The sequence below is a fragment of the Arthrobacter sp. TmtSoilC79 genome, assembly GCF_059739405.1.
Window position 1 is genome coordinate 1,929,207 of sequence record NZ_AP046051.1, and the last position, 56,221, is coordinate 1,985,427.

58 protein-coding genes, 2 tRNA genes, 1 other RNA gene and 1 riboswitch (2 of these 62 only partly in view) are annotated in these 56,221 nt (G+C 62.4%); of the genes, 41 read left to right on the forward strand and 20 right to left on the reverse strand.

The features are described 5' to 3' along the window. Positions 1-679: the 3' portion of a signal recognition particle-docking protein FtsY gene (gene ftsY / locus AC6JA3_RS08920; protein ID WP_026540254.1), read on the forward strand. 527 nt of this gene lie to the left of the window's left edge; 679 of the gene's 1,206 nt are visible here — the last part of the coding sequence; its start codon lies off the left edge, out of view; the stop codon is at positions 677-679. Between the two features lie 77 nt (positions 680-756). Here ftsY and AC6JA3_RS08925 read toward each other — a convergent pair whose 3' ends face one another. Continuing rightward, positions 757-1,977 (reverse strand): MFS transporter, encoded by a 1,221-nt coding sequence (locus tag AC6JA3_RS08925; RefSeq protein ID WP_347783258.1) that lies wholly within the window; start codon positions 1,975-1,977, stop codon positions 757-759. Positions 1,978-2,238: 261 nt separating this feature from the next. Here AC6JA3_RS08925 and AC6JA3_RS08930 point away from each other — a divergent pair, with 261 nt between their 5' ends. Both AC6JA3_RS08930 and AC6JA3_RS08935 read left to right on the forward strand, forming a co-directional pair. Beyond that, the gene (locus tag AC6JA3_RS08930; protein WP_026540256.1) at positions 2,239-3,570 is read left to right on the forward strand and encodes an ammonium transporter; all 1,332 of its coding nucleotides are present in this window, start codon (positions 2,239-2,241) and stop codon (positions 3,568-3,570) included. Then, a complete protein-coding gene (locus AC6JA3_RS08935; protein WP_011775128.1) occupies positions 3,567-3,905 on the forward strand; it encodes a P-II family nitrogen regulator in 339 nt (112 codons plus the stop codon). Before AC6JA3_RS08930 ends, AC6JA3_RS08935 begins: the two co-directional genes overlap by 4 nt. Before the next feature lie 91 nt (positions 3,906-3,996). Here the strand turns inward: AC6JA3_RS08935 and AC6JA3_RS08940 are convergent, their stop codons facing one another. Next, a complete protein-coding gene (locus AC6JA3_RS08940; protein WP_347783259.1) occupies positions 3,997-5,397 on the reverse strand; it encodes a glucose-6-phosphate dehydrogenase in 1,401 nt (466 codons plus the stop codon). Positions 5,398-5,564: 167 nt separating this feature from the next. Between AC6JA3_RS08940 and ffh the strand changes: the two genes are divergently transcribed. Then, positions 5,565-7,145: a signal recognition particle protein gene (gene ffh / locus AC6JA3_RS08945; protein WP_347783260.1), complete on the forward strand. Its 1,581-nt coding sequence runs from the start codon at positions 5,565-5,567 to the stop codon at positions 7,143-7,145. A 65-nt stretch (positions 7,146-7,210) separates the two neighbouring features. Continuing rightward, a complete protein-coding gene (locus tag AC6JA3_RS08950) occupies positions 7,211-7,933 on the forward strand; it encodes an alpha/beta fold hydrolase (RefSeq protein ID WP_026546039.1) in 723 nt (240 codons plus the stop codon). Here the strand turns inward: AC6JA3_RS08950 and thiC are convergent. Continuing rightward, entirely contained in the window at positions 7,916-9,790 is a 1,875-nt protein-coding gene (gene thiC, locus AC6JA3_RS08955; protein ID WP_347783653.1) for a phosphomethylpyrimidine synthase ThiC, read from the reverse strand. The genes AC6JA3_RS08950 and thiC overlap by 18 nt on opposite strands. Next, a riboswitch (TPP riboswitch) is annotated at positions 9,786-9,893 on the reverse strand. It overlaps the preceding gene by 5 nt. A gap of 84 nt (positions 9,894-9,977) precedes the next feature. On the opposite strand from thiC, the gene AC6JA3_RS08960 reads away from it, so the two are divergent. The 17 genes from AC6JA3_RS08960 (at position 9,978) to AC6JA3_RS09040 (ending at position 23,457) form a co-directional block, all read left to right on the forward strand. Further along, positions 9,978-11,057 (forward strand): amidohydrolase family protein, encoded by a 1,080-nt coding sequence (locus AC6JA3_RS08960; RefSeq protein WP_347783261.1) that lies wholly within the window; start codon positions 9,978-9,980, stop codon positions 11,055-11,057. A 121-nt stretch (positions 11,058-11,178) separates the two neighbouring features. Further along, entirely contained in the window at positions 11,179-12,006 is an 828-nt protein-coding gene (locus AC6JA3_RS08965; RefSeq protein WP_347783654.1) for a VOC family protein, read from the forward strand. Positions 12,007-12,107: 101 nt separating this feature from the next. After that, positions 12,108-12,545, forward strand: coding sequence for a hypothetical protein (locus tag AC6JA3_RS08970; RefSeq protein ID WP_026540263.1), 438 nt, complete (start codon positions 12,108-12,110; stop codon positions 12,543-12,545). A 236-nt stretch (positions 12,546-12,781) separates the two neighbouring features. Beyond that, complete coding sequence (gene rpsP / locus AC6JA3_RS08975) at positions 12,782-13,201, forward strand: 30S ribosomal protein S16 (RefSeq protein WP_017199647.1); 420 nt, start codon at positions 12,782-12,784, stop codon at positions 13,199-13,201. A gap of 1 nt (position 13,202) precedes the next feature. Next, positions 13,203-13,445, forward strand: coding sequence for an RNA-binding protein (locus AC6JA3_RS08980; RefSeq protein ID WP_011775119.1), 243 nt, complete (start codon positions 13,203-13,205; stop codon positions 13,443-13,445). Between the two features lie 131 nt (positions 13,446-13,576). Beyond that, positions 13,577-14,131, forward strand: coding sequence for a ribosome maturation factor RimM (gene rimM / locus AC6JA3_RS08985; RefSeq protein ID WP_026540264.1), 555 nt, complete (start codon positions 13,577-13,579; stop codon positions 14,129-14,131). Further along, complete coding sequence (gene trmD, locus AC6JA3_RS08990) at positions 14,132-14,932, forward strand: tRNA (guanosine(37)-N1)-methyltransferase TrmD (protein ID WP_026540265.1); 801 nt, start codon at positions 14,132-14,134, stop codon at positions 14,930-14,932. A 265-nt stretch (positions 14,933-15,197) separates the two neighbouring features. Next, complete coding sequence (rplS, locus tag AC6JA3_RS08995; RefSeq protein WP_014922079.1) at positions 15,198-15,551, forward strand: 50S ribosomal protein L19; 354 nt, start codon at positions 15,198-15,200, stop codon at positions 15,549-15,551. 79 nt (positions 15,552-15,630) lie between these two features. Beyond that, positions 15,631-16,305 carry a signal peptidase I gene (gene lepB / locus AC6JA3_RS09000; protein ID WP_026546035.1) on the forward strand — a complete coding sequence of 225 codons (675 nt, stop codon included), beginning with the start codon at positions 15,631-15,633 and terminating at the stop codon, positions 16,303-16,305. Beyond that, positions 16,306-17,190, forward strand: coding sequence for a signal peptidase I (gene lepB / locus AC6JA3_RS09005; RefSeq protein WP_026540267.1), 885 nt, complete (start codon positions 16,306-16,308; stop codon positions 17,188-17,190). 77 nt (positions 17,191-17,267) lie between these two features. Further along, positions 17,268-18,044, forward strand: coding sequence for a ribonuclease HII (gene rnhB, locus AC6JA3_RS09010; protein WP_043431953.1), 777 nt, complete (start codon positions 17,268-17,270; stop codon positions 18,042-18,044). Between the two features lie 91 nt (positions 18,045-18,135). Further along, positions 18,136-18,480 carry a DUF2469 domain-containing protein gene (locus AC6JA3_RS09015; protein WP_026540269.1) on the forward strand — a complete coding sequence of 115 codons (345 nt, stop codon included), beginning with the start codon at positions 18,136-18,138 and terminating at the stop codon, positions 18,478-18,480. Positions 18,481-18,583: 103 nt separating this feature from the next. Next, positions 18,584-18,949: a YraN family protein gene (locus AC6JA3_RS09020; RefSeq protein ID WP_175493332.1), complete on the forward strand. Its 366-nt coding sequence runs from the start codon at positions 18,584-18,586 to the stop codon at positions 18,947-18,949. Then, positions 18,950-20,497 (forward strand): YifB family Mg chelatase-like AAA ATPase, encoded by a 1,548-nt coding sequence (locus tag AC6JA3_RS09025; protein ID WP_026546033.1) that lies wholly within the window; start codon positions 18,950-18,952, stop codon positions 20,495-20,497. After that, on the forward strand, positions 20,494-21,726 hold the full coding sequence (gene dprA / locus AC6JA3_RS09030) for a DNA-processing protein DprA (protein ID WP_026546032.1): 1,233 nt from the start codon (positions 20,494-20,496) through the stop codon (positions 21,724-21,726). The genes AC6JA3_RS09025 and dprA overlap by 4 nt, the downstream gene beginning before the upstream one ends. A gap of 101 nt (positions 21,727-21,827) precedes the next feature. Continuing rightward, the gene (locus AC6JA3_RS09035) at positions 21,828-22,715 is read left to right on the forward strand and encodes a tyrosine recombinase XerC (RefSeq protein WP_497920630.1); all 888 of its coding nucleotides are present in this window, start codon (positions 21,828-21,830) and stop codon (positions 22,713-22,715) included. A gap of 238 nt (positions 22,716-22,953) precedes the next feature. Beyond that, positions 22,954-23,457, forward strand: coding sequence for a DUF3145 domain-containing protein (locus tag AC6JA3_RS09040; RefSeq protein WP_026005636.1), 504 nt, complete (start codon positions 22,954-22,956; stop codon positions 23,455-23,457). Between the two features lie 137 nt (positions 23,458-23,594). On the opposite strand, the gene AC6JA3_RS09045 is transcribed toward AC6JA3_RS09040, so the two are convergent. The 6 genes from AC6JA3_RS09045 to aceE form a co-directional block, all read right to left on the reverse strand. Then, a complete protein-coding gene (locus AC6JA3_RS09045) occupies positions 23,595-24,830 on the reverse strand; it encodes a beta-ketoacyl-[acyl-carrier-protein] synthase family protein (protein WP_026540274.1) in 1,236 nt (411 codons plus the stop codon). A 132-nt stretch (positions 24,831-24,962) separates the two neighbouring features. After that, positions 24,963-25,208 carry an acyl carrier protein gene (locus AC6JA3_RS09050; RefSeq protein ID WP_011692310.1) on the reverse strand — a complete coding sequence of 82 codons (246 nt, stop codon included), beginning with the start codon at positions 25,206-25,208 and terminating at the stop codon, positions 24,963-24,965. A gap of 118 nt (positions 25,209-25,326) precedes the next feature. Next, on the reverse strand, positions 25,327-26,388 hold the full coding sequence (locus AC6JA3_RS09055) for a beta-ketoacyl-ACP synthase III (RefSeq protein ID WP_026540275.1): 1,062 nt from the start codon (positions 26,386-26,388) through the stop codon (positions 25,327-25,329). Next, positions 26,385-27,314, reverse strand: coding sequence for an ACP S-malonyltransferase (locus AC6JA3_RS09060; protein ID WP_175493334.1), 930 nt, complete (start codon positions 27,312-27,314; stop codon positions 26,385-26,387). Before AC6JA3_RS09060 ends, AC6JA3_RS09055 begins: the two co-directional genes overlap by 4 nt. Positions 27,315-27,402: 88 nt before the next feature. Then, the gene (locus tag AC6JA3_RS09065) at positions 27,403-28,647 is read right to left on the reverse strand and encodes a PucR family transcriptional regulator (protein WP_026540277.1); all 1,245 of its coding nucleotides are present in this window, start codon (positions 28,645-28,647) and stop codon (positions 27,403-27,405) included. A gap of 255 nt (positions 28,648-28,902) precedes the next feature. Next, positions 28,903-31,704, reverse strand: coding sequence for a pyruvate dehydrogenase (acetyl-transferring), homodimeric type (aceE, locus tag AC6JA3_RS09070; RefSeq protein ID WP_497920078.1), 2,802 nt, complete (start codon positions 31,702-31,704; stop codon positions 28,903-28,905). Between the two features lie 381 nt (positions 31,705-32,085). Here aceE and AC6JA3_RS09075 point away from each other — a divergent pair, with 381 nt between their 5' ends. The 7 genes from AC6JA3_RS09075 to AC6JA3_RS09105 all read left to right on the forward strand — a co-directional run bounded on the left by AC6JA3_RS09075 (position 32,086) and on the right by AC6JA3_RS09105 (position 37,049). Further along, positions 32,086-32,505 carry a DUF3052 domain-containing protein gene (locus AC6JA3_RS09075; protein ID WP_026542347.1) on the forward strand — a complete coding sequence of 140 codons (420 nt, stop codon included), beginning with the start codon at positions 32,086-32,088 and terminating at the stop codon, positions 32,503-32,505. After that, positions 32,502-33,005, forward strand: a complete 504-nt coding sequence (locus tag AC6JA3_RS09080; RefSeq protein WP_497920079.1) for a peroxiredoxin — start codon at positions 32,502-32,504, stop codon at positions 33,003-33,005. The genes AC6JA3_RS09075 and AC6JA3_RS09080 overlap by 4 nt, the downstream gene beginning before the upstream one ends. Continuing rightward, positions 33,002-33,958, forward strand: a complete 957-nt coding sequence (locus AC6JA3_RS09085; protein ID WP_497920080.1) for an NAD-dependent protein deacetylase — start codon at positions 33,002-33,004, stop codon at positions 33,956-33,958. Before AC6JA3_RS09080 ends, AC6JA3_RS09085 begins: the two co-directional genes overlap by 4 nt. A gap of 55 nt (positions 33,959-34,013) precedes the next feature. After that, positions 34,014-34,089, forward strand: a tRNA-Val gene (locus AC6JA3_RS09090). Positions 34,090-34,205: 116 nt separating this feature from the next. Next, positions 34,206-34,496, forward strand: coding sequence for a hypothetical protein (locus AC6JA3_RS09095; RefSeq protein ID WP_035761159.1), 291 nt, complete (start codon positions 34,206-34,208; stop codon positions 34,494-34,496). Between the two features lie 232 nt (positions 34,497-34,728). Continuing rightward, the gene (locus AC6JA3_RS09100; protein ID WP_497920081.1) at positions 34,729-35,523 is read left to right on the forward strand and encodes an IclR family transcriptional regulator; all 795 of its coding nucleotides are present in this window, start codon (positions 34,729-34,731) and stop codon (positions 35,521-35,523) included. 167 nt (positions 35,524-35,690) lie between these two features. Continuing rightward, the gene (locus AC6JA3_RS09105; RefSeq protein ID WP_035761160.1) at positions 35,691-37,049 is read left to right on the forward strand and encodes an MFS transporter; all 1,359 of its coding nucleotides are present in this window, start codon (positions 35,691-35,693) and stop codon (positions 37,047-37,049) included. 125 nt (positions 37,050-37,174) lie between these two features. Here AC6JA3_RS09105 and AC6JA3_RS09110 read toward each other — a convergent pair whose 3' ends face one another. Together AC6JA3_RS09110 and AC6JA3_RS09115 are read right to left on the reverse strand one after the other, a co-directional pair. Beyond that, a complete protein-coding gene (locus tag AC6JA3_RS09110; protein WP_347783270.1) occupies positions 37,175-37,678 on the reverse strand; it encodes an immunity protein CdiI family protein in 504 nt (167 codons plus the stop codon). 100 nt (positions 37,679-37,778) lie between these two features. Beyond that, positions 37,779-38,846 carry a D-2-hydroxyacid dehydrogenase gene (locus AC6JA3_RS09115; protein WP_347783271.1) on the reverse strand — a complete coding sequence of 356 codons (1,068 nt, stop codon included), beginning with the start codon at positions 38,844-38,846 and terminating at the stop codon, positions 37,779-37,781. Between the two features lie 70 nt (positions 38,847-38,916). Between AC6JA3_RS09115 and AC6JA3_RS09120 the strand changes: the two genes are divergently transcribed. From AC6JA3_RS09120 to AC6JA3_RS09130, 3 genes are read left to right on the forward strand one after another with little or no spacing between them, the layout of a single operon-like run. Next, a complete protein-coding gene (locus AC6JA3_RS09120; protein WP_347783272.1) occupies positions 38,917-39,828 on the forward strand; it encodes an NAD(P)-dependent oxidoreductase in 912 nt (303 codons plus the stop codon). Positions 39,829-39,860: 32 nt separating this feature from the next. Next, entirely contained in the window at positions 39,861-40,631 is a 771-nt protein-coding gene (locus AC6JA3_RS09125; RefSeq protein WP_347783273.1) for an SDR family oxidoreductase, read from the forward strand. Next, positions 40,631-41,677: an L-idonate 5-dehydrogenase gene (locus AC6JA3_RS09130; RefSeq protein ID WP_223943244.1), complete on the forward strand. Its 1,047-nt coding sequence runs from the start codon at positions 40,631-40,633 to the stop codon at positions 41,675-41,677. Before AC6JA3_RS09125 ends, AC6JA3_RS09130 begins: the two co-directional genes overlap by 1 nt. 3 nt (positions 41,678-41,680) lie before the next feature. Here AC6JA3_RS09130 and AC6JA3_RS09135 read toward each other — a convergent pair whose 3' ends face one another. Beyond that, the gene (locus tag AC6JA3_RS09135; protein ID WP_223943243.1) at positions 41,681-42,409 is read right to left on the reverse strand and encodes a FadR/GntR family transcriptional regulator; all 729 of its coding nucleotides are present in this window, start codon (positions 42,407-42,409) and stop codon (positions 41,681-41,683) included. Positions 42,410-42,661: 252 nt separating this feature from the next. Here AC6JA3_RS09135 and gnd point away from each other — a divergent pair, with 252 nt between their 5' ends. Further along, entirely contained in the window at positions 42,662-44,098 is a 1,437-nt protein-coding gene (gene gnd, locus AC6JA3_RS09140; RefSeq protein ID WP_014922062.1) for an NADP-dependent phosphogluconate dehydrogenase, read from the forward strand. A gap of 125 nt (positions 44,099-44,223) precedes the next feature. Beyond that, positions 44,224-45,063, forward strand: a complete 840-nt coding sequence (locus AC6JA3_RS09145) for an oxidoreductase (protein ID WP_026548226.1) — start codon at positions 44,224-44,226, stop codon at positions 45,061-45,063. On the opposite strand, the gene epsC is transcribed toward AC6JA3_RS09145, so the two are convergent. From epsC to msrA, 3 genes are all read right to left on the reverse strand, one after another. After that, positions 45,060-45,644 (reverse strand): serine O-acetyltransferase EpsC, encoded by a 585-nt coding sequence (epsC, locus tag AC6JA3_RS09150; protein ID WP_026542360.1) that lies wholly within the window; start codon positions 45,642-45,644, stop codon positions 45,060-45,062. The two genes, AC6JA3_RS09145 and epsC, sit on opposite strands and share 4 nt — an antisense overlap. 41 nt (positions 45,645-45,685) lie before the next feature. Then, complete coding sequence (cysK, locus tag AC6JA3_RS09155) at positions 45,686-46,621, reverse strand: cysteine synthase A (protein ID WP_024817121.1); 936 nt, start codon at positions 46,619-46,621, stop codon at positions 45,686-45,688. 66 nt (positions 46,622-46,687) lie between these two features. Continuing rightward, on the reverse strand, positions 46,688-47,212 hold the full coding sequence (gene msrA, locus AC6JA3_RS09160; RefSeq protein WP_026542361.1) for a peptide-methionine (S)-S-oxide reductase MsrA: 525 nt from the start codon (positions 47,210-47,212) through the stop codon (positions 46,688-46,690). Positions 47,213-47,347: 135 nt separating this feature from the next. On the opposite strand from msrA, the gene AC6JA3_RS09165 reads away from it, so the two are divergent. Then, positions 47,348-48,277, forward strand: a complete 930-nt coding sequence (locus AC6JA3_RS09165) for a Nif3-like dinuclear metal center hexameric protein (protein ID WP_035761162.1) — start codon at positions 47,348-47,350, stop codon at positions 48,275-48,277. 90 nt (positions 48,278-48,367) lie between these two features. Next, entirely contained in the window at positions 48,368-49,105 is a 738-nt protein-coding gene (locus AC6JA3_RS09170; protein WP_026542364.1) for a zinc ribbon domain-containing protein, read from the forward strand. Between the two features lie 31 nt (positions 49,106-49,136). Here AC6JA3_RS09170 and AC6JA3_RS09175 read toward each other — a convergent pair whose 3' ends face one another. Beyond that, complete coding sequence (locus tag AC6JA3_RS09175) at positions 49,137-49,898, reverse strand: YaaA family protein (protein WP_223943240.1); 762 nt, start codon at positions 49,896-49,898, stop codon at positions 49,137-49,139. A 58-nt stretch (positions 49,899-49,956) separates the two neighbouring features. On the opposite strand from AC6JA3_RS09175, the gene rnpB reads away from it, so the two are divergent. From rnpB to AC6JA3_RS09195, 4 genes are all read left to right on the forward strand, one after another. Further along, positions 49,957-50,348: RNase P RNA component class A (rnpB, locus tag AC6JA3_RS09180), an RNA gene on the forward strand. A gap of 263 nt (positions 50,349-50,611) precedes the next feature. Further along, positions 50,612-52,099 (forward strand): glyceraldehyde-3-phosphate dehydrogenase, encoded by a 1,488-nt coding sequence (locus AC6JA3_RS09185; RefSeq protein WP_081733397.1) that lies wholly within the window; start codon positions 50,612-50,614, stop codon positions 52,097-52,099. A gap of 74 nt (positions 52,100-52,173) precedes the next feature. After that, on the forward strand, positions 52,174-52,383 hold the full coding sequence (locus tag AC6JA3_RS09190; RefSeq protein ID WP_026542367.1) for a hypothetical protein: 210 nt from the start codon (positions 52,174-52,176) through the stop codon (positions 52,381-52,383). A 117-nt stretch (positions 52,384-52,500) separates the two neighbouring features. Then, positions 52,501-53,301 (forward strand): HNH endonuclease family protein, encoded by an 801-nt coding sequence (locus AC6JA3_RS09195; RefSeq protein WP_497920082.1) that lies wholly within the window; start codon positions 52,501-52,503, stop codon positions 53,299-53,301. Here AC6JA3_RS09195 and AC6JA3_RS09200 read toward each other — a convergent pair. The 4 genes from AC6JA3_RS09200 to orn all read right to left on the reverse strand — a co-directional run bounded on the left by AC6JA3_RS09200 (position 53,286) and on the right by orn (position 55,669). After that, entirely contained in the window at positions 53,286-54,125 is an 840-nt protein-coding gene (locus AC6JA3_RS09200; RefSeq protein ID WP_497920083.1) for an acyltransferase domain-containing protein, read from the reverse strand. The genes AC6JA3_RS09195 and AC6JA3_RS09200 overlap by 16 nt on opposite strands. A 3-nt stretch (positions 54,126-54,128) precedes the next feature. Beyond that, entirely contained in the window at positions 54,129-54,701 is a 573-nt protein-coding gene (gene def, locus AC6JA3_RS09205) for a peptide deformylase (RefSeq protein ID WP_223943237.1), read from the reverse strand. 124 nt (positions 54,702-54,825) lie between these two features. Beyond that, a tRNA-His gene (locus AC6JA3_RS09210) sits at positions 54,826-54,901 on the reverse strand. A gap of 132 nt (positions 54,902-55,033) precedes the next feature. Further along, positions 55,034-55,669 (reverse strand): oligoribonuclease, encoded by a 636-nt coding sequence (gene orn, locus AC6JA3_RS09215; RefSeq protein ID WP_081733398.1) that lies wholly within the window; start codon positions 55,667-55,669, stop codon positions 55,034-55,036. A gap of 147 nt (positions 55,670-55,816) precedes the next feature. On the opposite strand from orn, the gene mptB reads away from it, so the two are divergent. After that, on the forward strand, positions 55,817-56,221 hold the beginning of the coding sequence (gene mptB, locus AC6JA3_RS09220) for a polyprenol phosphomannose-dependent alpha 1,6 mannosyltransferase MptB (RefSeq protein ID WP_026542372.1). The gene runs 1,149 nt beyond the window's last position; 405 of the gene's 1,554 nt are visible here — the first part of the coding sequence; its start codon is at positions 55,817-55,819; its stop codon lies off the right edge, out of view.

Genomic DNA, 56,221 nt, shown 5'->3' on the forward strand with positions numbered 1-56,221 from the left:
CCGCGAGGAGCTCATCAAGCTGGTGGATCCTTCCATGGATCGTTCCCTGAACGTCCAGCGCAAGGGCGACCGCCCCGCCGTCGTTCTGGTTGTTGGTGTCAACGGCGTGGGCAAGACCACCACGGTGGGCAAGCTGGCACGGGTGTTGGTGGCCGAAGACAAGGATGTCCTGCTGGGTGCCGCTGATACGTTCAGGGCAGCAGCGGCCGAGCAGTTGGCAACCTGGGGCCAGCGCGTTGGCGTGCCCACGGTGAAGTCCGACATCGACGGCGCCGACCCCGCCTCCGTCGCCTACGAAGCGGTGAAGGCCGGCATCGATCAGGAAGTCGACGTCGTGATGGTCGATACCGCCGGACGCTTGCAGAACAAGACCGGCCTGATGGATGAGCTCGGCAAGGTCAAACGGGTTATTGAGAAGCTGGCCGAGGTTGATGAAGTCCTGCTGGTCCTGGACGCCACCACCGGGCAGAACGGTCTCAACCAGGCCCGTGTCTTTGCCGAAGTAGTGAACATCACCGGCATCGTGCTGACCAAGCTCGACGGAACCGCCAAGGGCGGCATCGTAGTGGCCATCCAGAAATCCCTGGGCGTGCCCGTCAAACTCATCGGCCTGGGTGAAGGGCCGGATGACCTGGCGCCGTTTGACGCCGAAAGCTTCGTGGACGCACTGCTCAACTAGCACACCCCAGTCCTGCGCAGTGCGCTGGCCGGCAGCAGTGGTTCTCCCCGACAACCCGGGAGGGCCGTTGCTGCCGGTCAGTTTTTTGCTTTAAGGGGCTCCCGTGCCGGCAACCACGCCGCAGAGGCGAGCAGGAGGACGCCACCTGTGATGCCAAATGCCCAGCCATAACCCAGTCGGTCGGCGAGCAAGCCGGCTGCGACCGGCCCGATAATGGCCCCGGTGTCCGCCGCCATCTGAAAGACTGCCAGTACCTTGCCGCCCGAGCGCCCCCGGCCAATAACGTCGGCGACGGCGGCCTGCTGGGCCGGGCCCAGGAGTCCGGACCCGAACCCCGCCACCGCCGAGGCAACGAGGAATCCGGTCAGGTCAGTGGTGAGCCCGATGACACCGGTGGCCACGCCGGTGATGACCAGACCCGGGATCAGCAATGGCTTGCGCCCCCAGGCGTCGGCCAAACGCCCGGAGAAGGTCAGCGCCAGGGCGTTGCCGACGGCAAAGATGGCCAGTGCCCACGCTGCCGTTTCGGGTTTGGACTGCAGGACAGCAACCGCGAAAAGCGGAATGGTGGCCATGCGGACGCCGAACGTCACCCAGCCGTTGCTGAAACTCGAGAACACTGCCGCACGGTAAGCGGAGTCGGAGAGGGCTTCCTTAAGGGTCATGGCCGGCGCCGGTTGTGTATCTTCCGCGGCGTTCCCTTCGCCGCTGAGCATTGTCCGGACCACCAAAGCGGCCACGAGGAGGGCCCCTGCGTAGGCCAGGAAAGGGACACGGAGCCCGAAGCCTGCCAGAAGTCCGCCCACGACCGGTCCCAGCACGCTGCCGATCAGAAACGCCGAGGCGTACGCGCCGGAGACCCGCCCCCGCCTTTCGGGGGGTGCTAGGCGGATGAGCAGGCCCATGGCCGCGACAGTGAACATGACCGACCCGGCCCCGCCGAGGCCCCTGAAGACCAACAGTTGCCAGTAATCCTGGGCAAACGCGCACGCCGCCGTGGACACCGCCACGATCAGCAACCCGGACACGTAGACATTACGTTCCCCGAAACGTCCGATCAGGGCGCCGCCCGCCGGAGCGAAGACCAGGCGCATGAACGCGAAAATGCTCACGATCACAGCGGCTGCGGTAGCGCCGACGTCGAAGGTGGTGGCAAATTGCGGCAGTACCGGCGCCACCAGTCCAAAGCCGAGGGCGATCAGGAAGGCTGCGGCCAACATCACCTTGATATCGCGGGGCAAGGGTTCTTTCTCCTGCCGGATCCTTGGAGCTTTGACGGATCTGGGCGACTCGGTCATACGGGGTGGGTCCTTGCGGGTAGTGAAGGTCAATGGAGGGACGGAGGGTCAAGAACGGGTATTTTCCTGAGAAGTCCGACGCCTGAAACATATCCGTAACACCGGAGATATGCACCATTTACGTTGGGGAGGTTGTTGTAACCGGCGCGCAATATAAAACCTGCGCAGGTGAAACACGGCGGCACAAAACTCTTAAGCAGGACGCAAACGGCGTCAGGACAGCGGTTGAACCGCAGATCTAGCAAGAGAGGAACGTGCACCATGGAACTTACCGCAGGTCACGTATGGGTCATGGTGGCGGCGGCGCTTGTGCTGTTCATGACACCTGGTCTGGCATTTTTCTACGGCGGCATGACACGCGCCAAAGCAGCCTTGAACATGATGATGATGAGCTTCATCTCCATCGGCATCGTCGGGGTTGTCTGGGTGCTGTGGGGCGCCTCGATGAGCTCCGGTGAAGGCTTCCTGGAAATCGTGGGCAACCCGTTCGCTTCCTTCGGCCTCATGGGAGTTGAAACCACTCCGGACGCCATGATCAAGATCGGCTACGCAGCCACCTTCGCCATCATCACCGTTGCCCTCATCAGCGGCGCGATCGCTGACCGGGCCAAGTTCGGTGCCTGGAGCATCTTCGTTCCGGTCTGGGTCACCCTGGTTTACTGCCCGCTGGCCTACATGGTCTGGGGCGGTGGGCTCTTCGGCCCGGAAGGCGCGATCGGCAAGGCACTCGGCCCGGCCATTGACTTCGCCGGCGGCACCGTTGTGCACATCAACGCAGGTGTAGCCGCACTGGTCCTGGTCCTCATCATCGGCAACCGCCGCGGCTTCGGCAAGGACCCGAACCACCGCCCGCACAACATCCCGTTCGTGATGCTCGGCGCTGCAGTCCTCTGGTTCGGCTGGTTCGGATTCAACGGCGGTGCAGCAACCACCGCCGAACAGGCAGGCCTTATCTGGATCAACACCCTGGCAGCCCCTGCAGCAGCCATGATCGGCTGGCTCATCACCGAACGCATCCGTGACGGCCACCCGACCTCCCTTGGCGCAGCATCGGGTGTAGTAGCCGGCCTGGTAGCCATCACCCCGGCCTGCGCCAACGTTGACCCCATCGGCGCCCTCGGCCTCGGTGTTGTCGCCGGCGTTGCCTCAGCCCTGGCAGTTGGCCTGAAGTTCCGTTGGGGCTTCGATGACTCCTTGGATGTTGTGGGCGTCCACCTCGTCTCCGGCATCATCGGCACCGTGGCACTGGGCTTCATCGCCAAGTCCACTGATGGAGTCGGCGGCGGCCTCTTCTACGGCGGCGGCTGGACCCAGATGTGGGCGCAGCTCGCAGCAGCCGGCATCGCCATTGCCTACTCGGCCATCATGACGGCCATCATCGCCTTTGCCATCCACAAGACCATGGGCTTCCGGGTCTCAACGGAACAGGAGAACGTTGGCGTAGACCTCAGCCTCCACGCAGAGACGGCCTACGAATTCGGAGTCAACGGCCACGGCGGCAGCTTCCAGCCGCTGCACAACGCAGTTATCGGAAAATCGGAGACCGCTGCGGCCAAGACCCCCGCAGAAGGCAAGGAGAGTGTCCAGGCATGAAGCTCATTACAGCGATCGTCCGTCCCGAAAAGCTTGAAGCAGTCCGGGAAGGCCTCGAATCATACGGGGTCCAGGGCCTGACGGTCAGCGCGGCCAGCGGCTATGGCCGCCAGCGGGGATACACCGAGGTGTATCGCGGAGCCGAATACAACGTGGACCTGCTGCCCAAAATCCGCATTGAAGTCCTCGCCACGGACGAGCAAGCAGATGACATCCTCGATGTCCTGATCGCCAGCTCGAACACCGGACGTGCCGGTGACGGCAAGGTCTGGACCGTGGATGTCTACGAAGCAGTCCGGGTCAGGACCGGGGAGCGCGGCGCGGCCGCAATCTAAGTCCCTCGCGAACAAGATCCTGAGCCGAACACAGCGGGCCGGGTACCAGTCAAGGTACCCGGCCCGCTGTTTTGTTCTCTTTGTCCCGGCTTTACTCCACGACGGCGGTGGGCCAGGCCGCCGGACCCGCGCCGCCGGCGTCGTACTCTTCCAACGGGACGTCACCGGCCTCCCAGGCGCGAAGAACCGGCTCGATGATCCGCCAGCAGTCCTCTGCCGTATCCCCGCGGACCGACAGGAGGGGATCGCCGTTGAGAATGCCTTCCAGCACTTCGCCGTACGGCAGCATTCCGGCTGCATTGAGTTCTGTCACAAGGCTGGCGCGGTCCAGTGTGAAGATGTCGCCGGGACCGTTGACGTCCACGTCCAGCTGGAGCACGTCGGGACCGAATCCAATCCGCAGCTGGTTGGGGGAGTCCACTCCGGAGAATCCACGGGGCAGGTGGGGCACCGGGCGGAAGGTGATGACGGCCTCCTTGCGCCGGCGTCCCATTGCCTTGCCGGAGCGGAGAATGAAAGGGACCCCTTGCCAGCGCCAATTGTCTATTTCCACCCGGACTTCAGCCAGGGTTTCAGTGTTGCGGGAAGGATCCACGCCGTCTTCGGCAGCGTAGTCCGGCACGCTTCGTTCCCCAAGGGTTCCAGCCGTGTACCGCGCCCGCCGCGTGGTGTCCGCGAAGGGTGCCTTGATGCTGCTGGCCCGCAGGACCGTTGCCACGGCGTCGCGCAGGTCCCGCTCCTCAATGGTTGCGGGTGCGTCAATGGCCAGGAAGGCCATGATGTGCAGGAGATGGCTCTGGATCATGTCCCGGAGCGCGCCGGCGGTGTCGTAGTAGCGCGCACGTCCTTCCAGGGCCAGGTCCTCGTCGAAGACGATCTCCACTTTCTCGATGTGTTCGCGGTTCCACACCGGCTCCAGGAACCGGTTGGCGAATCGAAGGCCCAGGATGTTCAGCACCGTGGCTTTGCCCAGGAAGTGGTCAACCCTGTGGATGTGGTCCTCGGGGACCAGGGCCGCCAGCGTCTTGTTCAACTCGTGCGCGGATTCGGTACCCGAACCAAACGGCTTTTCCATCACCAGGCGCGTACCGGCGGGGATTTGTTCCCGGCGGAGTACCTCGCACGCTTTCTGGCTGATGTGCGGAGGCAGGGCGAAGTAGATGGCGATGGGACCCTCCAGGGTCGCCAGGAGCTCCGCCAGGGGCCCGTCCGCCGTGACATCAAGCTGGTGGTACTCCGTGGCGCCGGCCACGGTTTCCAGTGCCGCGCGGCCGGCGTCGTTTGCCGTGCCCGCGGCTGCTGCGAAGGCCCCGCTGACCCGCTCCCGCCACTGTTCAGGAGTCCACGGATCCGAGCCCGCGCCCACCAGGCGCAATCCCGGGGCCCTGCCGGAGGCCAGCAGGCCGGCCAGGCCGGGCAGCAAAAGCCTGCCTGTGAGGTCCCCGGACGCACCGAGGATGAGCAACGTTTTTACAGTTGTTTTACTGGTCACTGTGCCAGCATGCCATCTTGCAGGTCCGACTTGGTACCCTAGATAGTCGAGTCCCCTAGTCGATTCAGATTTGTTGGGTTGAGACATGTTTGCTGGGGGCAATCGTCAAGACTCTGGCGTGCCGCATTGGCCGCCATTAGAAGACCATCGAAAGAAGTGCACGGCGCGTGTTCAATTCACTCTCTGACCGGTTGACAGCAACCTTCAAGAACCTTCGTGGCAAGGGGCGCCTCACCGAGGCTGATGTTGATGCCACAGTCCGGGAGATCCGCCGCGCCCTGCTGGACGCGGACGTTGCAGTGTCCGTGGTCCGTGAGTTCACCGGCCGCGTTCGCGATCGTGCCCTGGGCGCCGAAGTTTCGGGTGCCCTGAACCCGAGCCAGCAGATCGTCAAGATCGTCAACGAGGAACTCGTGGAGATCCTCGGTGGTGAGACCCGCCGCATCCGCCTGGCCAAGACCGGACCCACCATCATCATGCTTGCCGGCCTGCAGGGTGCAGGCAAGACCACCCTCGCCGGCAAGCTGTCCAAATGGCTCAAGGCGCAGGGCCACAGCCCCATGCTGGTCGCTTGCGACCTCCAGCGTCCCAACGCCGTCACGCAGCTCCAAGTGGTTGGCCAGCGCGCGGGCGTCCCCGTGTTCGCTCCCCATCCCGGTGCCACCTCCGAGCTGGAGCACCCTGCCGGTGACCCCGTCGCCGTCGCGAAGGCCGGTGTTGAGGAAGCGCGCCAGAAGCTGCACGACGTCGTGATCGTTGACACCGCCGGCCGCCTTGGCGTCGATGCCGAAATGATGGACCAGGCCCGCCGCATCCGTCAGGCGATCATCCCCAACGAAGTTCTCTTCGTGATCGACTCCATGATCGGCCAGGACGCTGTCAACACGGCGATGGCGTTCGATGAAGGCGTCAACTTCACTGGCATTGTGCTTTCCAAGCTCGACGGCGACGCCCGCGGTGGCGCCGCGCTGTCCGTTGCGTCCGTCACCGGTAAGCCCGTCATGTTCGCCTCCACCGGCGAAGGCCTGGACGACTTTGAGCTCTTCCACCCCGACCGGATGGCTTCGCGCATCCTGGACATGGGTGACGTTCTGACCTTGATCGAACAGGCCGAGAAGGCCTGGGACAAGGATGAAGCCGCACGGATGGCGAAGAAGTTCGCCGACCAGGAAGACTTCACCCTGGATGACTTCCTCGCCCAGATGCAGCAGATCCGCAACATGGGCTCCATGAAGAAGATGCTCATGATGATGCCGGGTGCGCAGAACATCCGCCAGCAGCTGGAGAACTTCGATGAGAAGGAAATCGACCGCGTCGAGGCGATCGTCCGGTCCATGACGCCGCACGAGCGTGTTGCTCCCAAGATCATCAACGGCTCACGCCGTGCCCGTATTGCCAAGGGTTCAGGCGTCCATGTCTCCGAGGTCAACGGCTTGCTGGAGCGCTTTGCCCAGGCCCAGAAGATGATGAAGAAGCTGGCCCAAGGTGGCGGCATGCCTGGTATGCCCGGGATGCCTGGCCTTGGAGGTCCGGGCGGAGGCCGCAAGGGAGGCAAGAACGCGCCCAAGAAGAAGGCCCGCTCCGGCAACCCGGCCAAGGCTGCCCAGGAATTGCGTGATGCCGAAGCCAAGCGCGCCAACGCAGCCTCGGCGGCACCCTCCGGTGCAGCTTTTGGCCAGGGTGCGGCCGACTTCGACCCCTCATCGCTCAACCTCCCCAAGGGCTTCGAGAAGTTCCTCGGCAAATAGGCCGTGGCCGGCATCCCAACCGCGTCCGCAGTTGGGATGTCAGGGCCGTGGAATAGGCTGAACCAATGCATAAGCAGCGCGTAGTCTTCGTTCACGGCCTGGGCAGCTTCGGTGCTGCTGCATGGCCGAAACAGCACGGCATGGCCCTGGCTTATGACGCGCTTTTCCTGCGCCGGCACGGCTTTGACGCCGTAGCCGAGCCCGTGGAATCGAGCGTTGCCGCGGACGTGGCCATTGTCATCAACGCCCTTGCGGATTCGAGGGGCGGCCATGTGGTGGCGCACGAGCAAGGTGCCATCTCTGCCATGTTGGCTGCGATCGAACGTCCGGACCTGGTGCATTCGCTGGCCTTGGTGGAGCCTGCTTGCCTTTCCCTGACGGCCGAGCTTCCAGCCACAGCTTCCCACCGTGCCCTCATGGAACCGCTGTTCGATGTGCGGGACCAGCTCAACGACGCCGATTACCAGCGTGAGTATTACCGCCGGGCGTTCTCTGCCGAAACCGGGGGATTGGATTCTCCCGAAGCACGGCGTTCGGCCCGCAGGCTCAGGCTCCAGGCTCCGCCGTGGGATGCGCCACTGCACATTGTGCCCGGTGTTCCCACCCTGGTTCTCACGGGTGGATGGGAGCCTCTTTATGAGGAAATTGCCGGTTATCTCCAGGAAACCGGCGCCCTCCGCCGCGTCGCAGCGGGAGGACACCGGCCCCAGGACTCAGTGGACGGAGATCACATCATCCGTTCCTTTGTTGCCGACGTCGGACGAGCCCTGTCAATCCAGGCTTCCTGAGCCGGCCTTGACGGTGGCCTTGCTTCCCGGCACCTGAGGTTCCGGCAAATAGACCTTTCCGCCCGAGGCCAGGAATTCCTCGCTCTTGCCGCGCATCCCGCTGTACATTTCGGCGATCGCTTCCTGGGCCTTGGCCGATCCGTATTCGTCGCGAATGTCCTGGCTGATGCGCATGGAGCAGAACTTGGGGCCGCACATGGAGCAGAAATGGGCTGTCTTGGCCGGTTCTGCCGGCAGCGTTTCGTCGTGGAAGGCTTCAGCCGTTACGGGGTCCAGCGAAAGGGCGAACTGGTCGCGCCAACGGAACTCGAACCGTGCCTTTGACAGGGCATCGTCGCGCTCATGGGCGCCGGGGTGTCCCTTCGCGAGGTCCGCGGCATGGGCTGCGATCTTGTAGGTGATGACTCCCGTTTTCACATCGTCCTTGTTTGGAAGGCCCAAATGTTCCTTGGGAGTGACGTAGCAGAGCATGGCGGTGCCGTATCGGGCGATCTCGGTGGCTCCGATGGCCGAGGTGATGTGGTCATAGCCAGGAGCGACATCGGTGACCAGGGGCCCCAGCGTGTAGAACGGGGCACCTTTGCACAGTTCCTGCTGCCGTTCCACGTTCTCCCTGACCAAGTGGAACGGCACGTGTCCCGGTCCTTCCACCATGACCTGGACATCGAACTCCCATGCGCGCTGCGTGAGTTCGGCCAGGGTGTCCAGCTCGGCAAACTGGGCGGCGTCGTTGGCGTCGGCGGTTGCGCCCGGGCGCAGGCCGTCGCCCAGGGAGAAGGCGACGTCGTATCGGGCGAAGATTTCGCAGAGCTCGTCAAAATGCCTGTAGAGGAAGTTTTCCTGATGGTGCGCCAGGCACCAGCCAGCCATGATGGAGCCGCCGCGTGAGACGATCCCCGTAACCCGGTTGGCCGTCAGCGGGACGTAGCGCAACAGCACCCCGGCGTGGATGGTCATGTAGTCCACGCCCTGCTCGCATTGTTCTATGACGGTGTCACGGAAGATCTCCCACGTCAGCTTGTTGGCTTCGCCATTGACCTTCTCCAGTGCCTGGTAAATAGGGACGGTTCCGATCGGAACAGGGGAGTTGCGGATGATCCATTCACGGGTGGTGTGGATGTCATCGCCGGTGGAGAGGTCCATGACGGTATCGGCGCCCCATTGAGTGGCCCACTGCAGCTTGTCCACTTCCTCGGCAATGGAGCTTGTCACGGCAGAGTTGCCGATGTTGGCGTTGATCTTCACAAGGAAGGCTTTGCCGATGATCATCGGCTCGGACTCGGGATGGTTGATGTTGCTGGGAATGATTGCCCGGCCCGCTGCGACCTCGCTGCGGACCAGCTCAACGTCGCAGTTCTCCCGCAACGCGACGAACTGCATCTCCGGCGTCACCATTCCCTGCCTGGCATAGTGCATCTGTGTCACGGTTTTACCCTCGACGGCGCGTCGCGGCTCGGGTTTGGCACCCTTCCATTCCGCTGTTGCTTCCCCGCGACGAACCGCAGACCTGCCGTCGTCGAGCAGGTTGCGTTGCCGTCCGCGATAGGCCTCGGTGTCGCCTCGGCGTTCGATCCAGGCTGCCCGGAATGGTTCCAGCCCCATCACCGGATCGCTGCCCGGTCCCGCCGTGCGGTACACCTGGAACGGCTCGTTGGCATCGCCGTTGGGAGAGGGTTCCAGGGCGATTTCCGTCACGGGAACCCGGATTCCATTCTCCGGGTCCTCACGGTAGGCAAGGGAGTGGGATTTCAATGATTGGGTCACGGATTCCGGCGTGATTGCTCCGGTGCTGGATGGAATATCGTCCGTGCTGGACGGGTTTTGGGCAGGGCTGTGCTGTGTACTGGTGGTGCTCAATGGACTGCTCACTTCCTTCGCCGGCATTACCCGGACAGGTTCAACGGTCGCAGACTGCCTCAGTCCGATCTCAGCCCCTGCAAGGGCTCCCGTGTGGTCGTAGACGAAGCTACCACAGCTCCCAACGGGCCCGCAGTCACATGAGCATCCCAGCTCCGAAGGCGCTGCTGCGGACTAGGCTTTTCCCATGGCCACCATCGAATTTTCCGGACCCGTGCTCGTCTCAAGCAGCGAGGAACGCCACGGAATGTGGTCCGTGGACGGCACTTTGACCTTTGTGCGCCCTGCGAAGGCGCCGGACCGCGTCCTGGATGGCTGGGTCCTGCCCGGCTTTGTTGACGCCCACTGCCATATCGGTTTGGGCGCGGGCGGCGCCGTTGACGAGCAGGCCACTCTTGCCCAGGCCCAAGCTGACCTCGACGCCGGGACGCTGCTGATCAGGGACGCCGGATCACCCAGTGACACCCGCTGGGTCCAGCAGCGTGCGGACTTGCCCCGCCTTATCCGGGCCGGCCGCCACATTGCCCGTAGCCGGCGTTATCTCCGGGGCCTGGGTCATGAAATTGATCCCGGTGACCTCGTGGAGACTGTTCGGAAGGAAGCCCGCGACGGCGATGGCTGGGTGAAACTGGTAGGGGACTGGATCGATCGCGGCGTGGGAGATCTTGCTGCTTCATTCCCTGCCGGAGTAGTCAGGGATGCGATCTCCGCCGCCCACGATGAGGGTGCCAGGGTGACGGCCCACTGCTTTGCCGAGGACACGATCGATGACATGTTGGACGCCAACATCGATTGCATCGAGCACGCAACGGGCCTGCTTCCGCGGCACCTTCCCCGTTTGGTGGAGCAGTCGGTGCCGATCGTTCCCACCCTGGTCAACATCGCCACGTTTCCCGACATCGCCGCACAGGCTGCGCCGAAGTTTCCCCACTATGCAGACCACATGGTCCGTCTGTGGGAGCGGCGGCGCGAGCGGGTGCTTGAAGCCTTTGAGTCCGGAGTGGAAATTTACGCGGGCACAGACGCCGGCAGCGTGATCAAGCACGGCAGGATCGCCGATGAGATGAAAGAGCTGCACGACGCCGGCCTGCCGCCGGAGGCGGTGCTGGACGCTGCAGCGTGGCGTGCCCGGGCGTGGCTGGGAGAGGACGGTATCAGCGAAGGGGCCAGTGCCGACGTCGTGCTGTGTTCGGAGGATCCGAGGCAGGACCTGCAGGCCGTAGCCAACCTCTCGCACATCGTCCTTCGCGGTTCTGTAGTCCGTTAGGAATAAATTGAAGCTTCAAGTAATTTAGTCTATGTAAGGTGTCGACGAGCGGCGCCGCGAACCAGGGAGCTTTACATTGACCACACCACTGAGCCAGGATCTTCTGCCGGCCGAACTCACCATGGGCACCGTGATGCTCAAGGTAGGTGACATGAAGGTCATGAGTGACTACTACCAGCGGGCCCTCGGCCTGGAAATCGTGGCCGAGCAGGACGGCGGGCTCTACCTCGGGCGCGTCGGAAAGCCTGTGGTGCACCTTGCGCCGGCGTCGGGCCTCCGGATTCCAGGCCGCGGGGAAGCCGGTCTTTTCCACACGGCCATTCTGTTCCAGGACCAGCCGTCCCTGGCGGCAACGATTGCAACCGCCGCCGAATATGAGCCCCGCGCCTTTGCCGGCAGCGCCGACCACTTGGTCAGCGAAGCGTTCTACTTCACCGATCCCGAGGGCAACGGCATTGAGCTTTACTACGACAAGCCCCGCGAATCCTGGCAGTGGGATGGCAAGAACGTGGTGATGGACAACGTGGCCCTGCCGCCGCAGAGGTTCCTGCAACAGCACCTCAACGAAGCTGCAGTCACCGGCCAACACCAGGCGGCGGCGGGAATCGGACACGTCCACTTGCAGGTGGGCGACGTCGGCACTGCACGGAAGTTCTACGTGGAGACCCTCGGGTTTGAGCAGACCGCAGGTTGGCATGGGCAGGCGCTGTTCGTCTCCGCCGGTGGCTACCACCACCACATGGCGATGAATGTCTGGAACAGCCGTGGCGCCGGACCCCGGAAGGACACGCTCGGCCTCGGTGAAGTACTCATAGAGGTTCCTGGCGCAGACGACATCGCTTCCCTTGCGGATCGACTCAAAACCGCCGGGGTACAGAACCATCACACCGGCGCCGAGCTTCGCTTCGAAGATCCTTGGCGGAACAAGCTGCGGGTAGCGGTCCGCTAAGCTGCGGCGCGCGTGCTGCACTAGGCTTGACGGTGATGGCGCGGAACCGTTCGGGTTGCGTGCCGCCGCCCCGTCAGCACGAAGGAATGAGAGTACTTTCCATGGGCTTTGCCGAAATCTTTGTAGCCACCCACGATGAAGCACTCAAGAGGGCAGCCGCCCTGGACAAGGGCGCGGATGTCACCGGCCCTGCCGTAAGGATCGAGGGCATTACCGACTTCGAAGTGGAGCAGTTGGGAGACCTCGCCGGCCAGGCAGTCCACGCAGCCGGTGCCGACTACGAACTCGCGCTGGTTGACGTCACCAGCGATGCCCTCCTGGGCGTTCCTGAGGCCATGGTGACGGCGCTGGCCGAACTGCTCACCTATGAGAGCGAAGGCGACGCAAACGTCCTCGACGACGTTGCTGCCGCCTGGGCCGCCCAGGACGATATGCCTTTCGACGCCGCCCAGTCCCGCCAGTACGTCCAGCAGTTGGCTGCCTTGGCAACCGACGTTGAAAAGGTGGAGCGTTCCGGGCTCTACGTCTGGTCCGAATAGCCGCGGGCGCGGGTCCGGGCGTGCCCTTGCTTGCACTGCAGGTGGGCAACAACACACCGGCCCGCGGGGCGTAAGTCGTATTTGCTCCGGGCATCTGGCACAATAGACAGGTACTCGATCGGTGCGGCCCCTCTCTCCGTGCTCGTATCTTGTCCTTCGAACCGTCCAGTATGGCCCGCCCCACGGGTGCAGAACGTCGGGTTCACCTCGTTTCAGAAACAGGAGTGACCACAAAAGTGGCCGTAAAGATTCGCCTTAAGCGCTTCGGTAAGATGCGCGCACCGTACTACCGCATTGTCGTCATGGATGCCCGCGCCAAGCGCGATGGCCGTGCCATTGAAGAAATCGGCAAGTACCACCCCACCGAAGAGCCGTCGTACATCGAGGTCGCTTCCGAGCGCGCCCAGTACTGGCTTTCCGTTGGCGCCCAGCCGACCGAGCAGGTTGCCGCGATCCTCAAGATCACCGGTGACTGGCAGAAGTTCAAGGGCCTCCCGGGCCAGGAAGGCACCCTGAAGACCAAAGCTCCGAAGGAAGCCTTCGTAGCACCGGAGAAGGGTTCCGTCATCATTCCGGAAGCCATCACCAAGAAGGCCAAGAAGGACGAAGCGGAAGCTCCGGCCGAGGCTGAAGCAGAGACCACCGAGGCTGAGTAAGTTGCTGGCAGAAGCGCTCGAGCACTTGGTCCGTGGGATCGTTGACAGCCCTGAGGATGTCAAGGTCAGTGCCAAGAACAACCGCCGCGGGGAATCCCTTGAGGTGCGTGTTCACCAGGAGGACCTCGGACGGGTGATCGGCCGCCAAGGACGGACCGCACGTGCATTGCGCACTGTGGTTGCGGCCTTGGCTGGTGGCGAGCAGGTCAGGGTCGACGTCGTCGACACCGACCGTCGCCGGTAACGCGCTCAGCACTGCTTGTCTTAAGTCCGGCCCCTTCACCGAATATGGTGGAGGGGCCGGATTGCTTTATCCACCATTTCACAACCGTGGCTGCCCGGCGGCGCGGGCACAACAAGAATTCAGAGGAACCCATGCAGCTCCAGGTGGCACGGATCGGCAAACCCCACGGTATCCGCGGCGAGGTGACCGTACAGGTACTTACCGACACACCGGCCGAGCGCTTCGTACCAGGAACCGAGTTCATCGTGGAGCCTGCCTCGGCGGGCCCCTTGACCATCCGCAGTGCCCGGTGGAACAAGGACATCCTGCTGTTGGGTTTCGATGAGATTGCGGACCGCAACGCGGCCGAAGTCATCCGTGGTGCCAAGCTCTTCATCGAAACCGAAGAACTTGAGGATGAAGACGACGACGAAGGCTGGTACGAGCACGAACTCGTTGGCCTCGATGCACGGGTCGGTTCACAGGTAGTCGGCAAGGTCGCCGCCCTGAACACCATGCCGGTCCAGGACCTGTTGATGGTCAAGACGGACGATGGCAAGGAAATACTGGTCCCCTTCGTCGAGGAAATCGTGCCGGAGGTCAACGTTGAGGACGGCTACATCCTGATCACTCCGCCTGACGGGCTCTTTGAAGTCAATGATGACAACGCCGGAGAGCCCGCGGACGGCGCAGGGGATGAATCCTGAATGAGGATTGATGTTGTCAGCATCTTCCCGGAATACCTCGCTCCGCTGGAGCTCTCCCTCATAGGGAAGGCCCGCCAGGACGGTCTGCTCGAGCTCAACGTCCATGATTTGCGCGCCTTCACCACCGACAAGCATCGGACTGTGGATGACACGCCCTATGGCGGCGGAGCCGGAATGGTGATGAAGCCTGAGCCGTGGGCCCAGGCCCTTGAATCGGTGGCAGGGGCCAGTGAAGGCTCCAAGCCGGTTTTGATTGTTCCCTCGCCGGCGGGGGAGAGGTTCAACCAGGCGCTGGCTTATGAGCTGGCCGAGGAAGAGCAACTCGTCTTCGCCTGCGGGCGCTATGAAGGAATCGACGAGCGGGTCATCGACTGGGCGCAGGACCACTTCACTGTCAGGCCGGTCAGCCTGGGCGACTACGTGCTCAACGGTGGTGAAGTGGCCGTGCTGGCCATGGTCGAGGCCATCGGCCGGCTCCTGCCCGGAGTGGTGGGCAACCCGGAATCCCTGGTTGAGGAGTCCCATTCCGATGGCTTGTTGGAGTACCCCGTCTATACCAAGCCTTCGGCGTGGCGTGACCATGACGTCCCTGCCATCCTGCTCAGCGGCAACCACGGAAAGATCGCCCAGTGGCGGCGCCACGAGCAATTCCGGCGGACCGCAGAGCGCCGCCCGGACCTTTTGGAAGAGTTCGACGCCGGTGCGTTGAGCCGCGCTGACCGCAACGCCCTCGCTGAGCTTGGGTACGACGTCATCGAGGGCCGCCTGCGTCCCCGGCCCGGTGGCGACGCCACAAACTGAGGTCCGCTGCCGCCGTCGAACGTTCAACAGTCCCGGCAGTTGGCCCGACGGCAGCGCATATGGCAGAATTAACCCTTGTGTCTACTGGGCTGACACCTGCCACAGGGGGAGTTCAGCCAACAGTCGGACAACCCGGCGGCGCCAATCAGTGGCGGAGCCGGACACTAAGAAACTTCGGCGGAGATTTCCGGTTGCCTTTTGTGCCCCGGGCTTGTCCGCCGTAACCCAAAGTGAATGACCTGTGGCGTTCACCAGGAGTGGATTAATGCATATCCTCGATAGCGTAGATGCAGCCTCGCTGCGTAACGATGTTCCCGAGTTCCGCGCGGGTGACACCCTCAAGGTTCACGTCAACATCATCGAAGGCAAGAACTCCCGTGTCCAGGTATTCCAGGGCTTCGTCCTGGGCCGCCAGGGTGACGGCGTTCGCGAAACCTTCACCGTGCGCAAGGTTTCCTTCGGTGTCGGCGTAGAGCGTACCTTCCCGGTACACTCCCCGATCATCGACAAGATCGAGGTCGTCACCAAGGGTGACGTCCGCCGCGCCAAGCTTTACTACATGCGCGCACTGCGCGGTAAGGCTGCGAAGATCAAGGAAAAGCGCGACTTCGCCAAGTAAGTCCTGCGACTTACCAACGGGTCCAGGATTCGTGCCCGGTAGTTCCGGAGCAATCCGCAACGCAACAGGGATACGAGTCATGGACACAACAGAACGCCAGCCCCGGAAACAGGGCTGGCGTTTTGTTTTCCTGGCACTGGTCCTGGCCATAGCCATCAGTGGACTGGTCCGGTCGCTGTGGCTTGACGTCTACTACATTCCGTCCGAATCCATGGAACCCCTCCTCGGGACGGGGGACCGGATTTTGGTGTCCCGGACAGCTTTTACATCCGAACCCATCCGCCGCGGTGACATCGTGGTCTTCGACGGCCGCGGCTCGTTCGCTCCGCTGAGCAGTGGACAAGGCCCGTTCGTTGACGCCGTTTCTGCCGCGAGCCAATGGTTCGGGTTGACCGGCAGCGACACCACGTACGTCAAGCGGGTCATCGGAGTTGCAGGAGACCATGTCCAGTGCTGCGATTCAGGCGGCCTCCTCACAGTCAATGGCCAGCCGCTTGAGGAACCCTATGTTTATCCCGGGGATGAAGCCAGTAAGCAGAAATTCGATGTCGTGGTGCCTCAGGGCCGCCTCTGGCTCATGGGTGACCACCGCTCACGTTCTGCCGACTCCCGTGGGCTGCTGGGCGCACCGGGCGGCGGTATGGTTCCTGTGGAACGAGTGATTGGCCGACCGGTCCAGATCATCTGGCCACTTGATAGATTTGCAGAAATGCCTCGCTCTCCGCAGGCCGAAATATCGAAGAACGGACAGTAGATGCCGGACAAAGCTCCAGAGAATCCCGAGCGGTACGACGACGACGCCCGGGCCTCGGACGGAACGGCAAGTACCGCCGGAGTGGCTGGTTCCCGCCTGCCCGATGACGGTTCCAGTGCGAACGCCGAGCCTCCAGTTGCCGCAGCCGGCAGCAACGACGGCAAAGGCGACACCCCCGGTGGCGCCCACGCGCTGGAGAAGCCCCGCAAAAATCCTGTACTTGTGTGGGTCAAGGAGATCGTCACAGTGGTGGCCATCGCGCTGGTGCTGTCCTTCCTCCTGAAGACGTTCCTTTTCCGGGCGTTCTACATTCCGTCGGAATCCATGGAAAGCACCCTGGATGTCAACGACCGCATCTTCATCAACCTCCTGGTTCCTGAGCCCTTCGCACTGCAACACGGCGACGTCGTGGTGTTCAAGGACTCCCAGAACTGGCTGACGCCGGTTGCCAAAGAGCCTGCCGGCCCCATGGACTGGGTAGGGGATGCCTTGGAGTTCGTGGGTTTGGCGGCCGACAACACCGATCAGCACCTGGTCAAGCGCGTCATCGGTCTTCCCGGGGACCATGTAACCTGCTGCGACGCCCAGGGGCGCGTCAGCGTCAACGGGGTCCCGCTGGAGGAGACCTATATCAATCCGGCCGAGATACCGCAGCCAAACCCTTTCGACATCGTTGTTCCGGAGGGCAAAGTGTGGGTGATGGGCGACAACCGAAACCACTCGGCCGACTCCCGTGCCCACCAGGAGACCAACGGCGGGTTCATTAACATCGAGGACATTGAAGGCCGCGCCACGGTCATAGCCTGGCCCGTCAACCGCTGGACCTACCTCGACAACTTCCCGGACGTCTTCAAGGACGTCCCGGCAGGAACTGCAGGGAAATAATGGCCAGGGCAATCACAGACCCGGAGGGCAAGGCTGCAGGCAAGGCCCCTGCCGTGTCCACGGGTTCGGCCGCAGCCCTGCCCACGGGGCGGACCGCAGCAAGGTCCACGGGCTCGGCCGCAGCCAGGAACAAGGCCAAGTCCGGCGGCAAGTCAAAGCCCAAGGCAAAAAGTCCTGTTGGTTTCCCCACCCTCGAGGTGGAGCGATCCTTCCTGTCGCCCGGAGTACGGCTGCTGGCCGGCGTGGATGAGGTGGGGCGTGGAGCCCTTGCCGGACCTGTCAGTGTAGGAATTGCCGTGGTCAACCTTGAGGATCACGGATTGTTGGCCGATGTCCGGGACAGCAAGCTGCTCAAGCCGGAGGACCGTGACAGGTTGGAACCCCTGGTCCGTGATTGGGCCGTTGCGTCGGCAGTGGGTCATGCCTCGTCACGGGAGATTGACGATATTGGCATCATTGCCGCTTTGCGCCTGGCAGGGACGCGTGCCTGGCTGGAGATCCTGGCCGGGGGCATCACACCCGACGTCGTCCTGCTCGATGGCAGCCACAACTGGTTGTCGCCGGACGTCCAAGCCTCCCTCTTTGATGAGCCCGCGCTCGGGCCGTGGTGCGAGGCCCCTGTGCATACCCGGGTCAAAGCGGATATGAGTTGCCTCAGTGTCGCCGCTGCCAGTGTCCTGGCCAAAGTGGCCCGGGACCGCATCATGGTTGACCTTCACTCCGAGGTCCCTGCCTACGGGTGGAACGAAAACAAGGGATATGCCACCTCCGCCCACAGGGACGTGATCCGGCTGCAAGGGCCCAGCGCTTACCACCGGACCAGTTGGAACCTGACGGGGCCGGAGACCGACTGAGCAAGCCCGCCAAGGTATCGCGCCTGGTCTGGCCGCTGCACGCAGGGCCTCGGTGGCGCGTCCCGGCCGGCAGATAGTGCAAGATGGAACTATGAGCGCCGAGGACCTTGAGAACTATGAAACCGACATGGAGCTGCAGCTCTACCGCGAGTACAGGGATGTTGTCGGGCTGTTCAGCTACGTGGTGGAAACAGAGCGCCGCTTCTACTTGGCCAACCATGTAGACCTTCAGGCACGCAGCGCAGACGGGGAGATCTACTTCGACCTGACCCTGCAGGACGCGTGGGTATGGGACGTCTACCGTTCGGCCCGTTTCGTGAAGAACGTCCGCGTTATTACCTTCAAGGATGTCAACGTCGAAGAACTGCCCCGCAGCGAAGACCTGTCCTTGCCCAAGGATGGCGGGCTGGGAGACTTGGGAGATCTCGGCAACTAGCGTGTGAGCCTTCCTCCACAGCATTGATCCTGGCGGGTTTACCCACATAGCCCCGTGTGCCCCTGCCGTTTGCCGCCTCCAGCCGGAAGGCTGGTAAGCGGAGGTGGTGGTCATGAGATCAAAAGACCTGCTGGGCCGGAATGGCGAAGCATTGGCGGCCGGTTTCCTGGAAACACAGGGAATGCGGATCGTCGACCGGAACTGGCGATGCCCGGACGGTGAAATTGATATCGTCGCGATCGACGGCGACACCCTGGTGGTGGCGGAAGTAAAGACCCGCCGGAGCCTGGACTACGGACATCCTTTTGAAGCAGTGGGGACTGCCAAGTTGGCCCGGCTCCACCGCTTGGCTTCTGCCTGGTGCCGTGAACATGAGCTGAAGGCACCGCGGAGGCGCGTTGACGTCGTGTCAGTAATTGACAACGGCGAGGACGAACCGGAGCTTGACCACTTGCGGGGTGTGGGCTGAGTGGGCGTGGGTCGCAGCTACTGCGTAGCGCTTGTGGGGCTCAACGGCTACATCGTGGAGGTTGAGGCAGATATTGGCCAGACCCTCCCAAACTTCGTGATTTTGGGGCTTCCCGATGCTGCTTTGAACGAAGCCAAGGAACGAATCCGGTCGGCCGCCCAAAACTCAGGGATCCCCCTGAGCCGGCGTAAGATCACCGCCAACCTCATACCTGCATCCCTCCCGAAACGGGGTTCGGGATTTGATCTCGCCATTGCCATGGCGGTTCTTCGCGCCGCCAATGACGTGCGCTCCATCGGCCGGACGGTGTTCATTGCTGAACTGGGCCTGGATGGCCGCTTGCGGCCTGTCCGCGGCATCCTGCCGGCAGTAATGGCAGCAGTCCAGGCAGGCTATCCCGATGTGGTGGTGGCTGAAGCCAACGCCGTGGAGGCTTCCTTGGTCCCCGGCGCCAACGTCCGCGGATACAAGACGCTCGCCAGGCTCGCTTTCGACTTCGGCGCCGACCCCAAAGAGCTGGCTCTGGACTACGATCCCGGGAGCGGCACCCTGCCGGGCGAAGATGAGGACGTCCAAGGCGCCGTTGTGCCGGACCTCTGTGATGTCTCGGGCCAAGGCGAGGCACGCCGCGCGCTTGAGGTCTCTGCCGCCGGTGGCCATCACATGCTGTTGACCGGCCCGCCGGGTGCTGGAAAGACGATGCTGGCTGAGCGCTTGCCGGGGCTGCTCCCGGATCTGGCAGACAACGCTGCCATGGAAGTGACGGCCATCCACTCGTTGGCCGCAGTGCAGTCCTCTGCCGTGCGGTTGGTTCGAAGGCCACCCTTTGAGAATCCGCATCACAGTGCCACACCCGCTGCCATCATTGGTGGTGGATCCGGGCTTCCCCGACCCGGCGCAGCGTCACGGGCGCATCGCGGGGTCTTGTTCCTGGACGAAGCCCCGGAGTTCGAGCGTCGGGTGCTCGATGCCCTCAGGCAACCGCTGGAGAGCGGCGAACTGGTGATTCACCGCTCGGCTGGAACTGCAGCCTACCCTGCCCGTTTCCAGCTCATCCTGGCGGCCAACCCTTGCCCGTGCGGGAAGGCGTCGGGCAAGGGCATGGACTGCACCTGCACCGCCATGATGCGGCGACGCTACTTCGGGAGAATGTCGGGACCGTTGCTGGACCGGGTGGATATCCAGCTTCAGGTTGAGCGGGTCTCCTTGGCGGATTTCGGGCAAGCAGGAACAGACGAAGAAGACACACGCACCGTAGCGGCCCGCGTCCTGGCGGCGAGGGCAATCCAGCTGGATCGCTTGGGGTACCTGGGGCTCGAAACCAATTCCCAGGTTCCAGGACGCACTCTGCGGGGTGAGCTGCGGCTGCCGCCGGGGACCACCCGGATCCTGGACACGGCGTTGGAACGAGGAACACTGACGGCCCGCGGATACGATCGCGTGCTCCGGCTGGCCTGGACGCTGGCAGACCTGGGACATGGCGGAACACCAAATGCCGATCACATCGGCCAAGCGCTGGGGCTGCGGCAAACGGCGGCCGTGACATGAGGGATATTGAAACGAAAGGAACCAGGCCAATGGCCGTAGTGGCGACGCAGGACAAAGAACGGATTGCCCGGGCAGCGCTCGCCCGGCTCATGGAACCCCAGGACTCTGTGGGCCTTGCCTTGGTGCGGGCTCTCGGTGCGGTTGATGCCCTGGGTGTCGCTACCGGGGAACTGCCGACCGGCCCGGCCTTGGAGAAGGAGATCTCGGCCCTCCTTCTTGAAGCCGGAGGACCATCCACCTGGGCCGGGCTCACGGCCAGTCTTCGGCGATGGGCGCCACGCATCAAAGACCTTGCCCCGGATCGCGACTTGGAGACAATGCGGCGGCTTGGTGGGCGTTTGATCATTCCCGGCGATGAGCTGTGGCCGGAGCAACTCTCCGATCTCGGTCTCCAGGAGCCGCTCTGCCTCTGGTGGCGGGGCCAGGAGCAGCCGCTGCCTCCTGTTGGTCGAACCATTGCCCTGGTGGGGTCGAGGGACAGTACGAGCTACGGGGCATCGGTCACAGGTGATTTTGCCTACGCCCTGGCCCAGCGTGGCTACACAGTGGTATCCGGTGGTGCCTATGGCATCGATGCCCACGCGCACCGTGGGGCACTCGGTGGTGGGGCAGCCAGCCTGCCCACCATTGCTGTGATGGCCGGCGGTGTGGACCGCTTCTATCCCTCTGGAAATGACGATCTTCTCCGGGCCGTAGCCACCCAAGGCGCTGTTGTCTCGGAAGTGCCGCCGGGATCCGCTCCAACCCGTTACCGCTTCCTGCAGCGCAACAGAATCATCGCAGCCCTGGCATCGGTCACGGTGGTGGTGGAGGCGCGGTGGCGCTCAGGGGCGCTCAATACGGCACATCATGCTGAATCGATCGGCAGGGTTGTTGCGACGGTTCCCGGGTCCATCCACAGTGCGAATTCGGCTGGCTGCCACCGCCTGCTCCGGGAAGGAGGAGCCATCTGCGTCACGGACGCTGGTGAGATCACTGAGCTGGCCGGTGCCATCGGAGAATCCAACAGCGGGGCAGCAGACGTCGAATCAGCCATACACGATGGCTTGTCGCTTGAAGACCTCATCCTCCTGGATGCCCTCCCGCTCCGATCCGCAAGCTCGGTGGAAAAGCTGACGGTGGTTGCCGGCCTGAGCCCGGATGCCGTGCGGGCAGGTCTGGGGCGGCTGGGGCTTATGGGCTTGGCCAGCTCGGAACGGGGTGCCTGGAAAAGGGCTGGAAACACCTGAGCCGTTCCGGAACATCATGTTGATCCGGCCTGTTGGCCCCTGATACTGGCAAAGTGGGATATGTGGACGGACAATCACTGCCAGCATCGATGCTCAGGGCAATGGAGGGCTTTCGCCGGTATCTGGAAGGCGAAAGGGCGAGGTCTGCGCACACAGTACGCGCCTACCTTGCCGATGTAGAGAGCCTCCTGGGTTTCGCCGTGCAGGAGGGCATCGAAGAGCTCGGCCAAGTGGAATTGGGCTCGCTGCGGCGCTGGCTTGGCGCACAGAGTGAAGCGGGAATGGCAAGGGCCACGTTGGCCCGGCGGGCAGCTACGGCCAGGTCTTTCACCGCGTGGGCATTGCGGGAGGAGATCATTGCCGTGGACCCCGCGGTCCGTCTTCAGGCGCCCAAGAGGGACAAGTCCTTGCCCGGCGTCCTCCAGCAGCAGCAGGTGACCCGGATAGTTGATGACCTTAACACTGCAGCGGCAGACGGCGGCCCCATGGCAGTGAGAAACAGGGCCATGGTGGAACTCCTCTACGCCACCGGAGTTCGAGTCGGCGAGCTTGCCGGCTTGGACGTCGATGATCTGGACCCTGACCGGCGGACACTCCGGGTTCTGGGCAAGGGAAACAAGGAACGGACTGTCCCCTACGGGGTTCCCGCAGCTGTGGCAATCGATGACTGGCTTCGCCGGGGACGCCCCGCAGTGGTCACCTCTCACAGCGGACCGGCACTCTTTTTGGGAGTGCGGGGAAACCGGGTTGATCCACGCCAGATCCGGTCCGTGGTCAGCGAACTGCTGCAGGCTTTGGGCGATACTTCGGCCACAGGACCGCACGCACTGAGGCACAGCGCAGCTACCCACCTTTTGGATGGGGGAGCGGACCTGCGTGCCGTGCAGGAAATTCTTGGTCACAGCAGCCTGGCAACCACGCAGATTTACACTCACGTGTCGGTGGACAGATTGCGGAAGAGTTACCAACAAGCGCATCCCAGGGCGTAAGTACGATCGCCGAAGCAGCGCACTGGCGGAAACGGGCGTCGTACGGCAAAATAAGAGCACCACGGGGAAACCTTCAATTCACAGTTGAGGGTTACCCCTGTGCCAAGATCGTCAGTAGTGCTTCACATAATTCAATAGCCTGTCAGGGCCTGCAAGAGTCACTTGGCATCCGGCAGCAACAGCAAACATCCAGGCAGAGGTCGTTGGGGAAGACGTACCTACAGCTATGGAGGATGGAATGTCTGTTGCAACAACCCGCGGTGTCCTGTTTGTGCACTCGGCCCCTACGGCACTCTGCCCGCACGTTGAGTGGGCCATCGGATCGGTCGTAGACAAGCGGACCGATCTTGAGTGGACCCCTCAACCTGCCGCGCCTGGAATGTTCCGGGCAGAGTTGTCGTGGACCGGGACTCCCGGTACCGGGGCGCAGTTGGCATCAGCCCTTCGGGGTTGGGCGCATCTGCGCTACGAGGTAACCGAAGAACCGAGCCAGGGAGTGGACGGAGCCCGTTGGTCCCACACCCCGGAGCTCGGAATTTTCCATGCCGTCACGGATGTCCATGGCAACATCATGGTCACCGAGGACCGCATCCGTTATGCCTACGAATCAGGTGCAGGGGACCCCTCGGCTGTCTACCATGAGTTGTCCCTGGCGCTGGGTGAAGCCTGGGACGAGGAACTTGAACCGTTCCGGCACGCCGCAGAAGGCGCTCCCGTCCGCTGGCTCCACCAGGTCGGCTAGAACGCCGCCGCAGCTGAGGCCGGCAGCTTCGCTGAAGTGTTCGACGCCGGCAATTTCCATAGCAACGAAAAGGGCCCCACCGGATGGTGGGGCCCTTTTCACGTCTCACTTAGTCAATGCCCGCAGGCAACCGACGCTTAGACGTTCCTGACTGCGATGACGGCATTGTGTCCGCCGAAGCCGAAGGAGTTGCTCAGCGCCACGATGTCACCGGACGGAAGATCACGGACGGACGTCACGACGTCGAGGGGGATCTCAGGATCCTGGTTTTCGAGGTTGATGGTCACCGGTGCCTTGCGCTCGTAGACGGCGAGCACGGTCAGCACCGCTTCAACAGCCCCTGATGCGCCCAGGAGGTGGCCCATCTGCGACTTGGTAGCGGAGACCGCCACATTGTCCACATGAGTTCCCAGAGCGGCACGCAGGGCCGTGTACTCAGGTTTGTCGCCCACCGGAGTGGACGTTGCATGGGCGTTGACGTGGACGACGTCTTCGGCCTGGATGCGACCATCGAACATGGCAGCCTTCAGCGCCCTGGTGGCACCGAGCCCTTCGGGGTCCGGGGCGGTGATGTGGTAGGCATCCGCGGTGACGGACGTTCCAGCCAGTTCGGCGTAGATCCGGGCGCCACGGGCAAGGGCGTGTTCCTCGGCCTCGAGGACCAGCGCGCCGGCGCCTTCACCCATGACAAAGCCGTCGCGGTCGATGTCGTACGGGCGGGAGGCACGCTCCGGCTCGTCGTTGCGGCGGGACAAGGCCTGCATGGAGGAGAACGCAGCCATGGGCATCGGGTGGATGGCAGCCTCGGCGCCACCGCACACCACAACGTCTGCTTTGCCCGAGCGGATCAGGTCAAGGCCCAGGTGAAGGGCTTCAGTTCCGGAGGCGCAGGCCGACACCGGGGTGTGGGCTCCCGCACGGGCTCCGAGGTCAAGGCTGACCGCCGCTGCTACACCGTTGGGCATGAGCATGGGAACGGTCATGGGCAGGACGCGTCGCGGACCCTTTTCCCTGAGCGTGTCCCAAGCATCAAGGAGCGTCCATACGCCGCCGATGCCGGTAGCAAAGGCTACTGCCAGCCGGTCGTGGTCAATGTCTTCAAGGCCGGAGTCAGACCACGCCTCGCGGGCAGCGATCACGCCAAACTGCGTTGAGGGGTCCATGCGCTTTGCCTCTACGCGGCTCAGGACCTCAAGTGCCGGCGTCGAGCACCGGGCAGCAAAGTGGACGGGGAGGTCGTACTTGGCCACCCACTCGTCGCCGAGTGTGCGGGCACCGGAGACCCCTTTCAGCGCGTTCTGCCACATTGTGGGTACGTCGCCGCCGATGGGAGTGGTGGCCCCCAGACCGGTTATGACTACTTTGCGTGCCATGCGATCACTCTCTGTCGGATAGCCGTCCCGCCTGAAGCATTACAAGGGGAGGCAAAAAAATCTTTGGGTGTTACTGCGGCTGTGCCGGGCGCGAAGGATGGAGATCCGGGCCCGGCACAGCTGGTGTCAGGACTAGGCCTGTGCGTTGGCGATGAAGCTGACGGCGTCGCCGACGGTCTTGAGGTTCTTGACCTCTTCGTCCGGGATGCGTACGCCGAACTTCTCTTCAGCGTTGACAACGATGGTCATCATGGAGATGGAGTCGATGTCCAGGTCCTCGGTGAAGGACTTGTCGAGCTCTACGGCTTCGGTGGCGAGGCCCGTCTCTTCGTTGACGATTTCAGCCAGGCCGGCCAGGATTTCTTCGTTGCTAGCCATTGTTGGCTCCTTTTCTTGTTGTACCGGCTACTGCCGGAAAGGGGGCAAACCGCGGGTTGCGGTTTGGGTTTGTAAGTCGTATTCAGTTGGCTGGTGAGAACCCGGGATGATTCCCGGTCTACGGCAGAACCACTACTTGGGCACCGAAGACCAGCCCGGCGCCGAACCCGATCTGAAGGGCCAGGCCGCCGCTTAGCCCAGGGTTCTCCTGAAGCAAGCGGTGCGTTGCCAACGGGATGGACGCCGCGGACGTGTTGCCTGCCTGGGCGATGTCGCGGCCGATGACAACGGATTCGGGAAGCTTGAGCTTCTTGACCATCTCGTCGATGATCCTCATGTTCGCCTGGTGCGGAACGAAGGCCGCGAGGTCGCTGGCTTCAATTCCGGCTGCGTCGAGCGCCTGCTGGGCGACCTTGGCCATTTCCCAAACTGCCCAGCGGAACACGGTCTGGCCATCTTGCCGGAGTGTCGGCCAAACATCCTGGGTGGCCGAAAGAATGGCGGGATCGTCGATTTCGTCAGAATGCCTTGCGGATTCGCCCAGTTTCTTGACGTCTTCGAGGGAGTGGGTCATGCCGATGGCGTCCCATTTGCTGCCGTCCGAGCCCCATACCGAAGGGCCGATGCCCGGTGTGTCGGACGGACCGACCACAACGGCGCCTGCGCCGTCGCCGAGGAGGAATGAGATGGTGCGTTCATGGTTGTCGATGACATCGGAGAGCTTTTCCGCGCCGACAACCAGGACGTACTGGGCTGCGCCGGAACGCACCAGGGCGTCGGCCTGGGCAACGCCGTAGCAGTATCCCGCACAGGCGGCCGAGATGTCGTAGGCAGGTGCCGGCGTCGCGCCCAAACGTTCGGTGAGGGCCGCAGCAGCCGAGGGAGTGGCGTAAGGGTGTGTCACGGTGGAGACAATCACGGCGCCGAGTTGGGACGCTTCGATTCCAGCTTGCTGGAGTGCCTCCCGCGCAGCGCCTTCAGCCATGTCGATCACGCTGATGTCGGCAGCAGCGCGGTGGCGGGTAATGATGCCGGTGCGCTGGCGGATCCACTCATCCGAGGAATCGATCCACTGGCAGACGTCTTCGTTGGTGACGATGACATCGGGACGGTAGGCGCCTATGCCGAGGATGCGCGCATTCTCGTTGACAACAGTTTTGTTCAGCACGGGAGTGCTCATGCCTGTCCCTCCAATTCTGCGAAGAGCGCCAGGGCCGCGGACAGGTCATCCGGGGTTTTGACGGCGACGGTCTTGACTCCGGGCATGCCGCGCTTGGCAAGGCCGGTCAGGGTGCCGGCAGGGGCGAGTTCGATGACGCCGGTGACGCCGCGTCCCACCATTGTCTCCATGCACTTGTCCCAGCGGACCGGGCGGGAAACCTGGGCGATCAGGCTGTCGACGGCGGCCGGCCCGGCTGTGACTTCTTGGCCGTCGTGGTTTGACAGCAGTGGAACCGTGGGATTCTGGGGCGAAAGCGAGGGTTTGAGGGCTTCAAGTGCGCTGACTGCAGGTGCCATGTGGGCGGTGTGGAAGGCGCCTGCAACCTTGAGCGGAATCACGCGGGCCTTGGCCGGGGGATTTTCGGCAAGTGCCTTGAGCTGCTCGAAGGTACCTGCTGCGACGGTTTGTCCGGCTCCGTTGACATTTGCCGGCGTTGCGCCAGTGGCTTCGATGGCTGCCAATACTTCAGCGGGGTCTCCGCCCACCACTGCACTCATGCCCGTGGGGGTGACCGCGGCGGCAGCAGCCATGCTGTTGGCGCGTTCCCGCACGAAAGTCATGGCCTCCGCTTCCGTCAGGACACCGGCCAGGGCCGAAGCGGTGATTTCGCCGACCGAGTGGCCGGCGAGGATCACCGGCAGGGTGCTGAGTTCGACGTCGAACAGCGACGTGGCAGCAACGAGTCCGGCCGCAACGATCAGCGGCTGGGCCACCGCAGTGTCCTTGATGGTTTCTTCATCAGAGGTGGTGCCGTGGGCCTTGAGGTCAATGCCTGCGATCTCGCTCAGGTTGGCCAGTTGGCCTTCGACGGAGGGGAGTTCCAGCCAAGGGGCCAAAAATCCGGGGGTCTGGGAGCCCTGTCCAGGGCAGACGATTGCAAGCACGTATCCAGCTTTCCAAATTGCCACGTGATCCACTGGTGTTTTGGTACACCAAGCTCACTGGGTCAGTTTGTAGGAAGTCTACAACGGTTCAGTTCTGTGAACGCGACGCATGACGCTCGGCAGCGGCTTTCGGTTGGGCCGAAAGCCGTCCTACTACCAAGGCGGTTTGGAGCACAAAAGCCTCCCTGGGAAGGAGTGGATCCCAGCCCGTGACGTCGCACACACGCTTCAAACGGTAACGCACAGTGTTGGCATGGACGAACAGTTCACGTGCCGTGGCTTCCAGGGAGTGGCCCAGTTCAAGGTAGGTCCCCAAGGTCTCCACCAGGCCATTTGAGGCGGCCAGCAAGGGACGGTAAATATTCTTGATCAAGGACCTGCGTGCCGCGTCGTCACCGGAGACAACGCGCTCGGGAAGCAGGTCGTCGGCGGCAACGGGTCGCGGGGCGGAGGGCCAGGCGCGGGCGGCAGTGAGGCCCGCGAATGCCGCTTGGGCAGAGCTGCTGGCCTCCAGCAGGGACCCGGCCTCAGGGCCGTAGACCACAGCGCCCGGGGCGAAAAGTTCGCTGAGTTTGAGGTAGGCAGTATCGCGGTCCTGGACGCCGCCAAGGATCAGGATGAGTCGGTCACCCTGAATACCCACCAGGGCGTCCTCGGCAAAACGTCCGGCGGTGCGCCGCAGTTCACTGACGTAGCTGGCACTGGGTTCCGACGGCGAGTTGCCCACCATCACCGTGAACCGCTCCTGGGCTTTCCACCCCAATGCGGCGATCCTTGACCGCAAGGCATCGGTGTTCTCACCACGAAGGATGGCGTCCACGATCAGTGCCTCCAAGCGGGTATCCCAGGAGCCCCGGGACTCGGCAGCCCGGGCGTAGACGTCCGCGGCAGCAAAAGCCACCTCCCGCGAATACCGCAGGACCGCTTCACGCAGTGAGGGCTGATCGGATTCCGGGGCGATCACCGGAACCTGGTCCTCCACCACTTCGACCACGATGCGGATCAACTGCAACGCCTTTTGCAGGCTGATGGAGCGGGTCAGTTCGGTCGGGGCATTGCCGAACACATCGGTAAGGATCCATGAAGGCGAGCTGGGCCGCTCATACCAGGTCACAAACGCCGCGATGCCGTTCTGTGCCACCAGACCCAACGCCGAGCGTTCATCGGAGCTCAAACGGCTGTACCAAGGCAATGACTTCTCGAGCTGCCGCATGGTGCTGGTGGACAATTGGCCCACGTTGGCACGGAGTTGACGCAGAGTTTCGGCCTTTTCCGGCGACAACGCCTGGGTTGCTGCCTTGCGCTTGGTGGTGGTTTTGCTCGGCTCTGCCATGGAATGAGCATACGGCCCATCCCGGACAAGCTCCATTTGTGAGAAGGCTACAACTCGCGTTGTTGCTGATCACAGGTGCGGGAGCCGTCTTCGGCCATGTTTGCGTCGCGCTGCCTGGCTGAACCATCACCACATGGTTAAACCACGACGGCGGCTGCCACCTTTCGGTGGAAGCCGCCGTTGCGTTGGTGCTGGCATTCCCCGCTGCCGGACTATGTCCCGGGGTTCGCCTGCGGGTGGTGCTGCCTGCAGTTGTTAGGCGTCTCCGCCTGCACCGCCGGTGGTGCCGGCATTTACATCCAGGAGCCGGTACTTCTCGATGGCCTTTTCCAGGGCACCTTCTTCAACTTCTCCCTTGGCGGCGAGGAGTTGGAGGGTTTTGGCGACGATGGAGTGGGTGTCGTTTTTGAAGTAGCGGCGTGCGGCTTGGCGGGTGTCGGAGAAGCCGAAGCCGTCTGCTCCGAGGGAGGCGAAGTCGTTGGGGATGAATTGGCGGATTTGGTCGGGGACGGCTTTCATGTAGTCCGAGACTGCGATGACTGGTCCGGTGGTGCCTGCGAGTTGTTCGGTGATGAACGGGGTGCGGGCGGGTTGGCCGGGGTTCAGGAAGGCGTGTTCTTCGGCGGCGAGTCCGTCGCGTCGGAGTTCGTTCCAGGAGGTCACGGAGTAGACGGTGGCGGCGACTCCCCAGTCGTCGTTGAGGATCCGGGCGGCTTCGAGGGCCCAGGGTACGGACACGCCGGAGGCGAGGATGTTCGCGGTGGGCCGGTTGCTGTTGTTCCCGTCTCCTGCGGGGGCTTCGGCGAGGCGGTAGATGCCTTTGAGGAGCCCGTTGATGTCGAGGTTTTCCGGTTCCGCGGGTTGGGTGATGGGTTCGTTGTAGACGGTGAGGTAGTACATCACGTTACGGTCTTCACCGGTGCCGTCTGTGTTGTTCTCGCCGTACATTTCTTCGAGGCCGTGGCGGATGATGTGGCCGATTTCGTAGCCGTAGGCGGGGTCGTAGGTTTTCACGGCGGGGTTGGTGGAGGCCAGGATGGGGGAGTGTCCGTCGGCGTGTTGGAGTCCTTCGCCGGTGAGGGTGGTCCGTCCTGCGGTGGCGCCGATGATGAAGCCGCGGGTCATTTGGTCTGCTGCGGCCCAGAAGGAATCGCCGGTGCGTTGGAAGCCGAACATGGAGTAGAACACGTAGATCGGGACCAGGGGTTCGCCGTGGGTGGCGTAGGCGGTGCCGGCGGCGGTGAAGGCTGCGACGGCTCCGGCTTCGTTGATGCCGGGGTGGATCAGTTGTCCGGCGGGTGATTCTTTGTAGGCCAGGACGAGGTCGCGGTCTACGGAGAGGTAGTTCTGGCCTTTGGGGTTGTAGATTTTCGCGGTCGGGAAGAACGCGTCCATGCCGAAGGTCCGTGATTCGTCCGGGACGACGGGCACGAAGCGTGCGCCGAAGTTTTTGTCCCGCATGAGGTCCTTCAGGAGCCGGACGAAGGCCATGGTGGTCGCGGCTTGTTGTTTGCCGGATCCGCGTTTGGCGACGTCGTAGGACTTCGCTTCGGGCAGGGTCACGGGGGTGTGTTTGCGGCGGCGTTCGGGGACGAACCCGCCAAGTTCTGCCCGGCGGTCCATGAGGTATTTGATTTCCGGGGCGTCCATGCCGGGGTGGTAGTACGGGGGCCGGTAGAGGTCAGCGTCGAGTTGTTCATCGCTGATGGGGATGCGGAGGTGGTCACGGAAGGCTTTGAGGTCTTCCATGGTCAGTTTCTTCATCTGGTGCGTGGCGTTGCGGCCCTCGAAGTGCGGGCCCAGGCCGTAGCCCTTGACGGTTTTGGCCAGGATGACCGTGGGTTTGCCCTTGAACTCGGTCGCTGCCTTGTAGGCGGCGTAGACCTTGCGGTAGTCGTGGCCGCCTCGTTTGAGGCCCCAGATCTGTTCGTCGTCCAAGTCCGCGACCATGTCCTTGGTCTGCGGGGATTTACCGAAGAAGTGTTCACGGACGAACCCGCCGGACTCGGCCTTGTAGGTCTGGTAGTCACCATCGGGGGTTTCGTTCATGATCTTCACCAACGCCCCGTCCCGGTCGTTTTCCAGGAGGTGGTCCCATTCGCGGCCCCAGACGACCTTGATCACGTTCCAGCCCGCGCCGCGGAAGAACGCTTCGAGTTCCTGCATGATTTTGCCGTTGCCGCGGACCGGTCCGTCCAGGCGCTGGAGGTTGCAGTTGATCACGAAGTTCAGGTTGTCCAGGTTCTCGTTCGCGGCGAGCTGGAGCAAGCCACGGGACTCGGGCTCGTCCATTTCCCCGTCACCGAGGAACGCCCAGACCTGCTGGTCCGAGGTGTCCTTGATGCCACGGTTCTGCAGGTACCGGTTGGACTGGGCCTGGTAGATCGCGTTCATCGGGCCGATACCCATCGACACGGTCGGGAATTCCCAGAAATCATGCATCAACCGCGGGTGCGGGTACGAGGACAGGGCATGGCCGGCCTTGGACTTTTCCTGCCGGAACCCGTCCAAATCCTCTTCCGTGAGACGGCCTTCCATGAACGCGCGGGCGTACATGCCAGGGGAAGCGTGGCCCTGGAAGAACACCTGGTCCCCGCCACTGGGGTGGTCCTTGCCGCGGAAGAAGTGGTTGAACCCCACCTCGTACAGGGTCGCGGCACCGGCATAAGTGGAGATATGCCCGCCCACACCAATATCAGCCCGCTGCGCACGGTGGACCATGACCGCGGCGTTCCACCGCATATACGCCCGGTACCGGCGCTCGAACTCCTCGTTACCCGGGAACTCTGCTTCCTGGTCCACCGGGATCGTGTTCACATAATCAGTGGTCGTCACCATCGGCACACCCACCGACCTCGCGCCGGCACGCTGCAACAACGAACGCATAATGTACTGGGCACGCTCGGTACCCTGCTCCGCGATCAACGCATCAAGGGACTCAATCCACTCAGCGGTCTCTTCCGGATCACGATCAGGCAGCTGGGCAGTCAACCCGCTGAGGATGTGTGAGGTCTCTTCTCCTGCAGCCACGTCCAACCTTCCTTTAGGCGCATGCATCGGCGCCTCAGGTCTGGCAGGGTATCTGCCCGTCGTGAACGCGTCGTGTGCGACATCTCGGTTTCAACAGCCCGGTCGGATGCGCCGGGCAGGTCTTGTGAGCGCTTGGCTGCCCAGTAGAATTCATCGGGGCGATCGCCCTGCAGCCAGAGCGCTCATGGCCACTCTAGCTTTCACTGCCCTGCGATGCGTAGCCGTGGGCCCCGAGGGGCGTTGTATGTCACATTTCGGCGGCCCGCGTGACCGAAAGCACGTGGTTGTCAAAGCCCCGAAACGCCCCCGGTAGTGCGGAATGTGGCCTGCGGCAGGGACAATGGCTTGAAGCACACGCCCAAAGGGTGTTGGCTGTTAGTAATGGAAGTCACTTCAAAAGGAGGAAACGTGAGCGAGGCCGACGCCGCCACATCGGTAAATGTGGCGGAACGAATGGGTTTCAAAGATGGGGATCTGATTCAGGAGCGCGGCTACGACGACGACGTCGACTTCGACTTGCGTGACGACATTGAAGATGTCACGGGCTCTGAGCTGCTGGATGAAGACGACCACGACGTAGTAGATGCCGTTGTCTTTTGGTGGCGGGATGGCGACGGTGATCTGGTTGATGCCCTGATGGATTCGCTCACGACACTGAAGGAAGGCGGAGTTGTCTGGGTACTGACCCCTAAGTCAGGCCGTGACAACTATGTTTCCCCGGCTGACATCCAGGACGCGGCCCCCACGTCCGGACTGCACCTGACTACCTCCGCAGGGGTGTCTAAAGACTGGAGTGCCACCCGACTGGTGCCGAAGAAGAACAAGTGATCGATGTCCGACTGGCCCCGGCTCCAGCGGTGATACCGCAGCCGGGCCAACCTGCCCCGGACTTCGAGTTGGTCAACCAATTCGGCGAGCCTGTCCGACTGTCCAATTATCGGGGCAGGAATGTAGTCGTGGTGTTTTACCCCTTCGCATTCTCAGGGATCTGCACGGGTGAACTATGTGAGATCCGCGACAATATTGCAGCGTTCGAAGATTCGAACGCCGTGGTTCTTGCGGTCTCAGTAGACAGCAAGTTCACCCTTCGCGCTTATGCCCAACAGGAGAGCTATGGCTTTGACCTGTTGGCCGATTTTTGGCCTCATGGTGCTGCAGCCCGGACGTACGGAGTTTTCGACGACGTCAGTGGCATGGCTTTGAGGGGAACGTTCATCATCGATGCCGAAGGCATCATTCGCTACGTCGTGGTCAATCCACGCGGCCAGGCGAGGGACTTGGCTGAGTACCGCCAAGCACTCGCGGCGCTGAACGGGCACGGAGCATGACTGACCACCGGCCCGGAGTCGGCATGACAGGTTTTGCCAGCATGGCTCCCGCGCCGGTGTCTCAACTGGATCCCGGGGAACTCACTGCCGTCAGGCAAGCTGCAGGCATTATTGCGGGAAAGCGTCTAGCTGTCCTGACTGGCGCCGGACTGAGCACCGACTCCGGCATCCCGGATTATCGAGGTCCTGGTTCTGCGCCCCGTAATCCCATGACCTTCCAGGAGTTCATCGGCAGTGAAGCCAACCGGAGGCGCTATTGGGCCCGGAACCATCTGGGATGGTCCCATTTGAGGCACGCGGACCCCAACGCAGGACATGCGGCTGTGGCTCTTATGGAGCGCAGGGGACTGATGACCGGCCTCATTACCCAAAACGTGGACAGGCTTCACGAGGACGCGGGCAGCGTCAACGTGGTGGATTTGCACGGCCGTTTTGATCAGGTGGTTTGTTTGGAGAACGGGCACACCTTCAGCAGGGGGCTCATTGCAGCCATTCTGGAGGAGATTAATCCCGGGTTCATCGAGGCCGCGGTGGAGTCCGGGCTCGTGGAAATGGCCCCCGATGCTGATGCCACAGTTGAGGATCCGGAGCTGATCACGTCATTTGTCATGGCTGTCTGCCCCCGGTGCGGGGGGACGCTCAAGCCAGATTTCGTCTATTTTGGCGAAAACGTGCCCAAGGACCGGGTGGAGCGTGCCTATGGCATGGTGGATCAAGCTGAGGCGCTCCTCGTGGCGGGTTCGTCACTGACGGTCCAGAGCGGGTTGCGCTTTGTGCGCCATGCGGCAAAGGCCGGGAAACCCGTGCTCATCATCAACCGCGGAACCACCCGGGGCGATGACTTCGCCACGATGAAACTCGAGCTTGGAGTCAGCGGGGCCTTGGACTATCTGGCCCGGAACCTGCCTGATCTTCCCAGCGGGAATTCGCCGATTGGCATTTCTCCCAATTGATCATGTAGAGTCATTGTTCGTTGGTTGAAGCGCTAAGGCACTGAAGCCGCAAGATGGGTCTTTAGCTCAGCTGGTAGAGCGCCACGTTTACACCGTGGATGTCATCGGTTCGATCCCGGTAGGACCCACCAAGTGAAACCCCGTCAATCCAGGCCTTGCGGCTGGGATTGGCGGGGTTTTTGTATTCCCGGGCCACAGTGGCCCGGCCATGGACATAATGTCAGGGCCTGCTCTTAGTGTCCTCTCCATGGAGCACGTGTATATCCGCAGCAGCGCGCAAGGAACACCGGTTGTGGTCGTCAGGGGAAGCCGGGAGTGGCAGATCGTCGTGGAGCCCGTGCGTTGGTTTGAGCGCATTCCCTGGTGGGAGCAATCACGGCGGATGCCGCGGGGGCAAGGCCGCGTGGATGTGGAGGTCTGGCAAGTCCAGGTCCGTTTGGGAAACAATGTCCGGTCGGGCATCGCTACATGGGAACTGGTGCGGGACGGTGCAGGTGGGGGCTGGAGCCTCCGGGGCGAAGAAGTGGCCGCGGCCTAGCTTTCCCCGGGGAAATGGATGAGCTCTCCACCACGACTATTGGGGGATGCCGCGGTGGAGAGCTCGAAAATGAATATACAGCGAACTTTTGGGTTTGAAAAGCCGGGCATGGCCATCTGCCCGGCCCCGCAGCTGATCGTGCGTGAAGAGCCCGATTCTGCCACCGCCCTGCCACTATGATGGGAAGTGTTCAGCTGATTGAACGTAATGAGAGTACTGACGAAGGAGAATCATGGCAGATTCCCGCACCACCCGTTCTGAAGGGCTGGGCGCTTCGTCGCCGGCGCCGGCCGTAACCCGAGCAGCCGCTGTGCTTGACGCTCTGGCGGGGTCTTCATCAGGACGGCTGACGCTGAGCGACCTTTCCCGTGAACTCGGCATCCCCAAATCATCCACGTCCAATCTTTTGCTGGCATTGGAGGAAGCCCGCCTGATCACCCGCCAGGGCGGCGACTTTGCCTTGGGGCGGAAGCTGGTGGAGCTCGGCGCGGCCTACCTTAGCCGCCTCGATGAAGTTCAGGAGTTCTACAAGTATTGTGAGCAGGCTCCGACGCTTTCCGGTGAGACGGTGCGCATCGCCATGCTCGACGGCGACCACGTGATCTACCTGGCCCGGTACGAGGGGCATCCGGCAGTGAGGCTGACGTCCAATATCGGGGACAAGATGCCTGTGTCCCTGTGCAGTGTAGGAAAAGCCCTCCTGGCACAACTGCATGACCACGATATTGAGTCCTTGTTCCCTGATGGCATGGAACTTCCGGTGATGACCTCAAATTCACTGCGCACCGCTGAAGAGCTCAAATCACAGATAGCCGACATCCGGAAGCAGGGATTCGCGTTCGAAGACGAAGAGTCCACAGTAGGCGTGGTTTGCCTGGCCGTGCCCGTACCCACGCACGGCGCCCACGGCCCAAGCCTGGGGTTGTCCGTGACTGCCCTGAAGGCGACCTATTCCCAGGAGCAGGGGGCATTGATGGTCAAAGAGCTCAAGGAGTTGGCCCGCTCGCTGGGCAATCCCATGGGGTAGCGACTGGCCAATCACCTCAATCACCTCAATCAACTCCATCAGATTAAATCTGATTACAACCTTGGCAGTTGGTTCAACAAGCTGTACGCTGTTCATCATAGTGATCTTGGCGGTGATGCCATCACTATCTCGCCGGGCCAACGGGGGCCTGGGGTGATTTTGAGGGAGTGCTTGTGATAACTCGTACTAATGCACAGATCGCAGCTGAGGCTGACGATGCTGTGGTTGCGCCGGAACAGCTGCGCCGGGCTACCTTGGCCAGTTCAGTTGGTTCAGCCTTGGAGTACTACGACTTCTACATTTATGGTCTGGCTTCCGCGCTGATTTTTGGCCCATTGTTCTTTTCGCCTCTCGGCCCGGACGGTGCCTTGATCGCCTCCTTCGCCACATATGGTGTCGGTTTCGCCGCCCGCCCCTTTGGTGGGTTGATCTTTGGCTACATCGGGGACCGGTTCGGCCGGAAGATGGTTCTGATCCTGACCATCGCTTTGATGGGTACAGCAAGCTTCGCCATTGGGTTGCTTCCCACCTTCGAGCAGGCCGGAATGCTCGGCGCTGTGCTGCTGGTGACGTTGCGGATCATCCAGGGACTCGGTGCCGGCGCCGAGCAGGCAGGCGCCACCACGCTGATCTCCGAGGTAGCTCCGCGTCGTCGTCGTGGGTTCTTCGCCTCGTTGCCATTCGTGGGCATCCAGTTGGGAACCCTTCTGGGCGCGGGGACGTTTGCCTTGATCGCCATGGCTGACAAGGAAGTCCTGCAGGGTTGGCTGTGGCGCGTACCGTTCCTGGCAAGCTTCATCCTGATTGCTGTGGCTATCTTCATCCGCCTCAAGCTCAAGGAGACTCCTGCCTTCCAGGAGTTGGAAAAGCACAAGAACGTGGTCAAGAACCCGATCGGTGCGCTGTGGAAGCACTCCAAGAAGAATGTGCTCCTGGGCATTGGGCTCCGTATGGGAGAAAACGGCAACTCGTCCATCTACTCGGCGTTGCTGGTGTCATTCATGAGCATGCCCGCCGGTGTCTTTGCCGGAAACAACTCGATTGGTCCTGTGGGCCTGTTGATCGCCGCAGGCTTTGCTGCAGTCCTGGTGGTGACGTTCGGTGCACTGTCCGATAAGTACGGCCGTGTTCCGGTGTACCGTTACGGCGCACTCTTCCAGGCAATCATTGCTGTTCCTGCCTTCTACTTGGTCACTTTGGGCAACGTCACCCTCGTATGGGTTGTCATGGCTGTGGGCATCGCTATCGGTGTCCAGTCAATGCTGGGCCCCCAGTGTGCGCTGCTTCCGGAACTGTTCGGCTCCCAGTACCGCTTTACCGGTGTGGCAATGAGCCGCGAGATCTCGGCCGTCCTGGCTGGTGGCCTCGCACCACTGCTGGGTGCGCTGATGTTGGCAGCGACCAACCATTCATGGCTGGTGTTGGCTATCTACTCACTGGTCCTGGCGCTCATTTCCTTCGTCACCACGTTCTTCACCCCGGAGACGGCGGGCCGCGACCTCGTCAGCACAGAAGACGCCAAGTAGCGTCCCGGCACAACTGCGTCCGGCACAACTGCGTCCGGCACAACTGCGTCCGGCACAACAAAAAAGCGCGGCACCCTCCACTCGGAGAGTGCCGCGCTGTTGTCGTCGAGGATGCCTTCAACGTCCTATTCCGGTTCGGCCCGCGTCGGCCTGAACACCTTGCCCGAAAGGGGAGCGGTGGCGAACCATCCCGTACCTTCACCGGGCTGGCGGGCGGCAAGGGCCCGGAAGGCTTCCTCCTTCCCTGCCTGTGCCGCAGCTGCAAGGGCGTCGAAGGCAGCAACGGCGGTGGCGTTGGGCGCCTTCGTCCCATGGAATCGGCGTGCCTGCGCGTTTTCCCCGTAGGGCTTGAATTCAACTTGGTAGCCGTCGCCTAGTTCGTCCGCCACCCGCTGGGCCAGGCGCTGACCTTCTACGGTGTATTTGGCAGCTCTTTCCGTTGACTTCCAGGTAAAGTCCCGGGTCAAGGAATCGTAGTAGAACTGTTCCCAGTCCCGGAGTTCATGCACCAGTTCCTCCGTTAACCCGGTGAGGGAGTACTCGATGGGAACATCAAGCCAGAGCACCGTATCCCCGTAGTCCGGAAAGAAGCGCACGACAGTGCGTTGCGGGATCTCCGAGGCGTTCATGTGGCGATGCTACGCCGTCCGATACAACAAAGGCACGGCCAAAACTGCCATGGCCGTGCCTTTGCACTGAACTTACGTAAGCCCGTGGGCGGAACGAGGATTAGTAGAAGTGGATGGGGTCCACCAGGTGGGGCAGTTCGCCGCCGGCCAGGAAGGTACGAAGGTTGCTGCAGAACCGTTCCGCGATGAGGCGGTTCTCGGCGGCGCTCAGGGCGGAAGTGTGCGGGGACACCAGGACCTTGGGGTGGCTCCACAGGGGACTGTCCTGGGGGAGTGGTTCGACGGCAAAGACGTCCAGGCAGGCATAGGAAACCTGTCCGTTGTCCAGTGCTTCAAGCAGGGCGTCCTCGTCCACCACCGTTCCGCGACCCACATTGACGAATACTGTTCCGGGCTTCATGGCGTTGAAGATGTCCTTATTGAACAGCTTCTCCGTGTAGGGGGTGCCGGGAAGGGTGTTCACTACAGCATCGGCGTCGGCGAGCAATCCGGGCAGGCCGTCGTTATCGGTGACCTCATCAATGCCCTCGATGGCCCCGACGTTGCGTTTGGTGCCGCTGACCTTCATCCCGAGGGCGCGCGCAATCCGTGCTGTTTCCATTCCGATTTCGCCCAGGCCGGCAATGATCAGTTTGGAGCCATTGGCCAACTTGGTGGGGGTGCGCAGCTCGGGCCAGGATTTGGCTGCCTGGTCCTGTGTCATCTCTGCGCTGCGCTTGAAACCGCTGAGGATGCCGAACGCGGAGAACTCGGCCAACGGAAGTGCATGGACTCCGGCTGAGGTGGTGACGTGGAACTTCTGCAGGGTTTCGGTATCCAGGCCTGAAGCCTTGACCGCTCCACCGGCTCCTGCGGCCATGGCGTGGATCCATGCCAGGTGCGGGTTCTCCACAGCGATGCGCGCCAGGCCGGCGGGGCTTTCGTTGGGGAAGCCGTAAAGAACCTGGGCCCGGTTCAACATGGCCCAGTAGCGTTCCTCCTGCTCGGGCGTCCGCTTGAAAGCGGGGTCGCCGGCATGATCGGCCGGGAAGCGCTCCGGGGGGAGCAGTTCGGGATCGTAGAGAACTGTTACGGAGGGATCTACAGCGCGGATCAGCTCTACGTGCTCTGCTTCGAGCGGCACAGCGATGGCGATGGTAAGTTCATCAGTCGTCATAGTGTTCATCATACTGAATGGAGGCTAGGATATTGAACAGTTTCCTGAAGATGAACCACAAAGAAGTGAGGTGTTACCTGCAGTGATCAGCAAACGTGTGGGCTTCGTCGGCCTGGGACTGATGGGAGCGCCCATGGCCGCCAACATCGCCCAAGCCGGATGGAACATCACCGCCTGGAACCGCTCTCCGGCCGCCTTTGACAACCTCCCCAACGTTGGGCGGGCGGAAAGCGTTGCTGCACTGCGCGATGAAGAGGCGATGATCTTCATGCTTCCCGACCTTCCCTTCATCGAAGAAGCTGCTGTGGACCTGCTTGAATCGTGGCGGAACGAACCGCCCAAGCCGGGTACCGCCGTCGTCATCATGAGCAGCGTCTCGCCAACTGGGGTCCAGCAGTTCGGGGAGGCCGTACACCAGGCAAGCCACGGCAACGCGGCAGTGGTGGACGCCCCGGTCAGTGGTGGTACGGCTGGTGCGGAAAGCGGAACCCTGGCCATCATGGTGGGCGCCGCCGAACCCCAATTCCAGGACCTGTTGCCGCTGCTTCGTGCCATGGGAACCACTGTCCGGAGGATGGGCCCCCTCGGGGCGGGTTCGCTTGCCAAAGCCTGCAACCAACTGATTGTCGGAACCACGACGGCGGCACTTGCCGAAGCGGCCGAGCTCGCCGAACGCTCCGGCATGGATGTGCAGGCCCTCTTTGACGTCCTGTCCGGAGGGCTGGCCGGCAGCCGGGTGCTGGACAACGTTGGCCCCCGCCTGGCCGCCAAGGACTATGCGCCCACCGGCCCCGCCAAGTTCATGCATAAGGATCTTGGCTTTGTCCTGGGCAGCGCGGCAGCCGTTGGCTCGGCCGTTCCCTTGGCGAGCGCAGCCCTTGACCTCTACGCCGAACTCAAACGCCAGGGCCTGGGCGACCAGGACCTTTCAGTGGTTCGTCAAACCATCGCAAACCTGAGCGGCGAAAACCAAGTTTCGTCCAACATCAACTAAACGGCGCAACGACAAAGGAATGAAGAGCAAACATGACTGGACCTTTTGATCTGACCGGGCGGGTTGCCTTGGTGACAGGCTCAAGCAGGGGAATAGGCAATGCCCTGGCCAGGGGATTGGCCGATGCCGGGGCCACGGTGGTGTTGAACGGCATCAACCCGGAACGGCTGGAAGCTGCCCACGCAGCCATGGCTGCCGACTATCCCGCCGCCCAGGTGCACAGCCGCGCCTTCGACGTCACGGACGCCGCCTCCGCCGCTGAGGGCGTTGCCTGGATAGAACAGAACGTCGGCCCGTTGGAGATCCTGGTGAACAACGCAGGAATCCAGCACCGCGTCCCCATGCTGGATTTGGACGTCAAGGACTGGGACCGGGTCATCACCACGGACCTGACCAGCGCTTTCCTGGTAGGCAGGGAAGCTGCCAGGCATATGATTCCCCGGGGACGGGGAAAGATCATCAATATCTGTTCGGTCCAGACGGACCTGGCCCGTCCCACCATCGCCCCCTATGTTGCCGCCAAGGGCGGGCTGCGGAACCTGACCCGCGCCATGACGGCTGAATGGGCCGCCTCCGGCCTGCAGATCAACGGCATAGCACCGGGGTACATCCACACAGAAATGACGCAGAACCTGGTGGACGATCCCGACTTCAACTCCTGGATCCTTGGCCGCACCCCTGCCAACCGCTGGGGAACAGTGGCTGATCTCGCCGGACCAGTGGTGTGGCTCTCATCGCAGGCATCCAACTTTGTCAACGGCCAGACGATCTTCGTCGACGGCGGAATGACGGTGGTGGTCTGATGGGCATCACTCTTCCGGCTTCCGGCCCCGCTGTGGTGGCCCACGGCAAAGGCGATCTCCGCATCGAGGATATTCCGCTCACTGCCCCAGGACCCGCCGAGGCGATCGTTGAGATCGCGTACGGCGGCATCTGTGGCTCGGATCTCCACTACTGGTTGCATGGCGCCGCAGGAGAATCGATCCTCAAAGATCCCATGGTCCTTGGACACGAGATTGTGGGAACAGTGCTTCAGCAGGCAGCGGATGGTTCGGGCCCCGCCGCGGGTACTCCGGTGGCCGTCCACCCCGCGACTCCGGCGGCCGGTGATGCCAGGTATCCGGAGGACCGGCCCAACCTCTCGCCGGGCTGCACGTACCTGGGCAGTGCTGCCCGGCATCCGCATACCGACGGCGCATTCAGCCGCTACGCCAACCTGCCCTCCAGGATGCTCCGCCCGCTGCCGGCAAACCTTGACCTCCGTACTGCCGCGCTGGTGGAGCCCGCCAGCGTCGCCTGGCATGCCGTCTCCCGCGCCGGAGACGTCGCCGGAAAGTCGGCCCTGGTCATCGGCAGCGGCCCCATCGGTGCGCTCGCCGTCGCCGTCCTCAAGCGCGCCGGCGCGGCCAGGATCGTCGCCGTGGACATGCATGACAAACCATTGGAGATTGCCCGTGCTGTTGGCGCCGACGAGGTCCTCAAGGGCGACCAAGCCGAGGCCATTGCGGCGGTGGATGCCGACGTCGTCATCGAATCCTCGGGAAGCCACTTCGGTCTCGCCTCGGCCATCAAGGGTGCCACCCGTGGAGGAAAAGTGGTGATGGTTGGCCTCCTGCCCTCAGGCCCGCAGCCGGTTTTTATCTCCCTTGCCATTACCCGCGAGCTGGAACTCCTTGGCTCGTTCCGTTTCAACGACGAAATTGACCACGTTATTACGGCTTTGGCGGACGGCTCGTTGTTTGTGGACCCTGTTGTGACCCACGAATTCGACCTCGCCCACGGCCTGGAGGCCTTTGAGGTGGCCAGGAACTCCGCGGAGTCCGGAAAGGTCCTGTTGAACTTCGGCTAGCTGTCAGTTCCTGGAGACAGGGACGAACACGCGGGGCTGGTCATCCCAACTGGGTGCCAGCTCCGCAATGGTCTGCCGCATGATCCTGGCTGCGGCGTCGCGCGCTACCGGGCCGTCACCGGCGTCGATGGCGTGGGCGACGTCCATGTGCCATTGGAGTGCCTGCTTCTGGGGATGCTCGGGCATGAGGCCGTGCACCGTACGGCCGGTGAGCGTCTCGGTGACCTGGCCAATGAGGTTGGCGAACATCTCGTTGCCCGAACCCGACAACACCAGGGCGTGGAAACGGATATCGAGGTCCAGGAACGTTGCCATGTCGCCGGCATCGCCGGCTTCCTTCATGGCCAGGGATATCTGCACCAGCTCCTGACGGAGGCTCTCCGGTGCATTGCCTGCGGCCAGTTCGGCGGCTACAGGCTCGACGGCGGAACGCAGCTCCGCGAGTGATCGCAGCTGGGCGCCCCGCCCCTCGCCGGCCAGCCGCCAACGAATGACCAAGGGGTCGAACGGATTCCAGCGGTGGGCAGGAAGGACCCTGATGCCCACCCGCTTGATGGTCTCCACGAGGCCGAGCGATTGCAAAACGCGGACAGCTTCACGGACTACCGAGCGGGAGACCTTGAGTTCGTCTTCCAGGTGCTCAGCCAACATCACATGGCCGGCAGGCAAGGCGCCGCCGACAATCCGGGTTCCCAGGTGCTCGACGGCGCGGTGGTGGAGGCTGGTTGACATAGAGGTAAGCATAATGGCGCGGAGAGCACGCGCGTGCAGGATCCGGCGTCACATGCCCGTCCTTGCCGGAGCCGGATCCGGCGCGCGTCATAGACTGTTTATGACGCGGGGAGCTTCCACAACGTGGGCACCGCTTTCCCGCCCACGGTTTTAATACGTATGGTTTATTACAGCCCCTGGTTTTGAAATCGCTTCCTGCATGCCCCCGGAGGGTGCGCGGAACTGTTTGCACACGAACGAATTGGAGTTTTGATGTCAGCACACATCGGTGTCACCGGCCTTGCGGTGATGGGCGCCAACCTGGCCCGCAACCTCGCCCGCAACGGCTTCACCGTGGCTCTTCACAACCGCTCCGTTGAAAAGACTGACGCCCTGCTCGAAAAGCACGGCACCGACGGCGACTTCATCCGCACCGAAACCCTGCAGGAACTCGTCGACTCGCTCGAAAAGCCCCGCCGCGTCCTCATCATGGTCAAGGCCGGCGCTCCGGTGGACAACGTGATCGAGCAACTCGAACCGCTGCTCGAAGCCGGTGACATCATCATTGATGCCGGTAACTCCCACTACGAAGACACCCGCCGTCGCGAAGCCGCGCTGGCCAAGAAGGACCTGCACTTCGTAGGCGTCGGTGTGTCCGGTGGCGAAGAAGGTGCCTTGAACGGCCCGTCCATCATGCCCGGCGGCTCGCGTGAGTCCTACGACGCACTCGGTCCGCTGCTGGAAAAGATTTCGGCAAAGGTCGACGGCGAACCCTGCTGCGCATGGATCGGCACCGACGGCGCCGGCCACTTCGTCAAGATGGTCCACAACGGCATCGAATACGCCGACATGCAGGTCATCGGTGAAGCATTCGACCTCCTCCGCTCCGGCGCCGGCATCGAGCCTGCAGAGCAGTCCAAGATCTTCGCTGAATGGAACAAGGGCGATCTGTCCTCCTTCCTGATCGAAATCTCTGCAGAGGTCCTGGGCCACGTTGACGCCAAGACGGGCAAGCCGTTCGTGGACGTCGTGGTCGATGCCGCAGGCCAGAAGGGCACGGGCCGCTGGACGGTCATTTCCGCCCTGGAACTTGGGTCCCCGGTCTCCGGCATCGCCGAGTCCGTTTTTGCCCGTGCACTCTCTTCCCAGACCGAGCAGCGCAAGCTTGGCCAGGAACTGCTCGCCGGCGAAGAAGCCTCCGTGGAAATCCCCGAGACTTTCGTCGAGGACGTCCGCCAGGCACTCTACGCCTCCAAGCTGGTCTCCTACGCCCAGGGCCTGGACATGCTGACCTCCGCTGCCAAGGAGTATGGCTGGGACCTCAAGCTGGATGAAATCGCTTCGCTCTGGCGCGCCGGCTGCATCATCCGTGCAGAGCTGCTCAAGGACATCACCAAGGCCTACGCAGCCGAGGAGAAGCCCGCAAACCTGCTGTTCGCACCGGCCTTCACCAAGGCCATCGCCGAGGCACTCCCGGCGTGGCGCCGCGTGGTAGCCACGGCAGTTCAGCTGGGCATCCCCGTACCCGTGTTCTCCTCCTCGCTGGCCTACTATGACGGCCTGCGCCGCAAGCGCGTCGCTGCTGCCCTGATCCAGGGCCAGCGCGACCTCTTTGGTGCCCACACCTACGGCCGCGTGGACACCGAGGGCACGTTCCACACGCTCTGGGGCGAAGACAAATCCGAAATCTCGGCAGTCGACACCCACTAGCATCGCGTTCACCGTCAAAGGCCGGCCCACCCCAGTTACGCTGGGGTGGGCCGGCCTTTGCCGTATCTGAACAGCCCAGCCGAACCTGAACAGCCCAGCCGAACCTGAACAGAAGGATAACCGTGATGGCATCACGCGTTGCGCTCGTCACTGGCGCATCCACAGGAATCGGTTTCGTCACCGCGATCGCCCTCCGGGCCGCAGGATTCACGGTCTACGCCGGCGCTCGACGGGTCGATAAAATGGAGCCGCTGGCCAGCCGCGGCATCACGGTGTTGTCCTTGGATGTCCAATCGGAAGAATCTATGGCGTCGGCAGTGGCATTCATCGAAGCGGCCCATGGGCACCTTGACGTGCTGGTCAACAATGCCGGTTACGGCTCCTATGGCTCACTTGAAGAAGTCCCATTGGCCGAGGGGAGGCGTCAGTTCGAGGTCAACGTCATGGGCCTGGCAAGAATGACCCAACTCGTGCTCCCTGCAATGCGCAAGGCACGTGCGGGCCGGATCATCAACGTGACGTCAATCGGCGGAAAAATATATGAACCGCTGGGGGCCTGGTATCACGCAACCAAGTTCGCCGTGGAGGGTATGAGTGATTCACTGCGCCTGGAACTGAAGCCGTTCGGCATCGACGTCGTGATCATCGAACCATCCGGGACCAAGAGTGAATGGGGCACCATTGCGGGGGAGGGGCTGCTGGCCACGTCCGGCGACGGGCCCTACCAACAGCAAGCCCATGTTGTTGCCGCTGCGCTGGCGTCGACCGCAGGTGAAGGCCACATCTTGTCCACACCGGTACGGGTTGTTGCAAATGTGATCGTCCGGGCCGCAACGGCAAAACGCCCCAGGACCCGCTACCCGGTGGGCAGGGGAGCCTGGAGCGTCCTGGCGCTGCGAAGGATCCTTCCGGATCGGGCCTTCGATGCCGTCTTCTGGAATTTCTACAGAAGGCTCGCTGGCTAGATCCGGTACTCGATGTAATACTCTGCCGGGTCCACGGCCGGCTTCGTTTCTGACCGGGCATCGCGGTGCCGCCATGTGGCCGGAATGCCGGTGATGATGGACTCCGGAGGCGCGTCCTTGACTACCACGGCATTGGCGCCGATCGCGCTGCCGGCTCCGATGGTAATAGGGCCAAGCACCTTCGCCCCGGCGCCGATGGTGACACGGTCCCCGATGGTGGGATGCCGCTTGACCTTGGCCAGTGATCGTCCGCCCAGCGTTACACCGTGGTAGATCATCACGTCCTCGCCGATTTCGGCGGTTTCCCCGATCACCACACCCATGCCGTGGTCGATGAAGAACCTGCGGCCAATAGTGGCACCAGGATGGATTTCGATACCCGTCATGAACCTGGCCAGCTGGGAGATCAAGCGCGCCGGAAAACGAAGCGCCGGGTTCTGCCACAGCCGGTGCGTTACCCGGTGGGCCCAGATGGCGTGCAGGCCGGAGTATGCGAAAAAGTTCTCAAAAGATCCTCGAGCCGCCGGGTCGTGTGACCGGGCGGCGTCGAGGTCTTCCTTAAGCCTTGCGAAGAAGCTCACAAAGACCTTTCTACAGGAAATGAAGGAATGCAGGCGTCGTGTCAGCCGCGGATGTCGTCGAAGAGCACAGTGGAGATGTAACGCTCTCCAAAGTCGCAGACGACGGCAACAATCAACTTGCCGGCGTTCTCAGGACGCTTGGCAAGCTCGAGGGCACCCCACACGATGGCACCGGAGGAAATGCCACCGAGGATGCCTTCACGGGCTCCGAGTTCACGGGCAACGCGGACGGAGTCTTCCAACGTGGCATCCAGGACTTCGTCGTAAACATTGGTGTCCAGGATTTCGGGAACAAAGTTGGCGCCAATGCCCTGGATCTTGTGGGGTCCCGGAGCGCCACCGTTGAGGATGGCGGAGTCCTTGGGCTCGATGGCCACAATCTGCACGCCCGGCTTGCGTTCCTTAAGGACCTGGCCGACGCCGGTGATGGTTCCGCCGGTGCCTACGCCCGCAACGAAGATGTCCACTTCACCGTCGGTGTCTTCCCAGACTTCCTCGGCGGTGGTGGCGCGGTGGATGGCCGGGTTGGCTTCATTGGCGAACTGCTGCGCCCAAATGGAGTTCTCGGTGTTGGCAACGATTTCCTGGGCCTTTTCGACGGCGCCGCGCATGCCTTCGGATCCGGGCGTCAGGACGATCTCGGCACCGTAAGCGCGCAACATGACGCGGCGCTCTGTGGACATGGTCTCCGGCATGGTCAGGATGACCTTGTAGCCACGTGCTGCGCCCACCAGTGCCAAGGCGATGCCGGTGTTGCCGGAGGTACCTTCGACGATGGTTCCGCCGGGCTTCAAGGCGCCGGACTTTTCGGCAGCGTCAATGATGGCCACACCGATGCGGTCCTTGACGCTGTTGGCCGGGTTGTAGAACTCGAGCTTGACCGCAACCGTGGCGTCGAGGCCTTCGGTGAGCCGGTTCAAACGGACCAGCGGAGTGCGGCCTACCAGCTGCGTGACGTCGTCGTAGATCCTTGCCATGAAAATTACGCCTATCTCTGAAGAGGGAATGCTGAGGTCAGCCTAACCAGCCGGATCGAAACACCGCTAAGCAGTAAGCCATGCAGAGTAATATTTCCGGGCCTTTGCCAGCTTCGGGTTAATAATCACCTGGCAATATCCCTGGTACGGGAATTTGGCGTAGTAATTCTGGTGGACTTCCTCGGCCTCATGGAATTCGGGGAGCCGGCTGACCTCGGTCACAATCGGATCGGACCACAGGGCCTGGGCCCGCTCGATGGCCTCCTCGAACAACACCTTTTCTTCCGTGGTGGTGTAGAACATCGAGGACCTGTACTGGGTTCCAACGTCATAACCCTGCCGGTTCAAGGTGGTGGGGTCATGCAGGGCAAAGAACATGTCCAGGATGACCTCTTGCGGAACTATGGTCTCGTCGAACGTTACTGCCACCACTTCGGCATGCCCCGTAGTTCCGGAACAGACCTGGTAGTAGTCGGGGTTGCGGACATGGCCGCCTGTGTAGCCCGAGACAACCGAGCTGACACCGCGGGTTTTCTGGTAAACGGCGTCCAGGCACCAGAAGCAGCCACCGCCAAGTACGAAAGTTTTCATGTTCTCTTCAATGGATGGGAGGGCTTGATGATTCCCGCTTCACCTTACGGGAGAATTACGGCACCTGGCAGGTACTTCGGGCGAGCGGACCACCTCATCCGCCGTCGGAGGTCCGAAGTAGGGAAGAATAAGAGCATGGAAGCAGTAAACACCGGCATTTCTGATGCGGATTCGGTCGACGATGACCAAACAGTTGAAGAGGACCAGACAGGTGCCGCCAGCGGTGATCCCACGCTAGGCCAGGTCTTACTGGCGGTTGAGGAACTCTGGCCTGAGTCATTGGCGGAGGACTGGGACGAAGTGGGCTTGGTGGTAGGGCGCCCCAACGTTCCCGTTACCAAGGTCCTTTTTGCGGTGGACCCCACGTTGGATGTTATTGATGAAGCCATTGAGTGGGGCGCCGGGTTGTTGATTACCCACCATCCGCTGCTCCTTAAAGGGGTGAATTCGGTAGCCGCCACCTCGGCAAAGGGCCTGGCGGTCCACCGGTTGATCGAGGCCGGGACCGGACTCCTGACCGTCCATACCAACGGGGATTCCGCCGTCGGAGGAGTTTCGGACGTCCTTGCCGACGCTTTTGGACTTGAGAACGTGTCCCCGCTGACACCCGCTGCCAACGGCTTGCCTGAAGAAGGCATAGGCCGGGTGGGCGACCTGCCGGAACTCGCCACCCTCGGCGACTTTGCGGCGAGGGTCTTCGAAATGCTTCCGGCAGTGGCCGGTGGTGTCCGCGTTGCCGGGGACAAGGACGGACTGGTCCGGCGGGTCGCAGTGTGCGGTGGGGCCGGAGACAGCCTGTTCGACGCGGTGCGTGCCAGCAACGCCGACGTGTATGTCACCGCGGACATGCGCCACCATCCGGCCTCGGAAGCCCGTGAGGGAGCAAGCAACGGGCGCCCCTACCTGATTGACGTTTCGCATTTTGCCAGCGAATGGCTTTGGCTGCCCGCCGCAGCCGAAGCGCTGGGAAACGTCCTAGCGGACCAAGGCTACGACGTCGAAATCCGCGTCAGCAGCACCAACAGCGATCCTTGGGACTTCATACTCACTCCCGGCGGGGACTAGAGTCTAGAAGGATACGGGCAGCCCCAACAGAACGGGGTTGATCCGGCCGGAACTGATCCCCAGGCCCGGCAGCGACAAGCGGAGGTAAGCGTGGCGAAAGCAGCACCGGCAGAACAACTGAAATTGCTTGAACTGCAGGGGCTGGATGCCAAGCTTAAATCGCTGGCCGGTCGTCGGCGGGTCTTTGAAACCGATCCCCGGATCAAGGACCTCACGGATGCGCTGACCGTTGCCAATGGTGAACTCGGCGCGGCAAAGGTGGCTGTCCATGACGCCGAGGCTGAGCTTCGGCGTGCGGAGGCGGACGTGGAGCAGGTTGCCACCCGGATCGAACGTGACGAAACGCGGCTTAACAGTGGCACGGGACTGTCCAAGGACCTGGTGGCACTTCAAAATGACATCGCCTCGCTGAACAAGCGCCGCTCGGACCTTGAGGACGTTGAACTTGAGATCCTGGAGCGGCTGGACACGCTGCGTGAGCGTCAGGCCGCCCAGCAGTCGATTGTCGATGACATCCAGGGCTCCTTCGGCAGCATCCGCGCTGAGCTGGATGAAGCCATTGCCGAGATTGCAGCTGAAGAAACCGTGGTTCGGGGCCAGCGCGCAGCGTTCGCCGACACCCTCGATGCCGGACTGCTGGCAGTGTACGAGAAGACCATTGCCAAGCGTGGCGTCGGTGCTGCGCGCCTGTTCCACGGCAAGTCCGAGGGCTCGGGCATGATGCTCAGCCCCGGCGACCTTGCCGAGGTCAAGGCCGCAGCCGAGGACGAGATCGTTTTTTGCCCGGACTCAGGGGTCATCCTGGTCCGTTCGGCCGAGTGGAACTGACCGGGCCCCACCTTTCCCGGCCCATGCCCGGCTAGGTCAGGATGATGTTCAGCGCGTGGGGCTTGCGGGCCGTGCCCTCAACCAGTTCCGCAGTCCACACTTCGCCGGCAGCCTTCAGGAGCTGACCTGGAGTTGACGGGGCTTTGCCGCGCCTGGTCAAGAGGTGCCGTGCCAACTCACCGCGTGTGTGCTTGGCAAAGTGGCTGACCACGGTGCGCTTGCCGTTTGCCTCATTGAAGACATTGACATTGACGGTCTGCGCCGCCGGGGGAGCCCAGGCCGCGGCGTAGGTGCTGGAACGGCAATCGACCAGGAGTTCCCCTTCGCTGCGCGTGGCGAGTGCAGCGTTCAGTTGCGGCTTCCAAAATGAGGCGAGGCGTCCGACGTCGGGCAGTGCCGTTCCCATGGACAGCCGATAGGCGGGCACGTGGTCGCCAAAGCCGATGGCGCCCCACAGGGCTGAGACCACCAGGATGGATTCGGTGGCCTTGCGCCGCTGCGTGGGAGTCATGCTGTTATAGCCCAAGGCGTCGTAAAGAACACCCGAATAGACCTGGTGCGCCGGCGCTGCCGGTTCCGCGTTGAGCCGGGTATTACGTTCGACGTCGTCACGCAGCGAGGCGCCGACGCCCAGCAAAGCGAGTGCGTCCTCGTGCGCGCTGACTGTACCCAGGGCCTCAAGGACTTTTGCCCGGTAAGGATTCAGCTCCGGAAAACTGAGGGACTCCCACTCGATGGCGGGACCTTTGGCAGCGGGGGTCTTGCCTTCGGAAGGCGGAAGCAGAATCAGCACCAGCCGATATTACCGCCGGACTTCGGCCGGTCCCAACGCCGGTAGACTGGACGGCGGATGGGTCGACCAGGCGGTCGCGCGTCACGAAAGTGGCTCGAGGAACGTCCGGGCTCCGCAGGGCAGGGTGGTGGGTAACGCCCACTCGGGGTAACCCGCAGGCCAGTGCCACAGAGAACAGACCGCCTGCGCTGCGCGATGTTTTCATCGTGCGGCAGCAGGTAAGGGTGAAACGGTGGTGTAAGAGACCACCAGCTCCCTGGGTGACCGGGGAGGCTAGGTAAACCCCACCCGGAGCAAGGCCAGACAGGACACGTTTGAGGGCTGCCCGCCCGAGTGTCCGGGTAGGCTGCTGGAGGGCGTCGGCAACGGCGTTCGTAGATGGATGGCCGCCACTCCTTTTCCGGTAACGGAAGGGGATGACAGAACCCGGCGTATCGGTCGACCCATCCATTTATGACCGCCACAATAGCGGCGTGTGAGTGATTTCACGCCTCCGGGCGGCCTACGCTCCCGCCTTCAGCCCTAGAATGGTTACTGAACGTAGATGTTCTGCCGCCGGGACTGCGTTCGCAGCCGGCGGATTTTCTTTGCTCTCGTTCAAGGCGCTGTGGGTGGACCGAAGCCCGCCGGCGCATGTGCCGCAGGACTACTCCGGGCGGCCGCTGCCATCTGCATACGAGGACGTATGTGGTTGACCCAAGGAAGGTAGTTCTGTGAGCCAGACGTCAGATTCTTGTCTTGATAAGTGGATGGGCCGGGAGGCCCTCGCCGAGGCCATGATTCCGGTGATCGGCCGGTTGTACCGGGAAAACAACGTGGTCACCAGCATTCACGGCCGCAGCCTGATCAACAAGTCCACCATGAACATCCTTAAGGCGCACCGTTTCGCCCGCCGGATGAGCAACCACGAGCTCCTGCTCGAAGAGACCGCACCCCTGCTGAACGCCCTGTCGGAGCTGGAACTCGGCGCGGCAGCCATTGATATTGCACGATTGACCGAGAAGTTCCGGGCAGAAGGCAATGGCGCCTCCCTGGATGAGTACCTGCGTGCAGAGCTTGCAGAGATCGTGGGCAAGCGCGGCGCTGACGACCGCACCAGCACCGACGTCGTGCTCTACGGCTTTGGCCGCATCGGCCGCCTCCTGGCCCGCATCCTTATTGAAAAAGCCGGTGGCGGACACGGCCTGCGGCTCCGCGCGATTGTCGTACGCAAGGGTGCGGAGAATGACCTCGTCAAGCGCGCCAGCCTGCTGCGCCGCGATTCCGTCCACGGATCCTTCGAGGGCACCATCCGCGTTGACGAGGAAGCCAACACCATCACCGCCAACGGCGTGCAGGTCCAGGTCATCTACTCGGACAACCCCGCCACGGTTGACTACACGGCCTACGGCATCAAGGACGCCCTGGTGGTGGACAACACTGGCCGCTGGCGTGACGCTGAGGGCCTGTCCCAGCACCTGCAAAGCAAGGGTGCTGCCCGCGTCCTGCTCACCGCACCGGGCAAGGGCGACCTCAAGAACATCGTCCACGGCATCAACCACCGGGATATCGCGGACGACGACAAGATCGTCACCGCTGCTTCCTGCACCACCAACGCCATCACCCCGGTGCTGAAGGCCATCAACGATAAGTTCGGCATCATCCACGGACACGTCGAAACCGTGCACTCGTTCACCAATGACCAGAACCTGATCGACAACTTCCACAAGGGCGATCGTCGTGGACGTTCCGCTGCGCTGAACATGGTCATCACCGAAACCGGTGCTGCCAAGGCCGTCGCCAAGGCTCTCCCGGAACTTCAGGGCAAGCTGACCGGCAATGCCATCCGCGTTCCCACGCCGGATGTCTCCATGGCCATCCTGAACCTGAACCTTGAAAAGGGCACCACGCGCGATGAGGTCAACGACTTCCTCCGCGAGATGTCCCTGCACTCGGATTTGCGTAAGCAGATCGACTACATCGATTCTCCCGATGTTGTCTCCACGGACTTCGTCGGATCACGCCGCGCCGGCATTGTCGACGGACTCGCCACGATCTCCAACGACAAGAACCTTGTTCTCTACGTTTGGTACGACAACGAGTTCGGGTACTCCTGCCAGGTAGTCCGCGTCATGGAGGAGATGGCAGGCGTCAACCCGCCGTCGTTCCCGGCGCGCGACGTTGTGGCTCCGATCGCGGTTCTCGAAGCGGCCGGCGCCTAGGCACTCCGGAAGTATTCACGGGTTTCCCGGCTGTGTCACTGGCATCGGCCGGGAAACCTGACCAAAATGGGTTCATGGAAAACGAATCGACTTTGGAGCACGAAACCACACTGGAACATGCGCTTGATGTGGCCCGCGCCAATCACAAACAAGCCCAAAAACTCCTGGATCAGGCTGTCGCAGCCAATGCCTCCGGTGACGTCCCGGACCAACGGGTTGAGCAACTGCGCGGACTCCTCGCTGTAGCAACAGAGGATTTGCAGCGCGTGATGCGCGAGCAATAAACCCGGAATTCAGCCCTCACGGTGTGACTTCTCCTACACACTGTGGATACCGGCTCTTTCTGTCGGGGCCTTGTCCTACGCTCGTAGGACCTGCCTGCCCCCACTGGATGGAGTCCCTTGAGTATCACCTGGTCCGCCTACAAGCGCGCCCGCCGCAGATCCCGGCAAGCATGGACAATCCTTGCGCTGGCTGCCGTCACCGTCGTGGGCGGACTCTCCTGGTTCTTCAGCACGGGCCAATTTGACGCCGCAAGTCCGTCGCTGGCGGGACCCAGTGAAGCTCCCGTCTACAACCCCCTCTGGATGAAGCCCGTACAAGGAGCCGCACCGGTGGCTGCAGGGGACGCCGCTGAGGCCTTGGATCGACTTCCGGTCAAGGGCCGGGCTCCCCAGTCCAACTACGATCGGGCAGCTTTCGGACAGGCCTGGGCCGATGCCGACAGAAATGGATGCGATACCAGGAACGACATCCTGCGGCGTGATCTCTCTGCGGTCGAGTTCACCGAGGGATCTTCCTGCAAGGTGGCCGCCGGCACGTTCCACGAACCCTACACCGGCGCACAGGTTACCTTCCGACGAGGACAGGACACCAGTTCGTCCGTCCAAATAGACCATGTGGTTGCGCTGGCTGACGCCTGGCAAAAAGGTGCACAGCAGCTGACCCTGCAGCAACGCCGGATATTGGCCAATGATCCCTTGAACCTGATTGCGGCGGACGGGCCGGCGAACGTCAAGAAGGGCGCAGGCGATGCCGCGACCTGGCTGCCGGCGAACAAGAACTTCCGCTGCCACTATGTAGCCCGGCAAATTTCCGTGAAGACCGCTTATAAGCTCTGGGTGACCCAGGCTGAGAAGGACGCCATGAAAGGCGTTCTCTCCTCCTGCCCGGGTCAACAGACGATCTACAGCTCGAGGTGACCGTGCCCCAACTGCCAGGTGCCGCCGTCGTCGATTCTTTCAAGGACCACCCGCTGAAGTGAGGTGTCCCTGGGGAGCTTGTCCAAGTCCTGGAGTCCGCGCTGCCGGAAGGTGAAATAGACGGCGTCGGTGGGGGCATCAGAGCACCGGTCCACCGTGAAGCGCCGCGCGAAGGAGGCAATGTTGCTGCCCGGGAGTCGCTCGGCAAGGTAAGGATCCAGCATCCAGGAATCACACGTTGCTGCTGATGCAGGTTTATCAGGGAAGTACCTGGGGAAGAATAATTTTGCCTCGGCAAGGCTTGCATCCACCAGTGCGGGGGAGAGTCCGCCGTCCTCGGGAATGTGCACGCCGAGCACCCAGCCTTGATCCGCCGTAGGCGCGCCCGAGTGGTTTGGTTCCTCCGAACTGCGGACCAAATGGAACTGCAGCCGTCCAAGCCTGAACAGATTCCCGGCCATGTGCAGAGTCAGCCAGGCCCACGTGTCGAGGCCGAAGTGGCCGTGGACGCGGCGGTTAATCCGCAGTTGCAGTCCTACGTCGGCCAATGATGCTGCCGATGCCTCCGGACTGATACCCAGGCCCAGATGATAATTGTGGACAGTGGGGGAGAAGCGGAGCAGGGCTTCGATCCAAACTGTCTCACTGGCGTTATCGGCCTTGATGCTGTCCAGCGGGAAGGTGCCAAGCCGCTCTTCCATGGCGGCCACGGCGAACAGCACCGCTTCACTGGGTTGGGTTGCCAACAGGGCAGTGCATTCTTCGGCGTCTTCGCCGGTAATGTCCAGGAGTTCGAACAGCTCAGCGTGCGTTGTTGAAGCCATGGCTTAGTGTCCGAAGGGGTCGGGATCGACGCCAGGCATCCAGGTCAATCCCGGAACGCCCCAGCCGTGCTTCTTCGCTTGCTTGAGGGCCTTCTTTGAGTACCTGTCCACCAGCCGGTTGACGTACAGCTTGCCGTCCAGATGGTCGTACTCGTGCTGCAGGATCCTGGCGAACCAGCCGGTCGCTTCAAAGTCCACCGGGTTGCCATCACCATCGAAGCCCTGGACGCGCGTCCACTCAGCCCGCTGCAGCGGGTAGTACTCACCCGGGAAGGACAAGCAACCCTCCACGTGCTCATCAGGATCGGGAAGAGCCCCAGAAACCTTCGAGAGGGTAAGGACGGGGTTGACCACCACGCCCTGTTCGGGAACGTCGTCATCATTGGCGTACTTGTAGACGAACAGTCGCTTGCCTACGCCAATCTGGGGGGCTGCGAGACCCACGCCGTTGGCGGCGTCGTTGGTTTCGAACATGTCCGCGATGAGCGCGCGGAGTTCGTCGTCGAAAACCTCCACTTCGCTGGCCCGGCGATGCAATACGGGTTCGCCCCAAATGGTGACTGGCAGGACGGTCATGTCAGGTCTTCCTTATCGATCACTGAGGTTCAGGGCGGTACAGGTGCGCCTGAAGTTAAAAGCAAAGGCCGCACCGGATAACCGGTGCGGCCTTTGTGGAAACCGGCTCTGCAGCCAATCTCGGTGGGGTGAGCTACGGGGGTTGAACCCGCGACCTCCTGGACCACAACCAGGCGCTCTGCCAACTGAGCTAAGCCCACCATGTGCCTTTTGGGGCTGAACCGTTTGACCGGCTTTCCTTCAAGGCAACGACAAATAGCTTACCTGCTGTTTTGGGGTGCAAAGTCCACTTTTGCCGGTTTTGGCGAAAAAACCTTGAAAAATGGTGCAGATCACACTGATTCGGTGGATCCCAAGGTCTCTGCGGTGGCTACGACGTCCTTGGAGATGCGCTGTGCCGTAGCAGTGTCCGGTCCGGGAGCGGGCACGAAGACGGCTTGCCGGTAGTAGCGGAGTTCGTCAATGGAGTCCTTGATGTCGCCAAGTGCCCGGTGTCCGCCGTGCTTGGCAGGTGACTGGAAGTAGGCGCGCGGGAACCACCGCCGCGACAACTCCTTGATGGTGCTGACATCGATGACGCGGTAGTGGAGGTGTTCGACGATGTTTGGCATGTCCCTGGCCAGGAACATCCGGTCCGTTCCCACGGAGTTTCCGCCCAAGGGCGCCTTGCGGGGATCGGGAACCCACTTCTCGATGTACTCAAGAACCTCGGCTTCAGCCTCGGCCATGGTCTTCCCGTAGGGAAGTTCATCAAGAAGTTTGGAGCGGGTATGCATGTCCCGTACAAAATCATTCATTTGTTCCAGGGCGGCATCGTCGGGCTTGATAACGACGTCGACACCGTCGCCCAGGATATTGAGCTCGGAATCGGTCACCAGCGCCGCAACTTCGATCAGGGCGTCGTTCTTCAGGTCCAGGCCGGTCATTTCGCAGTCGATCCAGACGATGCGTTCATTAGTAATAGGCACGCGCCCAGCCTATCCTTCAGGCGCTTCGGAATGCTCTGATGGTACGATTTTTGAGCGCGGCAGTGTCTTTTTCTTCCTGTCGCTGAAAGCCCCAAAGACGCTGAATTTCTCCCGGATATACCGGGTGAACGATTGGATGACGACCACATGACGGTGCCAGTACCCGCCGCCCAGAAGGCAGGGACAGCAGCGCCGACGGCGAATGCTGCTGCCGAGGTTGATAATGCCCGGTCGCCACTGATCGCCGGTTTCATCGGCTCCATGTTCATGGTTTTCGGGTCCCTGGGTGTGGGCTGGTTAGCTCCGGTTTCGGAACTCCGGCGGTTGCCGCTCTTCATCTGGATGCGTACTGAAGGCGTGGGCGTCGCCCTCTCAATTGTCCTGCTGGCTGTGGGGGGAATGCTGCTCGTCCGGGCTTGGCTACGACTCGGCCAGCGCGTCCGGGTGTGGGGACTGGAAGCCAGGAAAGCAACGCTCCAGGCCGTGGCTGCGTGGGGTTTGCCCATGATGTTCACAGTTCCCCTCTTCAGCAGGGATGTGTACGCGTACATC

Coding starts and splice junctions, on each gene's coding strand:
- AC6JA3_RS09135 (WP_223943243.1), bottom strand. CDS start 42,409: ATGTCAACCAGCCTCCACCACCGCGCCGTCGAGCACCTGGGAACCCGG.
- AC6JA3_RS09130 (WP_223943244.1), top strand. CDS start 40,631: ATGGGCATCACTCTTCCGGCTTCCGGCCCCGCTGTGGTGGCCCACGGC.
- trmD (WP_026540265.1), top strand. CDS start 14,132: ATGAGGATTGATGTTGTCAGCATCTTCCCGGAATACCTCGCTCCGCTG.
- AC6JA3_RS08925 (WP_347783258.1), bottom strand. CDS start 1,977: ATGACCGAGTCGCCCAGATCCGTCAAAGCTCCAAGGATCCGGCAGGAG.
- AC6JA3_RS09015 (WP_026540269.1), top strand. CDS start 18,136: ATGAGCGCCGAGGACCTTGAGAACTATGAAACCGACATGGAGCTGCAG.
- AC6JA3_RS09055 (WP_026540275.1), bottom strand. CDS start 26,388: ATGAGCACTCCCGTGCTGAACAAAACTGTTGTCAACGAGAATGCGCGC.
- AC6JA3_RS09200 (WP_497920083.1), bottom strand. CDS start 54,125: ATGGCTTCAACAACGCACGCTGAGCTGTTCGAACTCCTGGACATTACC.
- aceE (WP_497920078.1), bottom strand. CDS start 31,704: ATGCATGCGCCTAAAGGAAGGTTGGACGTGGCTGCAGGAGAAGAGACC.
- AC6JA3_RS08930 (WP_026540256.1), top strand. CDS start 2,239: ATGGAACTTACCGCAGGTCACGTATGGGTCATGGTGGCGGCGGCGCTT.
- AC6JA3_RS09115 (WP_347783271.1), bottom strand. CDS start 38,846: ATGATGAACACTATGACGACTGATGAACTTACCATCGCCATCGCTGTG.
- AC6JA3_RS09050 (WP_011692310.1), bottom strand. CDS start 25,208: ATGGCTAGCAACGAAGAAATCCTGGCCGGCCTGGCTGAAATCGTCAAC.
- AC6JA3_RS09085 (WP_497920080.1), top strand. CDS start 33,002: ATGACTGACCACCGGCCCGGAGTCGGCATGACAGGTTTTGCCAGCATG.
- rimM (WP_026540264.1), top strand. CDS start 13,577: ATGCAGCTCCAGGTGGCACGGATCGGCAAACCCCACGGTATCCGCGGC.
- AC6JA3_RS08965 (WP_347783654.1), top strand. CDS start 11,179: ATGGGCACCGTGATGCTCAAGGTAGGTGACATGAAGGTCATGAGTGAC.
- AC6JA3_RS08950 (WP_026546039.1), top strand. CDS start 7,211: ATGCATAAGCAGCGCGTAGTCTTCGTTCACGGCCTGGGCAGCTTCGGT.
- AC6JA3_RS09190 (WP_026542367.1), top strand. CDS start 52,174: ATGGAAAACGAATCGACTTTGGAGCACGAAACCACACTGGAACATGCG.
- AC6JA3_RS09035 (WP_497920630.1), top strand. CDS start 21,828: ATGGAGGGCTTTCGCCGGTATCTGGAAGGCGAAAGGGCGAGGTCTGCG.
- AC6JA3_RS09100 (WP_497920081.1), top strand. CDS start 34,729: ATGGCAGATTCCCGCACCACCCGTTCTGAAGGGCTGGGCGCTTCGTCG.
- msrA (WP_026542361.1), bottom strand. CDS start 47,212: ATGAAAACTTTCGTACTTGGCGGTGGCTGCTTCTGGTGCCTGGACGCC.
- def (WP_223943237.1), bottom strand. CDS start 54,701: ATGACCGTCCTGCCAGTCACCATTTGGGGCGAACCCGTATTGCATCGC.
- AC6JA3_RS09095 (WP_035761159.1), top strand. CDS start 34,206: ATGGAGCACGTGTATATCCGCAGCAGCGCGCAAGGAACACCGGTTGTG.
- AC6JA3_RS09040 (WP_026005636.1), top strand. CDS start 22,954: ATGTCTGTTGCAACAACCCGCGGTGTCCTGTTTGTGCACTCGGCCCCT.
- AC6JA3_RS08960 (WP_347783261.1), top strand. CDS start 9,978: ATGGCCACCATCGAATTTTCCGGACCCGTGCTCGTCTCAAGCAGCGAG.
- gnd (WP_014922062.1), top strand. CDS start 42,662: ATGTCAGCACACATCGGTGTCACCGGCCTTGCGGTGATGGGCGCCAAC.
- dprA (WP_026546032.1), top strand. CDS start 20,494: ATGAGGGATATTGAAACGAAAGGAACCAGGCCAATGGCCGTAGTGGCG.
- AC6JA3_RS08935 (WP_011775128.1), top strand. CDS start 3,567: ATGAAGCTCATTACAGCGATCGTCCGTCCCGAAAAGCTTGAAGCAGTC.
- AC6JA3_RS09125 (WP_347783273.1), top strand. CDS start 39,861: ATGACTGGACCTTTTGATCTGACCGGGCGGGTTGCCTTGGTGACAGGC.
- AC6JA3_RS09065 (WP_026540277.1), bottom strand. CDS start 28,647: ATGGCAGAGCCGAGCAAAACCACCACCAAGCGCAAGGCAGCAACCCAG.
- AC6JA3_RS09110 (WP_347783270.1), bottom strand. CDS start 37,678: ATGAACGCCTCGGAGATCCCGCAACGCACTGTCGTGCGCTTCTTTCCG.
- lepB (WP_026540267.1), top strand. CDS start 16,306: ATGCCGGACAAAGCTCCAGAGAATCCCGAGCGGTACGACGACGACGCC.
- AC6JA3_RS08970 (WP_026540263.1), top strand. CDS start 12,108: ATGGGCTTTGCCGAAATCTTTGTAGCCACCCACGATGAAGCACTCAAG.
- cysK (WP_024817121.1), bottom strand. CDS start 46,621: ATGGCAAGGATCTACGACGACGTCACGCAGCTGGTAGGCCGCACTCCG.
- lepB (WP_026546035.1), top strand. CDS start 15,631: ATGGACACAACAGAACGCCAGCCCCGGAAACAGGGCTGGCGTTTTGTT.
- AC6JA3_RS09145 (WP_026548226.1), top strand. CDS start 44,224: ATGGCATCACGCGTTGCGCTCGTCACTGGCGCATCCACAGGAATCGGT.
- rplS (WP_014922079.1), top strand. CDS start 15,198: ATGCATATCCTCGATAGCGTAGATGCAGCCTCGCTGCGTAACGATGTT.
- AC6JA3_RS09165 (WP_035761162.1), top strand. CDS start 47,348: ATGGAAGCAGTAAACACCGGCATTTCTGATGCGGATTCGGTCGACGAT.
- AC6JA3_RS09045 (WP_026540274.1), bottom strand. CDS start 24,830: ATGGCACGCAAAGTAGTCATAACCGGTCTGGGGGCCACCACTCCCATC.